Annotated in this window: 47 protein-coding genes and 1 tRNA gene (2 of these 48 only partly in view); 22 read left to right on the forward strand and 26 right to left on the reverse strand. The window is 62.8% G+C overall.

The features are described from left to right. The 3 genes in view from Cth01_RS17175 to Cth01_RS17185 are tightly spaced (at most 24 nt apart) and all read right to left on the reverse strand, a layout consistent with a single transcriptional unit that may run on beyond the window. Positions 1-2,235: the 5' portion of an efflux RND transporter permease subunit gene (locus Cth01_RS17175; protein ID WP_045839902.1), read on the reverse strand. It extends 939 nt beyond the left edge of the window; 2,235 of the gene's 3,174 nt are visible here — the first part of the coding sequence; the start codon lies at positions 2,233-2,235; its stop codon lies off the left edge, out of view. Next, the gene (locus Cth01_RS17180; RefSeq protein WP_045839903.1) at positions 2,232-5,432 is read right to left on the reverse strand and encodes an MdtB/MuxB family multidrug efflux RND transporter permease subunit; all 3,201 of its coding nucleotides are present in this window, start codon (positions 5,430-5,432) and stop codon (positions 2,232-2,234) included. The genes Cth01_RS17175 and Cth01_RS17180 overlap by 4 nt, the downstream gene beginning before the upstream one ends. Before the next feature lie 24 nt (positions 5,433-5,456). After that, positions 5,457-7,220 (reverse strand): MdtA/MuxA family multidrug efflux RND transporter periplasmic adaptor subunit, encoded by a 1,764-nt coding sequence (locus Cth01_RS17185; protein ID WP_045839904.1) that lies wholly within the window; start codon positions 7,218-7,220, stop codon positions 5,457-5,459. A gap of 267 nt (positions 7,221-7,487) precedes the next feature. Between Cth01_RS17185 and Cth01_RS17190 the strand changes: the two genes are divergently transcribed. Then, complete coding sequence (locus Cth01_RS17190) at positions 7,488-7,871, forward strand: nuclear transport factor 2 family protein (protein ID WP_003069196.1); 384 nt, start codon at positions 7,488-7,490, stop codon at positions 7,869-7,871. A gap of 64 nt (positions 7,872-7,935) precedes the next feature. Here the strand turns inward: Cth01_RS17190 and Cth01_RS17195 are convergent, their stop codons facing one another. From Cth01_RS17195 to Cth01_RS17220, 6 genes are all read right to left on the reverse strand, one after another. Beyond that, positions 7,936-8,583, reverse strand: a complete 648-nt coding sequence (locus Cth01_RS17195; RefSeq protein WP_034380153.1) for an SRPBCC family protein — start codon at positions 8,581-8,583, stop codon at positions 7,936-7,938. A 13-nt stretch (positions 8,584-8,596) separates the two neighbouring features. Further along, positions 8,597-9,838: a vWA domain-containing protein gene (locus tag Cth01_RS17200; protein ID WP_045839905.1), complete on the reverse strand. Its 1,242-nt coding sequence runs from the start codon at positions 9,836-9,838 to the stop codon at positions 8,597-8,599. Then, the gene (locus Cth01_RS17205) at positions 9,825-10,745 is read right to left on the reverse strand and encodes an AAA family ATPase (RefSeq protein ID WP_045839981.1); all 921 of its coding nucleotides are present in this window, start codon (positions 10,743-10,745) and stop codon (positions 9,825-9,827) included. Before Cth01_RS17205 ends, Cth01_RS17200 begins: the two co-directional genes overlap by 14 nt. A gap of 138 nt (positions 10,746-10,883) precedes the next feature. After that, a complete protein-coding gene (locus Cth01_RS17210; RefSeq protein ID WP_034409481.1) occupies positions 10,884-11,669 on the reverse strand; it encodes an FAD binding domain-containing protein in 786 nt (261 codons plus the stop codon). A 46-nt stretch (positions 11,670-11,715) separates the two neighbouring features. After that, complete coding sequence (locus tag Cth01_RS17215) at positions 11,716-14,103, reverse strand: xanthine dehydrogenase family protein molybdopterin-binding subunit (protein ID WP_034352831.1); 2,388 nt, start codon at positions 14,101-14,103, stop codon at positions 11,716-11,718. 33 nt (positions 14,104-14,136) lie between these two features. Continuing rightward, complete coding sequence (locus tag Cth01_RS17220) at positions 14,137-14,607, reverse strand: (2Fe-2S)-binding protein (protein ID WP_034352836.1); 471 nt, start codon at positions 14,605-14,607, stop codon at positions 14,137-14,139. A 158-nt stretch (positions 14,608-14,765) separates the two neighbouring features. Between Cth01_RS17220 and Cth01_RS17225 the strand changes: the two genes are divergently transcribed. From Cth01_RS17225 to Cth01_RS17240, 4 genes are all read left to right on the forward strand, one after another. Then, positions 14,766-15,938 (forward strand): helix-turn-helix domain-containing protein, encoded by a 1,173-nt coding sequence (locus tag Cth01_RS17225; RefSeq protein ID WP_045839906.1) that lies wholly within the window; start codon positions 14,766-14,768, stop codon positions 15,936-15,938. 346 nt (positions 15,939-16,284) lie between these two features. Continuing rightward, a complete protein-coding gene (locus Cth01_RS17230; RefSeq protein WP_003069181.1) occupies positions 16,285-16,905 on the forward strand; it encodes a TRAP transporter small permease subunit in 621 nt (206 codons plus the stop codon). A gap of 19 nt (positions 16,906-16,924) precedes the next feature. Then, the gene (locus Cth01_RS17235) at positions 16,925-18,766 is read left to right on the forward strand and encodes a TRAP transporter large permease (protein WP_045839907.1); all 1,842 of its coding nucleotides are present in this window, start codon (positions 16,925-16,927) and stop codon (positions 18,764-18,766) included. A gap of 105 nt (positions 18,767-18,871) precedes the next feature. Further along, positions 18,872-19,423, forward strand: coding sequence for a hypothetical protein (locus Cth01_RS17240; RefSeq protein WP_045839908.1), 552 nt, complete (start codon positions 18,872-18,874; stop codon positions 19,421-19,423). 84 nt (positions 19,424-19,507) lie between these two features. On the opposite strand, the gene Cth01_RS17245 is transcribed toward Cth01_RS17240, so the two are convergent. The 5 genes from Cth01_RS17245 to xseB all read right to left on the reverse strand — a co-directional run bounded on the left by Cth01_RS17245 (position 19,508) and on the right by xseB (position 25,281). Further along, positions 19,508-20,590, reverse strand: a complete 1,083-nt coding sequence (locus Cth01_RS17245) for a TRAP transporter substrate-binding protein (protein ID WP_003069176.1) — start codon at positions 20,588-20,590, stop codon at positions 19,508-19,510. A gap of 175 nt (positions 20,591-20,765) precedes the next feature. Further along, a complete protein-coding gene (locus tag Cth01_RS17250; RefSeq protein ID WP_034352848.1) occupies positions 20,766-21,848 on the reverse strand; it encodes a type 2 periplasmic-binding domain-containing protein in 1,083 nt (360 codons plus the stop codon). Between the two features lie 279 nt (positions 21,849-22,127). Beyond that, a complete protein-coding gene (dxs, locus tag Cth01_RS17255) occupies positions 22,128-23,996 on the reverse strand; it encodes a 1-deoxy-D-xylulose-5-phosphate synthase (RefSeq protein ID WP_034352851.1) in 1,869 nt (622 codons plus the stop codon). 65 nt (positions 23,997-24,061) lie between these two features. Further along, positions 24,062-25,003, reverse strand: coding sequence for a polyprenyl synthetase family protein (locus Cth01_RS17260; RefSeq protein WP_045839982.1), 942 nt, complete (start codon positions 25,001-25,003; stop codon positions 24,062-24,064). 38 nt (positions 25,004-25,041) lie between these two features. Beyond that, positions 25,042-25,281 carry an exodeoxyribonuclease VII small subunit gene (xseB, locus tag Cth01_RS17265; RefSeq protein WP_003069159.1) on the reverse strand — a complete coding sequence of 80 codons (240 nt, stop codon included), beginning with the start codon at positions 25,279-25,281 and terminating at the stop codon, positions 25,042-25,044. Positions 25,282-25,295: 14 nt separating this feature from the next. Between xseB and Cth01_RS17270 the strand changes: the two genes are divergently transcribed. The 6 genes from Cth01_RS17270 (at position 25,296) to flhC (ending at position 30,498) form a co-directional block, all read left to right on the forward strand. Continuing rightward, entirely contained in the window at positions 25,296-25,526 is a 231-nt protein-coding gene (locus tag Cth01_RS17270) for a hypothetical protein (RefSeq protein ID WP_224648591.1), read from the forward strand. A gap of 188 nt (positions 25,527-25,714) precedes the next feature. Beyond that, positions 25,715-26,854 carry an aromatic ring-hydroxylating oxygenase subunit alpha gene (locus Cth01_RS17275; protein WP_034352859.1) on the forward strand — a complete coding sequence of 380 codons (1,140 nt, stop codon included), beginning with the start codon at positions 25,715-25,717 and terminating at the stop codon, positions 26,852-26,854. 83 nt (positions 26,855-26,937) lie between these two features. Beyond that, the gene (locus Cth01_RS17280; protein ID WP_034352862.1) at positions 26,938-27,852 is read left to right on the forward strand and encodes a DMT family transporter; all 915 of its coding nucleotides are present in this window, start codon (positions 26,938-26,940) and stop codon (positions 27,850-27,852) included. Between the two features lie 207 nt (positions 27,853-28,059). Continuing rightward, a complete protein-coding gene (locus Cth01_RS17285) occupies positions 28,060-28,971 on the forward strand; it encodes a sulfurtransferase (protein WP_045839983.1) in 912 nt (303 codons plus the stop codon). A gap of 610 nt (positions 28,972-29,581) precedes the next feature. After that, entirely contained in the window at positions 29,582-29,908 is a 327-nt protein-coding gene (gene flhD / locus Cth01_RS17290; RefSeq protein ID WP_003069145.1) for a flagellar transcriptional regulator FlhD, read from the forward strand. Positions 29,909-29,946: 38 nt separating this feature from the next. Continuing rightward, positions 29,947-30,498 (forward strand): flagellar transcriptional regulator FlhC, encoded by a 552-nt coding sequence (gene flhC, locus Cth01_RS17295; protein WP_003052834.1) that lies wholly within the window; start codon positions 29,947-29,949, stop codon positions 30,496-30,498. A 443-nt stretch (positions 30,499-30,941) separates the two neighbouring features. On the opposite strand, the gene ppc is transcribed toward flhC, so the two are convergent. Then, a complete protein-coding gene (gene ppc / locus Cth01_RS17300) occupies positions 30,942-33,791 on the reverse strand; it encodes a phosphoenolpyruvate carboxylase (protein WP_034380173.1) in 2,850 nt (949 codons plus the stop codon). Between the two features lie 78 nt (positions 33,792-33,869). On the opposite strand from ppc, the gene hemC reads away from it, so the two are divergent. Genes hemC through Cth01_RS17320 form a run of 4 tightly spaced genes read left to right on the forward strand, consistent with a single transcriptional unit; the run spans position 33,870 to position 38,113 of the window. Next, on the forward strand, positions 33,870-34,814 hold the full coding sequence (hemC, locus tag Cth01_RS17305) for a hydroxymethylbilane synthase (protein WP_045839909.1): 945 nt from the start codon (positions 33,870-33,872) through the stop codon (positions 34,812-34,814). A gap of 13 nt (positions 34,815-34,827) precedes the next feature. Next, a complete protein-coding gene (locus tag Cth01_RS17310; protein ID WP_045839910.1) occupies positions 34,828-35,673 on the forward strand; it encodes a uroporphyrinogen-III synthase in 846 nt (281 codons plus the stop codon). Further along, positions 35,670-36,785, forward strand: coding sequence for a uroporphyrinogen-III C-methyltransferase (locus Cth01_RS17315; protein WP_045839911.1), 1,116 nt, complete (start codon positions 35,670-35,672; stop codon positions 36,783-36,785). The genes Cth01_RS17310 and Cth01_RS17315 overlap by 4 nt, the downstream gene beginning before the upstream one ends. Before the next feature lie 17 nt (positions 36,786-36,802). Further along, a complete protein-coding gene (locus Cth01_RS17320) occupies positions 36,803-38,113 on the forward strand; it encodes a heme biosynthesis HemY N-terminal domain-containing protein (protein WP_045839912.1) in 1,311 nt (436 codons plus the stop codon). 164 nt (positions 38,114-38,277) lie between these two features. Here Cth01_RS17320 and Cth01_RS17325 read toward each other — a convergent pair whose 3' ends face one another. From Cth01_RS17325 to Cth01_RS17340, 4 genes are all read right to left on the reverse strand, one after another. Beyond that, on the reverse strand, positions 38,278-39,564 hold the full coding sequence (locus Cth01_RS17325) for a cytochrome c (RefSeq protein WP_045839913.1): 1,287 nt from the start codon (positions 39,562-39,564) through the stop codon (positions 38,278-38,280). Next, a complete protein-coding gene (locus tag Cth01_RS17330) occupies positions 39,557-40,126 on the reverse strand; it encodes a (2Fe-2S)-binding protein (protein ID WP_003069132.1) in 570 nt (189 codons plus the stop codon). The genes Cth01_RS17325 and Cth01_RS17330 overlap by 8 nt, the downstream gene beginning before the upstream one ends. After that, positions 40,126-42,933 (reverse strand): xanthine dehydrogenase family protein molybdopterin-binding subunit, encoded by a 2,808-nt coding sequence (locus Cth01_RS17335; protein ID WP_045839914.1) that lies wholly within the window; start codon positions 42,931-42,933, stop codon positions 40,126-40,128. The genes Cth01_RS17330 and Cth01_RS17335 overlap by 1 nt, the downstream gene beginning before the upstream one ends. Before the next feature lie 197 nt (positions 42,934-43,130). Beyond that, the gene (locus Cth01_RS17340) at positions 43,131-43,331 is read right to left on the reverse strand and encodes a hypothetical protein (RefSeq protein ID WP_139032083.1); all 201 of its coding nucleotides are present in this window, start codon (positions 43,329-43,331) and stop codon (positions 43,131-43,133) included. A 124-nt stretch (positions 43,332-43,455) separates the two neighbouring features. On the opposite strand from Cth01_RS17340, the gene Cth01_RS17345 reads away from it, so the two are divergent. The 6 genes from Cth01_RS17345 (at position 43,456) to galU (ending at position 50,393) form a co-directional block, all read left to right on the forward strand. After that, entirely contained in the window at positions 43,456-44,004 is a 549-nt protein-coding gene (locus Cth01_RS17345) for a cytochrome b (RefSeq protein ID WP_045839915.1), read from the forward strand. A gap of 151 nt (positions 44,005-44,155) precedes the next feature. Continuing rightward, a complete protein-coding gene (locus tag Cth01_RS17350) occupies positions 44,156-44,719 on the forward strand; it encodes a YceI family protein (RefSeq protein ID WP_003078731.1) in 564 nt (187 codons plus the stop codon). A gap of 82 nt (positions 44,720-44,801) precedes the next feature. Next, positions 44,802-45,377, forward strand: coding sequence for a YceI family protein (locus Cth01_RS17355; RefSeq protein ID WP_034380192.1), 576 nt, complete (start codon positions 44,802-44,804; stop codon positions 45,375-45,377). Between the two features lie 194 nt (positions 45,378-45,571). Then, the gene (locus tag Cth01_RS17360) at positions 45,572-46,222 is read left to right on the forward strand and encodes a VOC family protein (RefSeq protein WP_003069123.1); all 651 of its coding nucleotides are present in this window, start codon (positions 45,572-45,574) and stop codon (positions 46,220-46,222) included. 296 nt (positions 46,223-46,518) lie between these two features. After that, positions 46,519-49,434, forward strand: coding sequence for a valine--tRNA ligase (locus Cth01_RS17365; RefSeq protein ID WP_045839916.1), 2,916 nt, complete (start codon positions 46,519-46,521; stop codon positions 49,432-49,434). 71 nt (positions 49,435-49,505) lie between these two features. After that, entirely contained in the window at positions 49,506-50,393 is an 888-nt protein-coding gene (gene galU / locus Cth01_RS17370) for a UTP--glucose-1-phosphate uridylyltransferase GalU (RefSeq protein WP_034352895.1), read from the forward strand. Positions 50,394-50,480: 87 nt separating this feature from the next. Here the strand turns inward: galU and Cth01_RS17375 are convergent, their stop codons facing one another. The 3 genes from Cth01_RS17375 to cysM form a co-directional block, all read right to left on the reverse strand. After that, complete coding sequence (locus tag Cth01_RS17375) at positions 50,481-50,708, reverse strand: sulfurtransferase TusA family protein (RefSeq protein ID WP_034352897.1); 228 nt, start codon at positions 50,706-50,708, stop codon at positions 50,481-50,483. 68 nt (positions 50,709-50,776) lie between these two features. Beyond that, positions 50,777-51,400 carry an NUDIX domain-containing protein gene (locus Cth01_RS17380; protein WP_003069116.1) on the reverse strand — a complete coding sequence of 208 codons (624 nt, stop codon included), beginning with the start codon at positions 51,398-51,400 and terminating at the stop codon, positions 50,777-50,779. A 109-nt stretch (positions 51,401-51,509) separates the two neighbouring features. Further along, on the reverse strand, positions 51,510-52,415 hold the full coding sequence (cysM, locus tag Cth01_RS17385) for a cysteine synthase CysM (protein ID WP_003069113.1): 906 nt from the start codon (positions 52,413-52,415) through the stop codon (positions 51,510-51,512). A 40-nt stretch (positions 52,416-52,455) separates the two neighbouring features. Here cysM and Cth01_RS17390 point away from each other — a divergent pair. Then, positions 52,456-52,540 (forward strand) — tRNA-Leu (locus Cth01_RS17390). Between the two features lie 1,085 nt (positions 52,541-53,625). Here Cth01_RS17390 and Cth01_RS17395 read toward each other — a convergent pair. The 4 genes from Cth01_RS17395 to Cth01_RS17410 all read right to left on the reverse strand — a co-directional run. Then, entirely contained in the window at positions 53,626-56,547 is a 2,922-nt protein-coding gene (locus tag Cth01_RS17395) for a DUF927 domain-containing protein (protein ID WP_052703379.1), read from the reverse strand. A 38-nt stretch (positions 56,548-56,585) separates the two neighbouring features. After that, positions 56,586-57,116: a hypothetical protein gene (locus Cth01_RS17400; RefSeq protein ID WP_045839918.1), complete on the reverse strand. Its 531-nt coding sequence runs from the start codon at positions 57,114-57,116 to the stop codon at positions 56,586-56,588. An 8-nt stretch (positions 57,117-57,124) separates the two neighbouring features. Continuing rightward, positions 57,125-57,331: a helix-turn-helix transcriptional regulator gene (locus tag Cth01_RS17405; protein ID WP_045839919.1), complete on the reverse strand. Its 207-nt coding sequence runs from the start codon at positions 57,329-57,331 to the stop codon at positions 57,125-57,127. Positions 57,332-57,604: 273 nt separating this feature from the next. Beyond that, a protein-coding gene (locus tag Cth01_RS17410) for a hypothetical protein (protein WP_045839920.1) crosses the window boundary here: on the reverse strand, positions 57,605-57,671 show its end. The gene runs 200 nt beyond the window's last position; only the last 67 of its 267 coding nucleotides appear in the window; its start codon lies beyond the right edge, outside the window; its stop codon occupies positions 57,605-57,607.

Raw genomic sequence — 57,671 nt, forward strand, 5'->3', positions numbered from 1 at the left:
CGTGTTGTCGATCTGCGCCACCGTCAGGCCCAGGCGCGTGGCCTGGTCGCGGTCTATGACCAGCTTGGTCTGCATGCCGTTATCCTGCACATCGCTGTTGACATCGGTCAGCTCCGGCAGGGTGGACAGCACCTGACGGATGCGCGGCTCCCACAGGCGCAGCTCGGCCGTATCGTCGGCCTGCAGCGTGTACTGATAGGAGGACATGCTCTGGCGCCCACCGATGCGCACATCGCTCTGGGTCATCATGAACAGCCGCGCGCCCGGTTCATCCTTGAGCTTTTCACGCAGGCGGTTGATGACCTCGTCGCTGGGCACCTTGCGCTCGGCCATGGGCTTGAGCGACATGAACATATTGGCCGAATTGGCCTGGCCGCCGCCGGTAAAGCCGGTCACATACTCCACGGCCGGGTCCTGCTGCACCACATCGAGAAAACGCTTGATGCGGCGCTCCATGGCCTGAAAGGACGTGGACTGGTCGGCACGGATGAAGCCCATGACACGGCCTGTGTCCTCGCTGGGCATGAAGCCCTTGTCTATGGTCTGGTAGAGATGGATGTTGAGGCCGATGACCGCCACCAGACTGAGCAGCACCACGGGCTGGTGGCGCAGACCCCAGGCCAGGGTGTGACGATACAGCGCCGTCACTCGCAGCTCGAAGCGATCCATGGCCAGCGAGACGTGCAACCAGAGCGCATCCCAGCGGCGCGTGAACGGGCGCCGGGCACGCTCGGCGCGGCGGCGCTCCTCCTCTGCCGGTGTGTGCAGCAGAGCCGCGCACATCATGGGCGTGGTGGTCAGCGAGATGATCATGGAGACCAGAATCGCCGCCGACATGACCACGGCAAATTCACGAAAGAACCGCCCCACGATGCCGGCCATGAACAGAATGGGCACGAACACCGCAATCAGCGACAGGCTCATGGAGACAACGGTGAAACCGATCTCGCGCGCGCCCTCGATGGCCGCCTGCATCGCGGACTTTCCACGCTCCATGTGGCGCATCACGTTCTCCAGCACCACGATGGCATCGTCCACCACAAAGCCTGCGGCCACCGTCAGCGCCATCAGCGAGAGGTTGTCCAGCGTATAGCCGCACAGGTACATGACGCCGAAGGTCCCCATCAGCGAGGCAGGCACGGCCACGGCCGGAATCAGCGTGGCGCGCAGGCGGCGCAGAAAGACGAACACCACCATGATGACCAGCGCTATCGAGATCAGCAGCGCGTTCTGCACCTCCTTGACCGAGGCGCGCAGCGTGGGCGTGCGGTCCGAGATCACCGTGACATCGATGGCCGGATTGATGGAGGCCCTGAGCTGGGGCAGCATGGCGCGCACCTTGTCCACGGCCTGCAGGATGTTGGCGTCGGGCTGCTTGAACACCTGCAGCAGCACGGCGGGCTTGCCGTTCATCACGCCGTAGTTGCGTATGTCCTGCACGGAGTCGGTGACATCGGCCACATCGGACAGGCGCACGGCATTGCCGTTGTTCCAGCGCAGCACCAGCGGCGCGTATTCGGCGGCGGTGCGGGCCTGATCATTGGTCGCCACCTGCCAGTAATGGTCTTCGCGCTCCACGGCGCCCAGGGGACGGTTGGCATTGGTGGCGGTGATGGCCGTGCGCACCGCATCCAGCGAGACGCCGTTGGCGGCCAGCCGCACCGGGTCCAGCTCCACGCGCACGGCCGGCAGCGCGCCGCCGTTGATCGATGCCTGGCCCACACCTTCCACCTGGGCCAGCTTCTGCGCCAGCACCGTGGAGGCCGCGTCATACATCTGGCCGCGCGTGAGCGAATCTGACGTCAGCGCCAGAATCATGATGGGCGCGTCGGCCGGGTTGACCTTGCGATAGGTCGGGTTGCCCGGCATGCCCGAAGGCAGCAGCGTGCGCGCCGCATTGATGGCGGCCTGTACATCGTGGGCCGCGCTGTCCACCGTGCGCGTCAGATCGAACTGCAGCGTGATGCGCGTGCTGCCCATGCTGGAGCTGGACGTCATCTCGTTGACGCCGGCAATCGCGCCCAGGGCGCGCTCTAGCGGCGTGGCCACGGTGGCCGCCATGGTGTCCGGCGCCGCGCCGGGCAGGCTGGCGGTCACCGATATCGTCGGATAGTCCACCTGCGGCAGCGGCGCCACAGGCAGCTGGAAATAGGCCACGCCGCCCACCAGGGCCATGCCGATGGTCAGCAGCAGGGTCGCAATGGGCCGGAAGATGAAGGGCGTGGAGATGCTCATGGACGCGCCCCGTCCTGGCCGCCATCCTCGGCCTCGCCCATGACTTCGGCTTCGGAATGCGGCACATGCTTGACGGCCTGCAGACCGCGCCTGGTGCGCCAGCCCTCGGCCCAGCTCTCAAAGGTCAGATAGATCACCGGCGTGGTGAACAGGGTCAGCAGCTGGCTCAGCAGCAGGCCGCCCACCAGGGTCACGCCCAGGGGCTGGCGCAGCTCGCTGCCCACGCCGGTTCCCAGCATCATGGGCAGCGCGCTCAGCAGGGCCGCCAGCGTGGTCATGAGAATCGGCCTGAAACGCAGCAGACAGGCCTGATAGATCGCATCGCGCGCATTCATGCCTTCCTCGCGCTGGGCGTCCAGCGCGAAGTCGATCATCATGATGGCGTTCTTCTTGACGATGCCGATCAGCAAGATGATGCCGATGATGGCGATGATGTCCAGGTCCAGCCCCGCCACCAGCAAGGCCAGCAGCGCCCCCACGCCCGCCGACGGCAGGGTGGAGAGAATCGTGATCGGGTGAATCGTGCTCTCGTAGAGCACGCCCAGCACGATGTACATGGTGATGATGGCGGCCAGCACCAGCAGCAGGGTGTTGGACAGCGAGGCCTGGAAAGCCAGCGCCGCGCCCTGGAACTGCGTGTCCACCGACAGCGGAATCTGCCCTTCGTCGCGCAGCTGGGCGATGATGGCCTGGGCCGCCTCCACCGCATGGCCCAGCGAGACGCCGGAGGCGGTATTGAAGGAGATCGTGGCCGCGGGCAGCTGCCCGACATGGTTGACGGCCAGCGCCATCGGGCGCTCGCTCACCGTGGCAATCGAGGACAACGGCACCGGCGCACCGTTGCTCGATGCGGCATAGATGTTCTGCAGGGCCTCGGGCCCGATCTTGAACTGCGGCGCCACCTCCAGCACCACGCGGTACTGGTTGGACTGCGTGAAGATAGTCGAGATCAGACGCTGGCCGAAAGCGTTGTAGAGCGCCGAGTCCACCGACGAGACCGTCACGCCCAGGCGGCTGGCCTGGGCCCGGTCGATCTGCACATAGGCCTGACGGCCCTGGCTCTGCAGATCGCTGCTCACATCGAGCAGCTGGGGCAGTTGCTGCAGACGCTCGACCAACATCCTGGTGCTGGCCGTGAGCTGGTTCATGTCCGGCGAGGAGAGCAGCAGCTGGTACTGGGTGCGGGCCTGGCGATCCTCTATGGTCAGGTCCTGCACGGGCTGGGCATAGAGGCGGATGCCGGGCACGGCGCGGGAATCCTCGGCCAGGCGGTTGAGCACCACGGGCAGACGGTCGCGCTGGGCATGGGGCTTGAGGTCGATCTGGATGCGGCCGGTATTGAGCGTGGTGTTGGTGCCATCCACACCGATAAACGAGGAGATGGATGCCACGGCCGGGTCCTTGAGCAAATGCTCGGCCAGCGCCTGCTGGCGCTCGGCCATGGCGGCAAAGGAGATGGACTGGTCGGCCTCGGTGGTCGCGGCAATCGTGCCCGTATCCTGCTCGGGGAAAAATCCCTTGGGCACGACGAAATACAGCAGCACCGTGACCACCAGCGTGGCGATGAACACCAGCCAGGTCAGCTTGCTGTGATCCAGCACCCAGGTCAGCATGCGGCCGTATTCGGCAATCACCTTGTCGAAAGAGCGCGCGACCGCAGCGCTGAAGCCCTTGGACTGCGCCTGGTTCTTCTCGCCCTCGGGCTGGTGGCGCAGCAGGCGCGCGCACAGCATGGGGGTGAGCGTGAGCGAAACCACGGCCGAGATCAGGATCGCCACCGTCATGGTGATGGCGAATTCGTGGAACAGACGGCCCACCACATCTCCCATGAACAGCAGCGGAATCAGCACCGCGACCAGGGAGATGGTCAGCGAGATGATGGTGAAGCCGATCTGCTTGGCACCCTTGAGCGCGGCCTGCATGGGCGGCTCGCCCTTTTCCACATAGCGGGCGATGTTCTCGATCATCACGATGGCATCGTCCACCACAAAGCCCGTGGCAATGGTCAGGGCCATCAGCGTGAGGTTGTTGATGGAAAAGCCCGCCAGATACATGACGCCGAAAGTGCCTACCAGCGACAGCGGCACCGCTACGCTGGGAATCAGCGTGGCCGATGCACTGCGCAGAAACAGGAAGATCACCATCACCACTAGGGCGATGGCCAGGGCCAGTTCGAACTGCATGTCCTTGACCGAGGCGCGAATGGTCACGGTGCGGTCGGTCAGCACCTGCACGTCGATCGAGGCAGGTAGCGTCTCCTTGAGCTGGGGCAGCAGGTTCTTGATGGCATCGACGGTGTCAATCACGTTCGCGCCGGGCTGGCGGCGGATATTGAGGATCACGGCCGACTTGGAGCCGGTCTCGGGCGTGCCCGACCAGGCGGCCAGACGCGTGTTCTCGGCGTCGTCCACGGTCTGCGCCACATCGGACAGGCGCACGGGGTTGCCGTTCTTGAAGGCGATGATCAAGTTGCGGTACTCGGCCGCCGACTGCATCTGGTCGTTGGCATCGATGGTCGATGCGCGGTTGGGGCCATCAAAGCTGCCCTTGGCGGTCTTGACGTTGGCCGCAGAGATGGCGGTGCGCACGTCATCCAGCGTCATGCCGAAGCTGGCCAGCGCTGCGGGGTTGGCCTGGATGCGCACGGCCGGGCGGCGCGCACCGGCAATGGCCACCAGGCCCACACCCTTGACCTGGGAGAGCTTGGGCGCAAGGCGGTTCTCCACCAGATCGTTGATCTTGATGACGGGCAGCGAAGGCGAGCTGATGGCCAGCGTCAGCACCGGCGCATCGGCCGGGTTGACCTTGCTGTAGAGCGGGGGCATGGGCAGGTCGCTGGGCAGCAGATTGGTGCCCGCGTTGATCGCGGCCTGCACCTGCTGCTCGGCCACGTCCATGGACATATCGAGCGCAAAGCGCAGGCTGATCACCGATGCGCCGCCCGAACTGGTCGAGGACATCTGGTCCAGACCCGGCATCTGACCGAACTGGCGCTCCAACGGTGCCGTGACGTTGGAGGTCATCACATCGGGGCTGGCACCGGGGTAGAGCGTGGTGACCTGTATGGTGGGGTAGTCCACCTCGGGCAGGGCCGAGATGGGCAGCAGGCGGTAGGCAAGAATGCCCGAGATCAGCACCGCCACCATCAGCAAGCTGGTGGCGATGGGCCTGAGAATGAAGAGGCGCGAGAGATTCATGATGGCCGCAGGCTCTGACTATGCTCAGCGACCCGTGCCACCGGCTGCCGTACCGGTCTGGCCATTGGCTTCGCGCTCAGCGCGCAGCTTCTGGAAGAAAGCGCGGCGCTCTTCGGGCGACAGGGCCTCCAGCTTGGCGCGCTGCTCGGGAGTCAGCTGGGGGCGCTCACCCCGACCCTCGGATCTTTCCGTGCGAGCCTCGCCGCCTTCACCACGCTCGGCGCCGGCCTGAGGCCTGGCCTCGTTCGCAGCCGCAGGCTTGGCCTCCGGCTTGGCTTCTGCCTTGGGGTCCGGCTTGGAGGGACTGCCCTGCGCCTCGCGCGGCTGATCGCCACGGGCGTCCGCGCCGCGAGGTCCCTGGCCTGGGCCCGCATTGCCGCCATTGGCACCACGCTCGGCGCGCAGCTTCTGGAAGAACTCCTTGCGTTCCTCGGGCGTCATCTTGGAGACTTTTTCACGCTGCTCGGGACTGAGGTTGCGCATCATGCCGCGCGGCTGGTTGGCTGCATCCTGCACGGCCTGGTCGACCTTCTTGACCTTTTCGGAGTCCACCACCGTCACCTGCGCGCCTTCGCGCAGGCGGTCGATGCCGTCGGTCACCACCTTGTCGCCGGGCTCCAGCTCGCCGCGCACGCTGACATAGTCACCGTCCGTCACCCCCACGGTGATCTTGCGCTGGGTGACCGTGTTGTCGGGCTTGACCAGATAGACAAAGTTGTTCTGCACCGCATTCGCGGGCACGACCAGTGCCTGATCGATCTGGCGCAGCTGCAGCTTGACGTTGACGAACTGATTCGCGAACAGTTTGCGCTCGGCGTTGTCAAACGAGGCCTTGGCCTTGACCGTGCCCGTGGTCGTGTCGATGGTGTTGTCCAGCGCATTGAGCTGGCCCTTGGCCAGCATCTGCTTTTGCTCGCGATCCCAGAGCTCTACGGGCATGAGCTTGCCCTCGCGCAGTTGCTGGGCCAGCGTCCCGACATGGGCTTCGGGGATGGAGAAAACGGCATCGATGGGGCGAATCTGGGAGATTGTCACCAGTCCGTTGATATCGGAAGGGTTGACCACGTTGCCGAGGTCGGCCTGGCGCAGGCCGAGGCGGCCCGAGATGGGAGCCGTGATCCTGGTATAGCTCAGCTGCAGCTTGGCCGCATCGACCTGGCCCTGGTCGGCCGCCACCGTGCCCTGCAGCTGGCGCACCAGCGCGGCCTGGGTATCGACCTGCTGGCGGGCAATCGAGTCCTGGGCCTGCAGCTCCTTGTAGCGCTGCAGATCGAGCTGCGCATTCTTGAGCTGGGCCTGGTCGCGTGCCAGAGAGCCCTGCACCTGCGCCAGCGAAGCCGCAAAGCTGCGCGGGTCGATCTCGGCCAGCAACTGACCTGCCTTGACCTCGTCCCCCTCCTTGAAGTGCAGCTTGAGCAGCTCGCCCGAGACCTTGGCGCGCACCACGGCCGTGGCGCGTGCATTCATCGTACCGATGGCGCTGACGAGCACGCGCATGTCGCGCTGCTCCACCAGGCCTACGCTCACAGGCTGAGCCTGGCTCACGCCGCCGGGGCCGCCCGGCCCTGCGCGACCATTGCGCCCTGCACGAGCACCGGGCCCGCCTGCTCCTTGCTTAGGAGCTGCAGACGCAGACGTATCGCCGCTTGCACCCTGTTTTTGCGCATACCACCAATAGCCACCGCCAGCGGCTGCCAGGGCGAGCACCACACTGGCAAGCAAGACGGGCCGGACCTTGCCCTGCTGTAAAGAATGACGATTGGGGTGCAATTTGGATGAGCTGGACATGGTTGAGCGCAGGAATTTCGAGCCTGAATTGGCGCCAATGGTATCCAGTTGCAATCAAACCCCGGGTCAGGCAGCGCCGGCTTTGCCAGCATTTACCCCCGCTTTACCTTGGGTTTACCTGCTGAAGTTCCGTATTCGGAGACTTAAACAGTGCTGACTTTCATAGCATCAATGACGGCGTTGGCAGGCCTCATGCTTGGCGGCTGACACTGCCATTTCTGCGTCCGCCATGCGGCGCAAGGAATCCGGCTCCAAGGAGAAACCCATATGACCACCGAACGCCTGACCAATCACCCCGAAGAAGCCGCCGTGCGCGTGCCGCTGGAGCTGTATATGCGCGGCCATGCCGAAGACAATGCCGAGCATATGCGCGCAGCCTTCATGCCCACGGCCCGGCTGGAGTCCGTGCGCGAAGGCCCGCTGACCTCCTGGGACCTGGACTTCTACTGCCAGCGCTTCAAGAACACGCCCGCTGCCGACGAAGCCACGCGTCGCCGCGTCATCGACTCCCTGGACATCGTGGGCACGGCCGCCATGGCCAAGGTCACGCTCTACCACGGTGCCGTGACCTTCACCGACTACTTTGTGCTGCTCAAGACCGAGCAGGGCTGGAAGATTGCCAACAAGGCTTTCCACGCCCAGCCTCAGTAAGGTTTGGCTACCTGCACCAAGCCCCTGGCCTCAGGCTCAGGGGCTTTTTTTATTCATGCGCTGGTCAACGAGTCAGCAGCCAGAGCGCGCCCAGCACGATGACAGCCCCCAGGCCCCAGGCCCAGACGGGGATGCCGGACGATTCGCGCGGCGGCGCCGAGGGTGTGGCGTCCAGCGGCGCGTAGCTGGTGGAGGCCGCGTCGTGTTCCCAGGAGCGTGTATCCAGCTCCTCCGCACCGCCTTCGTCTTCGGACTGCTCGCTCGGGTGGCGCTGCTGCATCAAGGCCTCGAAGCGCGCAAAGAAGTCCTCGGCCATGCTCTTGGCTGCGCCGTCGATCAGGCGCTGGCCCAGCTGGGCAATCTTGCCGCCGACCTGGGCCTGCACCTTGTACTGCAGCTCGCAATGCCCTGCATCGATGGGCGTCAGATCCACCTTGGCCTGGCCCTTGCCAAAGCCGGCCACACCGCCCTGCCCTTCAAAGGCAATCGTGTAGCTCTTGGGCGGCTGCACGTCCGACAGCGTGACCCGGCCGTTGAACTTGGCCGATACCGGACCGATCTTCACGGACATGATCACCGCATAGGAGCCATCGCCCGCATCCTCAAACTTCTCGCAGCCGGCCAGGCATTGCTGCAAGGTTTGCGGATCGTTGAGCGCCTCCCAGGCCTGCTGCTGGCTCACGGCAAGAGGACGGCTGGCATGCATTTCCATGGTGTTCTCCTTTTCAATCTCGGTGCGGCAGTTGCAGCAGCTTCGCCAGATGGGCAGCCAGTTGCTGCAACGACTGCAGGTTGTGCACGGCCAGCATGGCATGGCTGTGACGATGCAGTACCTGCGCGCCTTTGGCCAGCGGGGCATACCCGTCAAAACGCAACAAGGGGTTGAGCCAGACAATGCGCGCACTGTGCCGGGCCAGCCACTGCAGCTCCCGCTCCAGCAGCGTACTGTCGCCGGTATCCAGCCCGTCGCTGACCAGCAGCACCAGGGTACGTCGCCCTACCAGATGGCGCGCCCCCTGCTGGCGCAACTGTGCCAGGCACTCTCCCAGGCAGGTACCGCCGCCGAAATCGTCGATGTCGTGATTGAGCTGGGCCAGCATGGCATCGGGGTCGCTGTAGGCAAAAGCGCGGTTCAGCTCCTGCAGGCCGGTTCCCATGCTGTAGACATGGCGGCGCAGCTGCGGATAGCGCCGGGGGCTGGTGGCCTGGTGCAGAAATGCCAGCAGCAGACGCACATAGCGCTCCATGGAGCCCGAGACATCAACCAGCGCCAGCCAGGGCATGGGCAGCCGCTTGCGCCTGCGCCATTTGAGACTTGCCAACTCGCCGCCCGTGGCCGCCGCTGCCTTCAGACTGGCGGGCCAGTGCACGCGCAGTCCCGAGGCGCGCAGCTCGCTTCTGCGACTGCGATAGCTAGGCAGCGGCAAGCGGATATCGCGCGCCAGCTGCTGCACCAGGCGGTACTCGCTGGCACTGAGCTGGTTGAAATCCGCATGCTGCAGCCTGTGCCGGTCGCTGGCCGACATGGCAGCATCCAGCGTCAACTCCTCGCTCGCGGTCTTTTGCTGTGCGGCGCGAATCGCCGACAAGGCCTCCTGAACACGCGGCCTGTGACGCGGCCTGGCAGCCTCCGGCGCGCCCGGCAACAACTGGCTCAGAAGCTGCTGCGCCACCTCGGGATTGCGAAAGTAGGCCGCGAACAGCTCGCGAAAGACCGCCAGATCCTGTTCACGCGAAACCAGCACAGCCTCCAGCGCGGCGGCCACGTCCTCGCGGTTCACGCCCACCAGCATCAGGCCTTGTTGGGCCAGCGCCAGGCGCTCGGCATCCACCGCCAGCCCCGCGCGGCGCAGGGCTCGGCCAAACCCCAGCAGATTGATGGGCAGCTTGCCGCTGCGCGCATCGCCCCACCAGCTCACGCTTGCGGAACGGGCTGGCGCCTGCGCCTGCAGCTCAGGCTGTGGCATCGGGCTCCAGCAATTGCTGCAGACGCTCTGGCGTGAGCGCGGCCACGTCCTCGCGCTGCTTGAACAGAATGCCCGCCGTCTCGTGCACCAGCTCGGGGTCTATGACCAGGGTGTCGAGCGCCACCAGCGCCTTGGCCCACTCCACGCTTTCGGCAATGCCGGGCGTGCGCTCGAAGGCATCGGCAAACGGGCGGCTGCGCAGCCGGTCCACAAAGCGCGCGATCTGCTCGGTCAAGGCCGCTGCGGCCTCAGGCACCTTGGACTGGACAATGGCCAGCTCGCGCTCGCGCTCGGGATAGTCCAGCCAGTGATAGAGACAGCGGCGCTTGACCGCGTCATGCAGATCACGCGTGCGATTGCTGGTAAGAATGGTGACCGGCGGCAGTTGGGCCCTGATGACCCCGAGCTCGGGAATGCTGACCTGGTACTCCCCCAGATACTCGAGCAAAAAGGCCTCGAAAGGCTCGTCAGCCCGGTCCACCTCGTCAATCAGCAGCACCGCGCCGGGCGCGGGCGCCTGCAGGGCCTGCAGCAAAGGCCGGCGCACCAGATAGCGCGGCTGATAGACCTCCTGCTCGACAGCTTCCAGTTCCGCCGCACCACGCAGCTCGGCCGCGCGCAGATGCAGCAGCTGCGCCGCGTAATTCCACTCATACAGCGCTTCACGCTGCTCCAGGCCGTCATAGCACTGCAGCCGGATCAGCTGCCGCGCCAGCACCTGGGACAGCGCCTGAGCCAGCGAGGTCTTGCCAACGCCCGGCTCGCCCTCCAGCAGCAGGGGCCGCTGAAGCCTGAGCGCCAGAAACACGGCCGTAGCCAGACGCCGGTCCGCGAAATAGCCGACCTCCTGCAAGGCGGCCAGCAGCCCATCCACCGACTCCAAAGCGCTGTTCACATCAGTATTCATAGCTGCCTGCGCTTTATCCATATAGACCAGAGCCACTTTTCTTCAAAATACAAGAACGAGACAGCAAGCAAGGGCCGCCCCGCAGCGAGGCTGTTGCCCCCTCCCGCGAAGCGAGAGAGGGGAAAGCGGCCAAGCCGCTCAGACTGAGAGCAGTTGATCCACCGCCCGCTGCGTCAGGACACTGATCAGTTGCGCCCGGTAGCGCGCACTCGCGTGCAGATCGCTGTTGAGCTCGCTGTCGTCGATAGGCACTGCAGCCGCCGAAGCGGCCGTGAGACTCTGGTTGAGCGCCGCTTCCAGGCCTGCGTGGCGGAAGACCGATAGTCCCGCGCCGGTCACGGCCACATGCACGCCCTGCGCCGTCTGCGCCACAAACACGCCCACCAGCGCAAAGCGCGAAGCGGGCTGCTTGAACTTGATATAGGCGGCCCTTCTGGGCACAGGAAAGCGCACGGCCTTGATCAGCTCGCCCTCTTCCAGTGCCGTGGTGTACATGCCCTGGAAGAAGTCGTCGGCCGCTATCTCGCGCCGCTGGGTGAGCACGGTGGCGCCCAGACCCAGCACCGCACTGGGATAGCATGCCGCGGGGTCGTTGTTGGCCAGCGAGCCGCCCATCGTGCCTCGCGCGCGCACCTGCCGATCGCCAATGCCGCCGGCCAGTTCGGCCAGCGCGGGAATGGCGTGCTGCACCTCGCGGCTGGCGGCGACATCGGCATGACGGGTCATGGCGCCGATCTCGACCTGATCACCGCTGACGCGGATTCCCGCCAGACCATCGACCTGGTTGAGGTCCACAATCGCGCCGGGCTGAGCCAGGCGCAGCTTCATGGAAGGAATCAGGCTCTGGCCGCCGGCCAGAAACTGCCCGCTGGCAGCGCTCACCTCATCCAGCGTCCGGGGATTGGAGTAACTGAAGGCATACATATATGTTGTCCTCTCTTCCTCTCAGTCGGGTGTGTGCAGGCCACAGTCAGGGGCGTGCAGCATCGATGGCTTCCCACACGCGGTGCGGGCTGGCAGGCATGTCCAGATCCTTGACGCCCAGGGAATGCAGAGCATCGAGCACGGCATTGATGACGGCTGGCGGCGAGCCTATGGCCCCGGCCTCGCCGCAGCCCTTGGTGCCCAACGGGTTATGGGTGCAGGGCGTACAGACCGTGCCCAGCTTGAAGTCGGGCAGATCGTCGGCGCGGGGCATGGCGTAGTCCATGAAGCTGCCGGTCAGCAACTGACCCGAGTCACGGTCGTAGACGCAGTTTTCCAGCAGCGCCTGGCCTATGCCCTGGGCCAGTCCGCCATGGACCTGACCCTCCACAATCATGGGGTTGATGATGGTGCCGAAATCGTCCACGGCACTGAAGCGGTCGACACGCACCACGCCCGTGGCAGGGTCCACCTCGACCTCGCAGATATAGGTGCCGGCCGGGAAGGTGAAGTTGGTGGGATCGTAGAAAGCAGTCTCGTCCAGCCCCGGCTCCAGCTTGTCCAGCGGATAGTTGTGCGGCACATAGGCCGTCAGCGCAATCTGGGCAAACGGCAGCTTTCTGTCGGTGCCGCGCACCGTGAACTCGCCTCCCTCGAAATCGATGTCGGCATCGCTGGCCTCCATCAGGTGGGCGGCGATCTTCTTGGCCTTGGCCTCGATCTTGTCCAGCGCCTTCATGATGGCCGCCCCTCCCACGCTGATGGAGCGCGAGCCATAGGTACCCATGCCAAAGGGCACGCGGCCCGTATCGCCATGGACGATCTCCACATGCTCGACGGGAATGCCCAGTCGGGCCGCCACCACCTGGGCAAAAGTGGTCTCATGCCCCTGACCATGACTGTGCGAGCCCGTAAACACCGTCACGCTACCCGTGGGATGGACGCGCACCTCGCCGCACTCGAACAGACCGGCACGAGCGCCTAGCGCCCCGGCAATATTGCTGGGAGCAAGGCCACAGGCCTCGATGTAGCTGCTGTAGCCCAGGCCGCGCTTGAGTCCTTTGGCCTCGCTGGCTGCGCGCCTGGTCGCAAAGCCCGCCACATCGGCCAGTTGCTCGGCCTGATCCATGCAGGCCTTGTAGTCGCCGGTGTCGTACTGCAGCGCCACTGGCGTCTGATAGGGAAAGCTGGTGATGAAGTTGCGGCGCCGGATCTCCGCCTGGGACAGATTCATCTCCCAGGCACAGCGGCTGACCAGGCGCTCGAGCAGATAAGTGGCCTCGGGGCGGCCTGCACCCCGGTAGGCATCCACGGGCGAAGTGTTGGTGAACCAGGCATCGACCTCGATATGGATTTGCGGCGTGGTGTACTGCCCCGCCAGCAGCGTTGCGTAAAGAATCGTCGGAACGGCGCTGGCAAAGGTGGACAGATAGGCGCCCAGGTTCGCATCGGTGTGCACGCGCATGGCGAGGAACTTGCCATCGGCGTCCATGGCCATCTCGGCATGGCTGACATGGTCGCGGCCATGCGCATCGGTCAGAAAGGACTCGCTGCGATCGGCCGTCCACTTGATATTGCGGTTGAGCTTCTTGGCCGCCCAGGTCAGGCAGACATCCTCGGCATACAGAAAGATCTTGGAGCCGAAGCCGCCGCCCACATCGGGAGCAATCACGCGCACCCTGCTCTCGGGCAGGCCCATGACGAAAGCCGTCATCAGCAGCCGCTCCACATGCGGGTTCTGGTTGGCCACGTACAGTGTGTACTCATCCATGGCGCGGTTGTAGCTGCCGATGGCCACGCGCGGCTCCATGGCATTGGGGATCAGCCGGTTGTTGACCAGATCCAGCCGCGTCACATGGGCCGCGCCCGCAAACACGGCATCCACGGCTGCCTTGTCGCCTATCGCCCACTGGTAGCAGCGGTTGTCGGGAGCGATATCGTGAACCACGGCGCCGGGCTTTTTGCCACCCGCCGCATCGGCCACGTTCACGACCGCAGGCAGCACCGCGTAATCGACCTCCACCAGCTCGGCCGCATCGCGTGCCTGCTGCAGGGTCTCGGCAACCACCATGGCCACCTGGTCGCCCACATAGCGCACGGTATCGAGGGCCAGGATCGGGTGCGGCGGCTCCTTCATGGGCTCGCCATTGGTGCTGGTGATCAGCCAGCCGCAGGGCAGGCCGTTGATGCCGGCGGCCGCCACATCGGCGCCCGTGAGCACGCCGACCACGCCTGGCGCCGCCTTGGCGGCATCCACGTTGACGCTGCGCAGCCTCGCGTGGGCATGGGGCGAGCGCACAAATACCGCATAGGCCTGCGCGCCCAGCGTGATGTCGTCCGTGTACTGGCCTGCGCCGGTCAGAAAGCGATCATCCTCGCGGCGCAGAACGGCTTCGCCGATATGCGGCAGCTTGGAAAAGTCAGATGCACCCATGGTGTGTCTCCTCTTCTAGTTGTGATGCGCGGCTCAGCTGGCGCTCATGCCGTCGCGACCCACTTTGACGGCAGCGACGATGTTCTGGTAGCCCGTGCAGCGGCAGATATTGCCTTCGAGCAGTTCGCGGATCTCGGCATCGGTGGCCTGAGGCTTCTGGCGGCACAGATCCACCGCACTCATCACCATGCCGGGCGTGCAGAAGCCGCACTGCAGGCCATGGCACTGCTTGAAGGCCGCCTGCATGGGATGCATGGTTCCATCGGCAGCGGCCATGCCCTCTATGGTCTGCACCTCTGCGCCCTGGGCCTGCACGGCCAGCATGGTGCAGGACTTGATGGCCTTGCCATTGACCAGCACCGTGCAGGCTCCGCACTGGCTGGTATCGCAGCCCACATGGGTGCCCGTCAGGCGCAGCTGTTCACGCAGCGCCTGCACCAGCAAGGTATTGGGGGGGACGTCAATGCTGGCCGCGCGGCCATTGACCGTGAACTGAACATTCATCGTGATGCCTCCTGCCTTTATCCGAAGAATTGGGTAACAAAGCACAACCGCACTCTCTATGGTGGGCAGTTACCGCCATGCAAGGCGCTAGGGTTGACCCCCAAGCCAGACGAAACACGCACAGATATTCTCAAAATGAAACACTGTCCGGAGTCCGCATGTCGCCCGCCAGCCCCGCCATTTCCGCGCAAGCCGCAGCGCATCCAGGTGCACGCCATTCCCTGCTTGCCCAGGCCAGGCAGCAGTTGCTGGCGATGGACTCATCCCATGCGCTGGCACCGTCTGGCCTGGCTCCCTGGCTCTGGCGCTCGTGGCAGCGCTGCGTGGCGCAGGGCCGTCATCCCGCGCAAAAAGTGGAGTTCGAGGCCGTCGGACCTCACGCGCTGCGCCACGCCCAGGACAAGCACCAGTTGCTGCTGCAGGCTGCACGCCCGGTCATGACGCAGCTGGTCGCGGCCGTGGGTGCCATGCGCTACTTCTGCCTGCTGACCGATGCCCAGGGACTGGCACTTGAAGTGCAAGGTCCCGTCGACCATAGCGATCTGCGTGCGCTGGCCGTAGGCCGTGTCGGCGTGGATCTGTCCGAGCGCGGCGTGGGCACCTCGGCCATAGGCGCGACACTGGCCGAACTCAGCCCGGTATGGCTGCACAGGCAGGAGCATTTCTTTGACGATCTGCGCGACTACAGTTGCGCAGGCGCTCCGGTATTCGGCCCTCAGGGCGAGTGTCTGGGCATGCTGGACATCACCGGCATTGATGTACCCGAGCGCCCCGAACTGCTGCTGCTGGCACTGCGCTGCGCACGCGCCATCGAAGATCGATTGCTGCGGGCCCTGCCTCATACCCTGCTGCTGCGCGTGAACTGGCCCGGCGGACCTCTGGGCCAGGAAGGCGAAGGCCTGATGGTATTTGATGCCGAAGGCCGATTGCTGGGCAGCAATACCGTGGCCAGGCAACTGGTGCCGCGTCCTCTGCAAGCCCCTGGGGGGGACTCGCTCATCCAGAGCCATGAGCTGCTGGCCCTGCCCTGGAGTCATCTGATCGAACATGCGCGCCAGCGGCCCGAGGCGCCACTGCAACTACCGCTGTGGTCCGGTCTGCGCCTGCTGGCACTGGCACAGGCCGGTCCCTTGCTGCGTGTCCCAGTCATGCAGGGTTCCGGCGCAGCCTGTCAGGCAACATCTGCCAATGCCATGACCACACCGCTGCGCACCAGCGAGTTGCTGCTGATTCAGCAGGCCATGCAGGAGGCTCACGGGAATGTAACCTTGGCAGCTCGCAACCTGGGATTGAGCCGGGCCACGCTCTATCGCCGGCTGGCCAGCAAATAAGAGGTCTTGAACCGGATCTGATGCAGTTTGGCTCTCTACGGATTTGCCCTAGTTTCAGCGCAAAAACGCCCTCCACGACAGCAGGCGCACACTAGCAAGCAAGCCCATGAAAAATACAAAATACCTCAATAAAACAATCATCTAAGCTGCACCAGCCGTGCACTTTCAGCTATCGTACATATAGCAGGCACAACTGACGCTCGGACGCCACATTTGCGTGCGTATTTGTAAAAAACACCATACCTGCGTCCGTAGAATCTCCAGTTTGGTTCAAAAACTCAGATCGCCCTGAGGCTTACCAGCCCCAACAGCGCGACGCATACACAGCCTACTTTTTGGAGACACCATGCAGGCTTTACTCGCCCTGTCCAGGGCTATCGACAGGCTCAACGCCTTTGTCGGCAAATATTCCATCTGGCTGATATTTGCCGCCACCTTCATCAGCGCCGCCAACGCCATTGTTCGCAAGGCCTTTGACACCAGCTCCAATGCCTTTCTGGAAGTCCAGTGGTATCTGTTCGCATGGTCCTTTCTGATTGCTGCGGGCTACACCCTGCTGCATCGCGAGCATGTACGCATCGACGTGATCAACAGCCGTCTGTCCAAAAAGGCCCAGGTCTGGATCGACATCATCGGCTTTGCCTTCTTTCTCACCCCGCTATGCCTGACCATTCTGTGGCTGAGCATGCCGGTGGTAATTCAGATGTACCAGTCCGGCGAAATGTCGGGCAACCCCGGCGGGCTGATCCGCTGGCCCGTATGGACGGCGATTCCTGTGGGCATCACCTTGCTGCTGCTGCAGGGCATCTCCGAGCTGATCAAGCGCATTGCCTTCCTGACCGGCGACGGCCCCGACCCCATGGGCAAGCTCAGCGACAAGAGCGCCGAGGAAGAACTGGCCGAGGCCCTGCGTGCCGAAGCCGATCGCAAGCAGGCTGAGGCGCTGGCCGCCCAGGCCAAGGCATAACGGTAGCGGGAGACAATCGATGGAATTTATCGCTACCAACTACGCCCCCATCATGTTTGCGGGGCTGATCTGCTTTTTGCTGCTGGGATTTCCCGTAGCCTTCAGCCTGGGGGCTGCAGGCCTGGCCTTCGGCTTTCTGGGCATCGAACTGGGGGTCTTTCCCTCCTCCGTGATGGCCTGGCTGCCCCAGCGCCTGATCGGCATCATGGCCAACGACACCTTGCTGGCCGTTCCCTTTTTCACTTTGATGGGCCTGATTCTCGAACGCTCGGGCATGGCAGAGGACCTGCTTGACACTGTCGGCCAGGTGTTCGGTCCCATCCGCGGCGGTCTGGCTCTGGCCGTGATCTTTGTGGGTGCACTGCTGGCCGCCACCACCGGCGTGGTTGCTGCTTCGGTGATTTCCATGGGCCTGATCTCTCTGCCCATCATGCTGCGCTATGGCTATGATCGTCGTCTGTCATCGGGCGTGATTGCAGCGTCTGGCACGCTGGCACAGATCATTCCGCCCTCGCTGGTGCTGATTCTGATGGCCGACCAGTTGGGCAAGAGCGTGGGCGATATGTACAAGGGCGCCTTCATTCCCGGCTTCATGCTCATGGGTCTGTATGTTCTGTGGGTGGTGATTCTGGCCATCTTCAAGCCCAAGATGGTGCCTGCCCTGCCTGTGGAGGCACGTATCTACCGCGAAGCCAATGGCAACGGTGGCTATACCTCGCTGGCCGTGGTCATGGGCATCTCGACCATCGTGGCCATCTTCCTGGCCAATCACATGGCCGACCTTCACACCTGGTGGCAGGGCAAGGAAGTGCTGGATGTACCCACTGACGAGAAAATCGTCACCGCCATGTGCGGCGGCACATTCATCGCCTTTGTGATCGCCTCGCTCAACCGGGTTCTCAAGCTGGGCCTGCTGTCCAAGCTGGCCGAGCGCGTGACCTTTGTGCTGATCCCTCCGCTGCTGCTGATCTTCCTCGTGCTGGGCACCATCTTCCTGGGCATTGCGACTCCGACAGAAGGCGGCGCCATGGGAGCCATGGCCGCACTGATCATGGGTTTTGCCCGCCGACGCCTGAACATGGACCTGCTCAAGCAGGCCCTGGCCTCGACCACCAAGCTGGCTAGCTTCGTGATGTTCATCATGATCGGCGCCACCACCTTCAGCCTGGTGTTCCAGGCCGCCGACGGCCCCAAGTGGGTGGAACACCTGCTGACCAGCCTGCCCGGCGGCCAGGTGGGCTTCCTGATCGTGGTCAACATCATGATCTTCTTCCTGGCCTTCTTCCTGGACTACTTTGAACTCTCGTTCATCGTGGTGCCGCTGCTGGGACCCGTGGCCGAGAAGATGGGCATCGACCTGATCTGGTTCGGCGTGCTGCTGGCCGTGAACATGCAGACCTCGTTCATGCATCCGCCCTTCGGTTTTGCACTGTTCTTCCTTCGCTCGGTCGCTCCGGACAAGCAGTACGTCGACAAGGTCACGCATAAGGTCATCGAGCCCGTCACCACCATGCAGATCTACAAGGGTGCCGTGCCTTTTGTGCTGATTCAGCTGGTGATGGTGGGTGTGCTGATCGCCTTCCCCGGCATCGTGACCGGCGCGCTCGACAAACCGGTGGTCGTGGACATGAACAAGGTGGGCGACGAGATGCTCAACCAGCTCAACGATGCTGGCGGTGGCTATGGCGCAGACAACCCCTTCGGGGCCCCTGAGGGCGGCGAAGAAGGCTCTGCAGTGCCAGCGGCCCCTGCCGAAGGCAACCAGCCTGCCCCGGCCGCACCCGATGCAGGCGGCTATGGCTCGGATGATCCGGCCAAGGCCCTGCAGGACTCACTGAACGCAGCTCCTGCGAGCAAGTAAATCTTCGCCCCTCCGCTGATACAGCCCCGGCTCGCCAGAGCCGGGGCTTTTTCATTGGGCAGAGGTTGCCGAGTGATAGATTTGCTGTTTTCCCAGAAAACCGCAATGACCATCGCCGAATTGCTGACGGCCATCCGTCAACCGTACGCAGACCTGCTGTCACAGGCCGCCAATGCCCAGGACTCTTATGTGGAGCCGGCCTATCGCAACAGCGATGGGACGCTGGCCACAGAAGGTGCATGGAATCTGCCCTGCCGGGTCGATGTCATCCCCGTATCGGAAGACGGCGCAGAACCTGTACAAGTGGATTCACAGACGCGGCTCGATTTCGAACCCATTCATTTCCGCATCGGTGATTCCGCAGTGGAGCTGCAGCCCTTTGTCTGGGACTGGCTGTCGCTGGAAGTGCAAGGTCTGACAGAAGAGAAGGCCTCCAAGGCACTCATCGACTGGTTCAACGATTGGTTTGATGGAGATGATGAAAACGAGCCGGATGCAGCGGGGCTGCAGCAGGTCGTTCACTTCATGTCGGACCCGCAAGTCCTGGCAGGAGGAGTGAAAGCGACCATAGATCTTGGCTCTGCACCTGTCGAAGCCCTGGAAGATTTGCTGTTTGCGCTGTCCGACGCAGGAGCCGCTCAACTCAGGCTCGCATGATTTCGGGCACATGAAAAAACCGCAGCAAGCTGCGGTTTTTTTGCAGCCAGCGCATGGCGCCGGCAGTCTTGAGTCTGACTGGAATCAGATCTTGGCAGTCGCCATGTACTGATTGAAGGGGTACTCGGAGAAGCGATTCCACAGAATTTGGTCGCGCTGGAAGGCGCGCATGTCCTGGTGGATCTTCTTGAATTCGGGCGACTTGGCTTCGTGCTCGGCAAACACTTCCATGGAGGCCTTGAAGCCTGCATCCATCAAAGGCTTGGGGAACATCTTGAGCTGGGTCTTGTTGGCCACCAGGCGCTTGATGGCCTGAGGGTTCAACACCTGGTACTTGCTGGTCATATCGGCGGCAGCCACGCGGGTTGCGGCGTCCAGGATCGCCTTGTTCTCGGGCGACAGCGCGTTGTACTTCTTGATGTTGATGAAGAACTCCAGCTCGGCAGAGCCTTCCCACCAGCCGGGGTAGTAGTAGTAAGGCGCAACCTTGTTGAAGCCCAGCTTTTCATCGTCGTAGGGACCGACGAACTCCACGGCGTCCAGCGTACCCTTTTCCAGAGCCTGGTAAACATCGCCTGCGGGCATGTTCTGCGCCACCACGCCCAGCTTGGCCATGGCCTCGCCGAACACGCCGCCGCCCAGACGCATCTTCAGACCCTTGAGGTCTTCCACGGTCTTGATTTCCTTGCGATACCAGCCGCCCATCTGGGTCGTGGTGTTGCCGGCCGATGCGGTCTTGAAGTTGTACTTGGCAAAGAAGGCGTCAAGGAGCTTGCGGCCGTTGCCATGATCCTTCCAGCCGTTCATCTGCAGTGCGGTCAGGCCGAAGGGCACGGCGCAGCTGAAGGCGAAGATGGGGTCCTTGCCGGTGAAGTAGTAGGCAGCGGTCTGTGCCATGTCAATGGTATCGCCCTGCAGCGCATCCACCACACCGAAAGCGGGCATCAGCTCGCCAGCGGGGTGCACCGAAATCTCGAACTTGCCGCCCGACATGGCCTTGACCAGTTGCGACAGCTTTTCAGCACTGCCGAAGATGGTGTCCAGCGACTTGGGGAAGCTGGAGGCCAGGCGCCAGCGCACAGCGGCCTGGGCGTGAACAGCAGGTGCTGCACCTGCGGCCAGAACGCCGGCGATACCGGCATTTTTCAGAATGGAACGACGATCCACTTTAGTCTCCTTGAGGAACGAATTGAGCTGATACAGACCACTGATCTATGCCAGCTTGTTTTATGCAACAGGCACAAAATGTACACGAGCCAACCGATTCGCAAGCGCTAAAAAGTGACCGTTCGCTTAAGAAGTTCTACCTAGTGATGCGCGCCCAACTGAAAACAATCAATCACTACAGACGTACCGCACTCATATAGCTGGCATAGCGGAACTCGGAGAAACGATCCCAGAGCAACTGGTCGTGCTGAAATCCGCGCATGCTTCTGTGAATTTTCTTGAACTGCGCCGACCTGCCCTCATGCTCGGCCATGGTGGCCATCACGGCCTTGAACCCCGCATCCATGAGCTCGCGCGGAAAGGCTCGCAGTTGCACGCGTTCGCTGAGCAGCTTCTTGAGCGCTGCGGGGTTGTACGCCAGGTACTTGGCAGTCAGATCCTTGGCGGCCAGCGCCGCTGCGGCCTCCACCATGGCGCGCAGCTCGGGCGTCAGGGCCGCAAAGGCCTTGGCATTGATGAAATAGGCCAGCTCTGCACCGCCCTCCCACCAGCCCGGATAGTAGTAGTAAGGCGCGATCTTGCCGAAGCCCAGCTTCTGGTCGTCATAAGGGCCGACGAACTCCACCGCATCGAGGCGGTTCTTTTCCAGCGCCTGCTGCGCATCGGCAATTGGCATGTTGACGGCCTGCACGCCCAGCTTTTGCAGCGCATCACCCAGCAAGCCGCCGCCAGCGCGCATGCGCAGACCATGCAGATCCTGCACGGTCCTGATTTCCTTGCGGTACCAGCCCCCCATCTGCGTGCCGGTGTTGCCGGCACTCAGACTCTTGATGTTGTACTGGGCGTAGAAATCATCCATGAGCTTGCGCCCGCCGCCCCACTCCATCCAGGCATCCATCTGCCGCGCCGTCAGACCAAAGGGCACGGCGCAGCCCAGTGCAAAGCAATAGTCCTTGTCGGTGAAATAGTAGGGAGCGGTCAAAGCCATTTCGACCGAGCCGTTCTGCACCCCCTCCATCACGCCAAAGGCAGGCATCAGCTCACCTGCAGAGTGCACGCTGACCTCGATCTGCCCACCGGACATGAAGCGCAGAGATTGGGCAAATTTTTCTGCTCCGCCAGAAATGGCGTCAAGGACTTTGGGAAAACTCGTCACCAAGCGCCAGCGCAGCACTTCCTGACTGCGCACCGCAGGAGCCACGCCCGCTGCCAGCACACCAGCCATGCCCACATGTTTGACGAGTGAGCGACGATCCATGAATATTTCTCCGCTAGTAGTTGTCCATTGCAAAGCCGGCTGCAACAGCCTGATCACAGGCCGGCAGCCACAGGCATTCTAGAAACGCAGACGCCGGCCGTGTGGCGATTCGCGGTTGCCGTCAGTTTTCTTGACGACAAGCAAAGAAAAAGGCCCTTCGATGAAGGGCCTGGTTTCAGTCCATCAGGACTTACGCAAACAAGGATGCAGCAACGGCCTGCCCCATCTGGAGCGTGCATCTGCCTGAACCCGTTTTGCGTAAACGATGTCCCTGTCGCCTCAGCCCGCAGCCAGACGCTTTCGGATGGAGGCCTCGATGCCTGCCGCATCCAGCCCCTGCAGCGCAAGCAGCTTGGCGGGGTCGCCATGCTCGATGAACTCGTCGGGCAGCCCCAGCTGCAGCACGCTCTTGCTCAGGCCATGGGCGGCAAGGCTCTCCATGACGGCACTGCCAGCGCCCCCCATGACGCAGCCTTCTTCCAGCGTGACGATAAGCTCATGATCTGCAGCGATCTGGAGCAACAGCTCTTCATCGAGAGGCTTGGCCCAGCGCATATTGGCCACGCTGGCATCCAAGGCTTCGGCAGCCTGCAAGGCCGGGTACAGCAAGCTGCCGAAGGCCAGAATCGCCACCTTTTTGGAGGCCGACTCACGGCGCATCTCGCCCTTGCCAAAGGGCAGGCCTTCCAGGCTGTCAAGCGGAGTCACGCCCACCCCGGCGCCGCGCGGGTAGCGCACGCAGACAGGGTGATCCTGCTCATAGGCCGTGGTCAGCAACTGGCGCGTTTCACGTTCGTCCGCCGGGCAGGCCATGCTCATATTGGGAATGCAGCGCACAAAGGCGATGTCGTAAGCGCCAGCGTGTGTGGCACCGTCGGCGCCCACCAGACCGGCGCGGTCCAGCGCAAACACCACAGGCAGGTTCTGCAGCGCAACGTCGTGGATCAGCTGGTCATAGGCACGCTGCAAGAAAGTGGAATAGATGGCCACCACGGGCTTGACGCCTTCGCAGGCCATACCGCCGGCGAAAGTGACTGCATGCTGCTCGGCAATGCCCACGTCGTAATAGCGGCCGGGAAAGCGCTTGTGGAACTCCACCATGCCCGAGCCCTCGCGCATGGCGGGTGTGATGCCGACCAGACGCTGGTCCTTGGCCGCCATATCGCAGAGCCAGTGACCAAACACCTGGGTGAAGGTCTGCTTGGCAGGCGTGGCTGGCTTGACCAGACCGACCGCCGGGTCGAATTTCCCGGGGCCGTGATAGGCCACGGGGTCGGCCTCGGCCAGCTTGTAGCCCTGGCCTTTCTTGGTGACCACATGCAGGAACTGAGGACCCTTGAGACCCTTGATATTCTCCAACGTGGGAATCAGCGAATCGAGATCATGACCATCGATGGGACCGATGTAGTTGAAGCCGAATTGCTCGAACATGGTGGCAGGCACGACCATGCCCTTGGCCTGTTGTTCCAGACGCTTGGCCAGCTCCAGCAAGGGCGGCACCTGCTTCAGGACGCTCTTGCCCACATCACGGGCCTTGGCGTAGAACTGGCCGCTCATCAGCTGGGCCAGATAGCGATTGAGCGCGCCCACGGGCGGGCTGATGCTCATGTCGTTGTCATTGAGGATGACCAGCAGGTTGGCGTCATGCACGCCGCCGTTGTTCAGCGCCTCGAAAGCCATGCCGGCCGTCATCGCGCCGTCACCGATCACGGCAATGGCCCGCCGGTCTTCACCTTTTTGCTTGGCGGCCAGCGCCATGCCCAGCGCCGCAGAGATGCTGGTCGACGAGTGCGCCGTGCCAAAGGTGTCGTATTCGCTCTCGGCCCGCTGGGGAAAGCCGGACAGGCCGCCGAACTGGCGCAGCGTGCCCATGCGATCACGGCGGCCAGTCAATATCTTGTGCGGATAAGTCTGATGACCCACATCCCAGACGATGCGGTCATAGGGCGTGTTGAACACCGAGTGCAGCGCCACGGTCAACTCCACCGTCCCCAGGTTGGAGCTGAGGTGCCCGCCAGTCCTGGAAACGCTGTCGATCACATAGGTGCGCAGCTCTGCGGCCAGGCTTTTGAGCTGGGAGCGCGAGAGGCCGCGCATATCTGCGGGATCGTTGATGCTGTGCAGCAGGGAAGAAGTATTCGTGGACATGTTCTATATTTTTAATAGCTGCTAGTGTTTACCAATACTGGATTACAGGGCTTCTCTATTAAATTTCAGTGGGTGCGCTGCACAACCATATCGGCCAGTGCGGCCAGGGCCTGGGTGTCGGCCAATCCGCTGCGCGTCAAGGCGGCGTGAGCCTGCTGGCGCAACTGCTCGGCATGGGCTCTTGCCGCCTCCAGCCCCAGCAGCGACACAAAAGTGGGCTTGTCATTGGCCGCATCCTTGCCGGCCGTCTTGCCCAGCGTTGCGGAGTCGGCCACCACATCCAGAATGTCGTCCACCACCTGGAAGGCCACGCCCAGTGCCTGGCCATAGTCGGTCAGCGCGGCCAGTGCCCGGGCATCGGTCTGTGCATTGCAGGCGGCCCCCATGAGCACGCTGCCCAACAGCAGCGCACCGGTCTTGAGACGGTGCATCTCGCGCAACTGCGCCTCGCTCAGTTGCTTGCCCACGCTGGCCAGGTCAATGGCCTGGCCGCCGGCCATGCCCTGGCTGCCCGCCGCTGCGCCAAGCAGGCGGCACAGCCTGGCCTGCATGGAGCAGGGAATGCCGTCGTCGTCAGGCAGCAACAACTCGAACGCCAGGGCCTGCAGGGCATCGCCGGCCAGCAGGGCCGAGGCTTCGCCAAACTGCACATGCACGGTGGGCTTGCCACGGCGCATGGTGTCATTGTCCATGCAGGGCATGTCGTCGTGCACCAGGGAATAAGCGTGAATCAGTTCTACGGCACAACCTGCGCGCAGCGTGGCCGCAGCCAGACCGCCCACCGCCTCGGCGGCCGCCCAGACCAGCAGCGGTCGCAAGCGCTTGCCGCCATCGAGCACGGCGTAGCGCATGGCCTCGCCCAGGCCCGCAGGTGCATTGATGCCCACCCAGCGCGACAGCGCATCTTCGGTGCGCGCCAGTCGCTCCTGCATCCAGACGGAAAAATCCAGGGCAGGCTTGCCCTCGTTCAAAGGCGTCGATGGTTCGGCAATCATTGATTCATTCATGGGCTGCATCTTCAAGGCAAAAAGCGCGGACGCCGGGATCAGTCCTGGGTCCAGGCGGACAGCTTGCCTTCGTCCAGTACCTTGACCTGCTCCTGCACGGCTTCGAGCTGGCTGCGGCAAAAACCCAGCAGCTCGGCCGCACGCTGGTAGCCGCTGAGCATCTGCTCCAGCGGAAGCTGACCCGATTCGATCTGCGCAATCAGTTGTTCCAGCTCCTGCAAAGCAGCTTCATAGCTGACAGGCTGTTCGGATTTTTTGGCGGCAGCGGCCTTGGGCATGGATGGTGTGGGCTATGTTGGACGAAAACGACGATTTTAGGCGCCCCTGCACCATTGGCGTGCAATGCCCGCAAAGCCGGCAGGCGGGAGATGTCTTGGCTGTGACTTCCGGTCAGGTCGATGCCGTCCGCACCAGCCTTTTTGACGACCTGCCACGGTTTGCGGACGGCTGGCAGCTTGCTGACAGGATCCTTCGCTACAACGTCGAAATAACGTCAATACACGTACCAGAAAAACGGAAATAACCCCACAGCCTATAATCCCATTCCCGTCAAGCCGGCCACGTGCCTGGTCATCCGGTCGGGCAAACGAGTCGGCTGGCCATGCGCCACCGCCCATTGCCTGAGGCCCGTGTCCAGACAAGGCCGGTTTCGTTTTTTACCGTGTGCGCACGTGCACCCTCCCTGTGGGGAGTCTTTAGGTCAGGTCATCCATGACTGATTTAAGTCTTCAACTGCAGCAGGCCGCAAGCCAACTACCAGTTTCAAGTTATTTCGACGAGGCGCTGTTCCAGCGTGAGTTGGAAACGATTTTCAAGCGCGGCCCGCGCTACGTGGGTCACCAGCTGGCCGTTCCCGAGATAGGCGACTACTACGCCCTGCCTCAGGAAAAAGAGGGGCGGGCGCTGGTACGCAATGCCAAAGGCGAGATCGAGCTGATCTCCAACGTCTGCCGTCACCGCCAGGCGGTGATGCTCAAGGGGCGCGGCAATCTGCTGTCCGAGGGCAAGGGCCATGCCGGAGGCAATATCGTCTGCCCGCTGCACCGCTGGACCTACAGTACCAGCGGCGAGCTGCTGGGCGCCCCGCATTTCAGCCACGACCCCTGCCTGAACCTCAACAACTACCGTCTGCGCGAGTGGAACGGACTGCTGTTCGAGGACAACGGTCGCGACATAGAGGCCGATCTGGCCGGCATGAAGCTGCGCGAGCAGCTCCGGTTCGACGGCTTCGTGCTCGACCATGTCGAGATGCACGAGTGCAACTACAACTGGAAGACCTTTATCGAGGTCTATCTGGAGGACTATCACGTCGGCCCCTTCCACCCCGGTCTGGGCAACTTCGTCACCTGCGACGATCTGAAGTGGGAATTCGCCAGCGAGTACTCGGTGCAGACCGTGGGCGTGGCCCCCGGCTTCGGCAACCCGGGCTCGGACATCTACAAGAAGTGGCACGAAGTGCTGCTGGCCTACCGCAACGGCGAGCTGCCCGATCGCGGCGCCATCTGGCTGACCTACTACCCCCACATCATGGTGGAGTGGTATCCGCATGTGCTGACCGTCTCGACCCTGCACCCGCTGGCCGTGGACCGGACGCTGAATGTGGTGGAGTTCTTCTACCCTGAGGAAATCGCCGCCTTCGAGCCCGAGTTCGTGCAGGCCCAGAAGGCCGCCTACATGGAAACCTGCATCGAGGACGACGAGATCGCCGAACGCATGGACGGCGGCCGCAGGGCGCTTTATGAACGCGGCGACAACGAGGTCGGCCCCTATCAGAGCCCCATGGAAGACGGCATGCAGCATTTCCACGAGTGGTATCGCCGCATCATGGGCGACAGCGTCCCCCAACGCTGAATGAGGTAAACCTCAAGACTGATAGCTGCTATCGCTTACCCCATAAGCACAGCAGCTATTTTTTATGCTGAATTGAGTGAGATATGCAAGCCCTGTGGATGGTGTTGGCCGCCTTGATTTTTGCGGTCATGAGTGTGTGTGTGAAGTTTGCCTCCCAGGACTTCAATGCGGCGGAGATCGTGTTCTACCGCGGCCTGGTCAGCATGGCGCTGCTGGTCTGGCTGGCCAGGCGCAGCGGCGTGACGCTGACCACCCAGTACTCGCGCGAGCATGCCTGGCGCAGCTTTGTCGGCGTGATCTCCATGGGTGCCTGGTTCTACGCCATCGGCCATCTGCCGCTGGCCACGGCCACCACGCTCAACTCCATGAGCAGCATCTGGATGGCGGTCTTTCTCATCGCCCAGGGCCTGTGGATGCGCCACACGCTGCGCAAATCCTATGCGGCCGAGCCCGAAACCCGCCGCGCCATTCCGCCCTTTCCCTGGGGCCTGGTGTCCACGGTGGTGGCGGGCTTTGTCGGCGTGCTGCTGGTGCTGCGCCCGACCAGCGCCCCGGCCAGCGAATGGGTGGCCGCACTCGGCGGCCTGTTTGGCGGCATGTTTGCGGCCATGGCCTATATGCAGGTGACCACCCTGTCGCGCCTGGGCGAACCTGAAACCCGCGTGGTGTTCTATTTCTCGGTGGGATCGGCCATTGCCGGCGGCATCACCATGCTGTTCACCGGCATCTCGCCCTTCCCCGGCTGGAGCGCTCTGTGGCTGCTGCCCGTGGGCGTGCTGGCCGCCGTGGCCCAGGTCTGCATGACCAAAGCCTATGCCTCGGCCGGCAGCAAGAGCAACACCCTGGTCGTCGCCAATCTGCAGTACTCGGGCATTGTGTTTGCCGCCCTGCTCAGCCTGGTGCTGTTCGGCGAAAGCATCCCTCTGATCGGCTGGCTGGGCATTGTGCTCATCGTTGCCAGCGGAGCCGCAGCAACCGCCTTACGCTCCAGGGGCTAGCCATGGCAGCGGTGCCTGGCGCCTTCGCCATGCACGTCAGCAGCCCCAGCCTGCCGCGCAGTCCACGCCGGATCTGCGCGGCTTGCCATATCCAAACAATGAAGCCTGCAGGGCTCAGGCGCTGCGACCCGATCGCATAATGGTCTGCATGCCGCAAGACTGCACGCCATGCCGTCTGCAGCCGTTCAATCTTTGGAGCAGCAAGCCATGAACCACTCGGCGCCCGAGCACTACAACACCCTGATTTCCGTCGAAGAGCTGGCCAGACTCAAGGCCAGCGGCAAGCCCTTGATGGTGTTTGACTGCAGCTTTGACCTCATGAATCCGCCTGCCGGCCGCGAGCAATATCTGCAGATCCATATCGATGGCGCCCTGTTCGCCGATCTGGACAAAGACCTCAGCGCACCGCACGGAGCACCCGGCGAAGACGGCCAGGTCGCCACCAGCGTGCAATCGGCCTCCGGCGGCCGCCACCCCCTGCCCACGCTCGAGCGCTTTTCCGCCTGGCTGTCGTCCATAGGCTTTGCCAACAATATGCAGGCCGTGGTCTATGACCGCAACGCCGCCAATTACTGCGGCCGCCTGTGGTGGATGCTGCGCTGGGCCGGCCACGATGCCGTGGCAGTGCTCGATGGCGGACTGCAAGCCTGGCAGGCGGCCGGCCAGGCGGTGGGCAGCGGGGAAGAGCCCCGCCATTTCCAGTCCAACTTTGAACTGGGCCAGCCGCTGGAGACACTCAAGACCGTAGATCAGGTCGAGGCCGACCTGGGCCAGACCACCCAGACCCTCATCGATGCCCGGGCCCCGGCCCGCTACCGCGGCGAGGTCGAGCCCCTGGACCCCGTGGCAGGCCATATTCCGGGTGCACTGAATCGGCCGTTCAGCAGCAATATCGCGGCCGATGGACGCTTCAAGCCCGCAGCGCTGCTCAAAGCCGAGTTTGATCAGTTGCTGGCCGGACGCGATCCCGCCAGCGTGGTTCACCAGTGCGGCAGCGGTGTCAGTGCCACGCCCAATGTGCTGGCCATGCGCATTGCCGGCTTTGCGCCCACAGCCTTGTTTGCCGGCAGCTGGAGCGAGTGGTGCAGCCAGCCCTCCCGCCCGGCCGAGCGAGGCTGAGCTGCCATATGCCGGTGTCGCGTCAGGCACCGGCTGTGAACAGGCACGCTCCCCCGCGTTTGCCGGGTTCACTCCCTGGGCCACGGACAGAGCGCACCGTGATCACTGTGGACAGGCGCAAGCGCGGTGCGGCGCGCTTGCTCAGCGCCAAGCCAGACCAGGCCCATTGCTTCTCGGCGCTCCGGGCCTTGGCGAAATGGCCGAGGCACATGTCCGCACTCGCATGTCGATGCAGCTTGGCAACCCGGATTCGGGCCGCTATCACAGGAAATCCCAGCGGCCTTTTTTCATAGGCGATCAGATACCGAATAAAAAGCCGCCTATTTGCTCGTTTGTCATCTTCCGGACAGATTCACAATACATGCACCAGTGGAATCCGGCCTGACGCAATGTCAGCCCCCACCCGGCACTCCGAGTCATCCCGAAGGACGGCAAGACAGTAAGGGAAATCCTACATGCCTGCCTGTGAAACCAGACCGGCGATACCGACGCTCCCCGACTTCAGTTCGATCAGGGCTTGAAACACAATTCATTTCAACAGATCGAAACACTTCTAACGTCTTGTTTGTGTGCGCCGTGACGGTCTGTCGAGATTGAAAGGACTGGACCCATGAACAACGAACAACTGCTTGCCGAGATCCGCGAAGCCAACCTCACCTATCTGATGCTGGCCCAGACCCTGATCCGCCAGGACAAGGCCGAGGCCGTGTTCCGTCTGGGTCTTAACGAAGAGTCCTGCGACCTGCTGGGCTCGCTGTCTTCGGCCCAGGTGCTCAAGCTGGCATCGCGCAACACCTTGCTGGCCAGCTTCCGCGCCGACGACGAAATGGTCTGGAGCCTGCTGACCAACCACAGCAGCAACAAGATCGGTAATGCCGCCACCAATACGCTGCACGCCAACATCCTGATGGCCAGCCGTGTCTCCGAAGTGCTCTGAGCACCCGCTAGCGACTACCTGGTTTTAAGGAGAGATTGATGCCCGCCGCCAAGACTGCCACCAAAAGCGTTCTGAACGAATCCAAGCAAATCGAGCGCGCCGCCATGCTCATCGAGATGGGCGCCCGCATGCAGGTGCTGGAGTCCGAGACCACGCTGTCTTATGAACGCCTGATCCGGCTGTACAAGGAAATCTCGGGCAAATCTCCATCCAAGGGCCAGTTGCCGTTTTCCACGGACTGGTTTCTGACCTGGCAGGAAAACATCCACAGCTCGCTGTTCCTCAACATTTACGAATACCTGTCCAAGGGCGTGGAGCTGGACTCGGCCGAGCAGCTGACCAAAGCCTACCGCCTCTATACCGAGCAGATCCAGGCGGCCGAACTCGAGGTGCTGCTGTCCTTTACCCGCGCCTGGCGCCTCGTGAAGTTTGTCGATGCGCAGATGCTGACGCGCACGCAATGCTCGGTCTGCAAGGGCCAGTTCGTGACCGAGCCTTACGAGAATGCGCGCCACTACCAGTGCGGCCTGTGCAATCCTCCCGCTCGCGCCGGCAAGAGCAAGGCCGCCGGGTCCTTAATGCTTCACTAACCCCCTGAGCGGCTGCGCCGCTTCCCCCTCTCTCTTCGGGAGGGGGACGGCAGCCTCGCTGCGCGGCGGCGCTTGCTCGCTGCCTCCGGCCTGGAGCACGCCAGTTTTAAAGCTCAACTTTCATAGCTGGTAGCGCCATACAACAAAGGGTTTGAAGCATTTATTGGCCTCAAACCCTTTATGCGTTGGCGCATGCAGCTCCTAAAGATGCAGCCTATCTTCCGTGATCTGCTGCGGCGGCTTCAGCGTGTCCGGCCTTGATGGCCGAGAAACTGCGACAGCGCTTGCTGGATGGCTCGCCATGCAAGCGCGCTTGTTTGAGGACTCTTCAACTTCCATAGCTGACAGCGCCAAACAACAAAGGGTTTGAAGCATTTATCTGCTTCAAACCCTTTATTCATTGGCGACATAAGCTCCCAATTCAGGAGCTGCCATCAGCGACCTCAACCCGTGTTGCGCACTCCGGCGGCAATGCCGTTGATGGACAGGTGGATGCCGTTCTTGACCCTGTCGTCGGTCTGTCCCGCACGCCAGCGGCGCACCAGCTCCACCTGCAGGTGGTTCAGCGGGTCGATATAGGGGAAGCGGTGGCGGATGGAGCGCGCCAGTGCGGAGTTGTGCTCCAGGCGCTGCTTGTCGCCCGTGATCTGGTTGAGCGCTTCCACCGTGCTCTGCCACTCGGCTTCGATCGCGCCGAAGATGCGGCGGCGCAAGCGCGTGTCGGTCACCAGCTCGCTGTAGCGCGAGGCCAGATTCAAGTCGCTCTTGGCCAGCACCATGTCCATATTCGAGAGCAGGGTGCGGAAGAACGGCCACTGGCGATACATCTTCTGCAGCAGCGCCAGTTGCGCCTTGGCATCCTTGCCCGGACGGTGGATGAAGGCCTGGATCGCCGAGCCGAAACCGTACCAGCCCGGCAGCGTCAGCCGGCACTGGCCCCAGCTGAAGCCCCAGGGAATGGCACGCAGGTCTTCGATGGCCTGGGTTGCCTTGCGCGATGCGGGGCGCGAGCCGATATTGAGTTCGGCGATCTCGCGAATCGGCGTGCTGCTGAAGAAGTAATTGGTAAAGCCCGGAGTCTCGTAGACCAGCGCGCGATAAGCCGCCATGCTGGTTTCGGACAGAAATGCAGCGGCCTCCAGGAAGGCCTTGGTCGCCGGCTTGGTCGGCTGCAGCAGCGTGGCCTCCAGTGTGGCGGCCACCAGGGTCTCCAGGTTGCGGCGTCCGATCTCGGGGTTGGCGTATTTGGAAGCGATGACCTCGCCCTGCTCGGTCAGACGGATCTGACCGCGCACCGTGCCTGGCGGCTGTGCCAGAATGGCCTGGTAGCTGGGGCCGCCGCCACGCCCCACGGTGCCGCCGCGGCCGTGGAACATGCGCAGCCGGATGCCGTAGTGATCGGCCAGATCGTCAAACAGATCGACCAGCGCAATCTCGGCCCGGTACAGCTCCCAGTTGCTGGTGAAGATGCCGCCGTCCTTGTTGCTGTCGCTGTAGCCCAGCATGATGTCCTGCTCGCCACCGCTTTTTCGGACCAGCTCGGCAATGCCGGGCAACTGGTAGTAGCGGCGCATGATGGGCGCGGCATTGCGCAGGTCCTCGATGGTCTCGAACAGCGGCACCACGATCAGATCGCATTGCGCGCCGTCCTGCAGGGTGCCGCGCAGCAGGCCCACTTCCTTTTGCAAAAGCAGCACCTCGAGCAGATCGCTGACGGTCTCGGTGTGGCTGATGATGCAATGACGAATCGCCTCGCTGCCCAGGCGCTCGCGCAGGCGCTTGGCGGTCTCGAAGATGGCCAGCTCGCTGCGGGTGTGGTCACCGTAGTCGGCGCCCATCACGCGCAAGGGTCGTGCGTCTTCGAGCAGGCGCACCAGCAGCGCGCATTTGGCGTCTTCTTCGAGCAGGCTGTAATCGAGCTCGACCTTGGCGACCGAGAGCAGCTCGCGCACCACTTCCTCATGCTTGTCCGAGCTTTGGCGCAGGTCCACCGTGGACAGATAGAAGCCGAAGACCCGCACGGCACGCATCAGCGGGCGCAGGCGCTGCGGCGCCAGGGCATCGCCGTGATAGCGCGACAGCGAGTCGTCGATGATCTGCAGATCGGCCAGAAAGGCGTCGGCCGATGCATAGGCATTCTGGGGCGCCACGGCATGGCGTGCCGCCTCGCCGCCCGTCAGCTGCCTGAGCGTCGCGGCCAGCCGCGCATAAATGCCCGTCAGCGCCCGGCGATAAGGCTCGTCGCTACGGTGCACATTGTGGTCGGGCGAAGCATCGGCCAGTGCCTGCATCTCGGGCGTGATGTCCACCAGATTGGCCGACAGCGACAGCTCGCCGCCCAGATAGTGCACCTCGCGCAGATAGTGGCGCAGAGCCACATCGGCCTGGCGCGACAGGGCCAGCTCCAGACTCTCGGCCGTCACAAAGGGGTTGCCGTCGCGATCACCGCCAATCCATTGGCCCATGCGCAAAAAGCTCTGCTCGGGCAGCTTCTCGCCCAGCTCCTGCTCCAGCTGCTCGTAGATCTTGGGGATCTCCTGCAGGAACGTGGCCTCGTAATAGGACAGAGCGTTCTCGATCTCGTCGGCCACCGTCAGCTTGGAATGACGCAGCAGCCGCGTCTGCCACAGCTGGGCCACGCAGGCTCGCAGTTGCGCCTCCACCCGCGTCAACTCGCGTGGGGTCAGCGCGTCCTTGGCGCTGTTGTAGAGCTGGGCGCGCATCAGGATATCGTCGCGCTCGGCCAGCAACTGGGCGATGCGGCGCTCGGCCGTCAGAATGCTCTGGCGCTGCACCTCGGTGGGGTGAGCCGTCAGCACGGGCGAGATGAAACTCTTGGCCAGCGTATCGACCACGGTGGCCGTCGAGATGCCCGCCCAGCGCAGGCGCGCCAGTGCCACCTCGATGCTGCCTTCCTGCGTGTTGCCGGCGCGCTCGTGCACGGCGCGGCGGCGGATGTGGTGGCGGTCTTCGGCCAGATTGGCCAGGTGCGAGAAGTAGGTGAAGGCGCGAATCACGCTCACCGTCTGATCGCTGGACAGTCCCTTGAGCAGCTTCTTGAGCGCCTTGTCGGCCGCCTCGTCGGCATCGCGCCTGAAGGCCACCGATAGCTGGCGCACCTGCTCGACCAGCTCGTAGGCCGGCCCGCCTTCCTGCTCGCGAATCACATCGCCCAGAATGCGCCCCAGCAGCCGTATGTCCTCGATCAGCGGCAAATCCTTGTCGGTCTTGCGCACCGGCTTGTCGCCATGTTTGTCTGTATGTGCGGCGCTCTTGGGGCGGGCGGAAGGCATGAACTATTCTCCTTGGGCACGGTGTAGGGCAACTTGCCATGCTAGCATTCCCCGTTACCCGCTTGAGACCGCGCCGTCATGAAATTTTCTGCATCCTCACCCACATCCATCGTCATTGCCACACGTGAGAGCCAGCTGGCCATGTGGCAGGCCGAGCATGTGCAGGCGATCTTGCGCGGCCGTGGCCACAGCGTCGATCTGCTGGGGATGACGACCAAGGGCGATCAGATTCTGGACCGAGCCCTGTCCAAGGTGGGTGGCAAGGGTCTGTTCGTCAAGGAGCTCGAAGTGGCTCTCGAGGAAGGCCGCGCCGATCTGGCCGTGCATTCCTTGAAGGATGTGCCCATGGAGCTGCCCGAGGGCTTTGTGCTGGCCTGCGTGATGACGCGCGAAGACCCGCGCGACGCCTTTGTCTCCAACCGATATGCATCGCTGGACGAGCTGCCCCAGGGAGCCGTGGTCGGCACCTCCAGCCTGCGTCGCCAGGCCCTGCTGCAGGCGCTGCGTCCCGATCTCAGGATCGAGGCCCTGCGTGGCAATGTCAACACCCGCCTGCGCAAGCTCGACGAAGGTCAGTACGACGCCATCGTGCTGGCAGCCGCCGGCCTGATGCGCCTGGAGATGAGCGAGCGCATCCGCGCCAGGTTCGACCCGGCCCAGATGCTGCCCGCTGCCGGTCAGGGCGCACTGGGCATCGAGGTACGCGCGGATCGCCAGGACATCATCGACGCTCTGGCCCCGCTGGCCCATATGCCCACCTGGCTGACCGTGACCGCCGAGCGCGCCGTCAGCCGCTGCATGGGCGGCAGCTGCTCCATGCCGCTGGCCGCCTACGGCCGCTTTGAAGGCAACACCCTGCACATGGATGCAGCCTGGGGCGATATGGAGGGCAGCAAGGGCCTGGTGCGCGTGCAGGCCAGCGCCAGCGTCACGGACTTTGCCAGCGCCAACGCTCTGGGCGAGCAACTGGCCGCGCAGCTGCAAGCCGCGGGTGCCGTGCCTGCGGTGCCCAAGCAGGACTGAGCCGCGCCTGCCCATGTGCCGCGTTCTGGTCACCCGCCCCTTGCATGATGCGAAACCCTGGGTCGATGCGTTTCGCGCCCGCGGCCTGCAGGCCGAGGCCTTGCCGCTGATAGGCATAGGGCCCTGCACAGACCCGGCTGCACACCAGGCTCTGCTGAGGGCGCGACAGTTGGCGCTGAAACCCGGTCACTACCGGGCCGTGATGTTTGTCAGCGGCAATGCGGTGCAGTATTTTTTTGCCCAGGATCAAACTCCAGCGTTGGATGCTGAAGCGTTGCTAGCGCCTGATACCAGGGCGTGGACCCCCGGCCCGGGCACAGAGCGGGCCCTGCTCGAAGCAGGACTGGCCTCTCTTCAGATCGACGGCCCTTCGCCTGACGCAGCGCAGTTCGAGTCCGAAGCGCTTTGGCAGAACGTCCACGGCCAGGTTCGAACCGGCGACCGCGTGCTGATCGTGCGCGGCACCAGCCCTGCGACCGCCCCCGTCGCCGGCAATGCCGGCATGCCAGTACCGTCCACACAAGGCGCAGGCCGTGACTGGCTGGCAGCCCGGCTGCGCGAAGCCGGAGCCGAGGTGGAACTGCTGGCCGTGTATGAGCGCCAGCTTCCGCCATGGACGGCGCAACAGCTGGATCTGGCCCGGCAAGCCGCCAGCGACGGCAGCCTGTGGCTGTTCAGCAGCTCGGAAGCTGTTGCCAACCTGCAACAGCTGCTGCCCCAGCAGCAATGGCACTCGGGGTTAGCGCTCACCACCCATGAACGCATTGCCAGCAAAGCACTTTCAGCAGGTTTCGGTCGGGTTTTGCACAGTCGCCCAAGTCTGGACGATGTGGTTGCGTCTATAGAATCGGCTCTATGAGCTCCGATGCCATCCCCACCTCCGACAACCAACCCTCAGCCTCCTCCCCCAGCCAGGACCCTTCCGCGCCCGCTCAGACCGGGCGTGGAGTCCCCACGGCTTTGGTGCTGACGCTGGGAGCGGTGGCTGCCGCAGCCCTGGTCGCCTGCGGCATGCTGTGGCAGCGCGTGGGCAATATGCAGGAGCAACTGGCGCGTCAGTCGGCGCAGTCCGGCGCGCAGTCGGTGGAGGCTCGTACCCTGGCCAAGGATGCTCAGGATCTGGCTCGCGACAGCGCAGCACGTGTCTCCGTGATGGAAGCGCGTGTGGCCGAACTCAGCCTGCAACGCAACCAGCTTGAAGAACTGATGCAAAGCATGTCGCGCTCGCGCGATGAAAACCTCGTGGCTGATATCGAATCCTCGATACGCATGGCCCAGCAACAGGCTGAACTCTCAGGCAGCCTGCAGCCATTGGTGGCGAGCCTCAAATCAGCCAGAAAGCGCGTGGAAAGCACGGCCCAGCCGCGTCTGGCGCCCGTCGTGCGCGCCATTGATCTGGATCTGGACAAGCTCTCGCGCATGAGCGTGACGGACACCACAGGGGTGCTCAGCCGTATCGAGGACCTGATCCGTCAGGTGGACGACCTGGCTCTCATCAACGATGTGGGTCGCCCGCGTACGCGCGATGCTCAGCCCCGCAAGACGGCGGCCGCTCATGACACTCCCGAGGACGCCAGCCTCTCCCTCACTCAATGGGCCTGGTGGCAGGGCCAGGGTCAGCGGGTCTGGGACTCCTTCAAGGATGGCGCGGCCGATCTGGTGCGCGTGCGCCGCATCGATCACCCCGAGGTGGCCCTGCTGGCCCCCGAGCAGGGCTATTTCCTGCGCGAGAACCTCAAGCTGCAACTGCTCAATGCCCGTCTGGCCCTGCTGTCGCGCCAGTGGGAATCGGCACGCGCCGACCTGAGCTCTGCAGGCACCTTGCTCAACAAATACTTTGACGCACGCTCGCGGCGTACCCAGATCGCCCAGGCGCAGTTGCAGCAGATTCAGGCCAATCTGCATACGGGCGGACGCGTGGAGCTTGAAGACACGCTGAACGCTCTGACCACAGCGGCCGCCGGCCGCTAATCGAGGAGGACACAGAAATGCGCGCCGCCTTGTGGTTGATGGGTCTGTTTGCCGTGGCCGTGGCCATGGCACTGTTTGCCGGCAATAACCAGAGCTCGGTCACCTGGTTCTGGTCGCCCTACCGGGTGGACATGTCGCTGAACCTGGCCCTGGTTCTGCTCTTTCTGGCTTTTGTGCTGCTTTATGTCGCGCTGCGTGCCCTGGCAGTGCTGCTGCAAATGCCGCATCAGGCACGCCGCTGGCGCATGCAGCAAAAAGAGCGCGGCATGAACCAGAGCCTGCTCGAAGCGCTCTCGCATCTGCAGGCCGGCCGCTTTTTGCGCGCCCGCAAATCGGCTTTGGCCGCCTTGTCCACCGAGCAATCGCTGCGCGAAGCAAAGGCCGGCCTGCCTTATGGCGAACGCCTGAACGCAACGGCCCATCTGATCGCCGCCGATGCCTCCCACGCCCTGCAGGATGCAGCCTTGCGCGACAAGCACTGGCAACAGGCTCTGGACGTGCTGCCCATCCCCGGCAACACCCAGGACATGGAAATTCGCGAAGGCGCCCAGATGCGCGCAGCCCGCTGGGCACTGGACGACCGCGATGCCGCCGAATCGATTCGCCGCCTGGGCGAGTTGCCGCTGGGCGCAGGCCGCCGCACGATTGCCCTGCGCATCAAGCTCAAGGCAGCACGCCTGTCTGGCGACACGCAGGCGGCGCTCGACACCGCCCGTCTGCTGGCCAAGCACCGCGCCTTCTCTCCCGCGGCCTCGGCCAGCGTGGTCCGCGGCCTGTTGCTGGCCAGCATTCGCGACGCACGTGACACCTCGTCGCTGCAGCAGTTCTGGCTGTCGCTGGACGAAGACGAGCGCGCCATGCCCGAAGTGGCCATCCCAGCCACGGAACGCCTGATCGAGCTGGGTGGCGAAGCCCAGCAGGCACGCGCCTGGCTGCTGCCCGTGTGGGAGCATTTGCTGACCCAGCCCGGACCACGCACGGAAACCCATCTGCCCAAGCTGGTGGAAGTGTTGCAGTCAAGCCTGGGCAAGCTGGATGGAGCCTGGCTGGCTCGCATGGAAGCCGCAGCCAATGCCAACCCGCGCGAATCGCGCCTGCAATACCTGGCCGGCATGGCCTGCGTGCAGCGCGAGCTATGGGGCAAGGCCCAGCAGTTGCTGACCCGCGCCGCACCGCTGCTGCAAGACCCCCAGCTGCGCACGCGCGCCTGGCAGCGCCTGGCGCTGATGGCCGAGCACCGTGGCGATATGGAGGCCTCGGCCATCGCCTGGAAGCTCGCAGCCCAGGCCATGGTGGTGCTACCGGACAATCCGGCGCAGGACGAATAGGCGCGCTCCGACACGGCTTACAAGCAACAGGCAAGCCGCTACTGCGGCACTGAGTTGCGCGGACGCTGTGCGGCCAACTACCCTGCTCTCGCCGAGCGCAAAGCAAAAGGCCACGACCGCCGCGGCAAGCCGCGAGCGACCGTGGCCTCAAGCCAGGTCTGGACTTACTTGCTGTGCTCTATGGTCTTCACATGCTCCGCCACCTGCGCGGCGGTCACGTCGCCAGGGCGGCCGCCCCAGGTCTGACGCATGTAGTTGACCAGGTCGGCCATCTCCTCGTTGCTGAGCTTGTCGGCATAGCCAGGCATGGTCTGCATGCGTTCGCCATGGGCCAGGTCACGCTCGTGCACGCCCTCGCGGATCACGCGAATCAGGTTGATGGGCGTGGGGAACATGGCCGTGGTGTTGGTGCTCATGGGCACCGACGAATGCGGCTGGCCTTGGCCCTGCGCACCGTGGCAGCCTGCACACAGGCCAAGGTACAGGTTTTCGCCCTTGACGCTGATCTGCCCCTCGGCAGCCTTGAGCTTGGGCCCTGGCATCTCGCGGTTCTGGGTCAGATAGGCGGCCATGGCGCGCACATCGGCCTCCGCCATGCGCGAGGTGGAATGTTCGAGTACCGATGACATACGGAAAGTCATCACCCCTTGCGGCGACAGGCCGGTGCGGAAGAACTTGACCAGATCGTCCTTGGTCCAGCCGCGCTCGCTCAGGGCATCGGGGGTCAGCGCCGGAGCGTAGGAACCTTCGATGGTGTTGCCCTCAAGATAGCGCGAGCCATCCATGGCGAAGGTGGCCTTGGTGCGCGGGCTGTGGCATTCGGCACAGTGACCCAGCACATCCACCAGATACTTGCCGCGCACCAGTTCGTCCACCGACATGTCGAACTCCTTGGCAGCGGGGCGATTGAGCGCATTCCACATGGCCACGGCAGGGCGGATGCTGAACGGGAAATTCATCTCGCTGGGCTTGTTGGCGACTTCCACGGCCGGCTGCTTCATCAGCCACACCCACAGCGCATCGACATCGGCACGCGTGATCTGGTGGTAGCTGGCATAGGGCATGGCCGGATAGAGGTTCTTGCGGCCGGGCGCCATGCCGGCAGCCACTGCTCGGTACAGATCGTCGGCCGTCCAGCCGCCGATGCCGTGCTCCTTGGAAGGCGAGATATTGCTACCGTAAAGCGTGCCCATGGGGGTGACCATGGGCACGCCGCCCGCCAGCTCCGCCCCCGTGGCGGGCGAGCTGTGGCAGGCCGCACAGTCACCGCCGCGAAACACCTGCTCGCCGCGCTTGTAGAGCGCATCGAACTCCTGCGGGCCCAGCTTGGCAAAGTCCACCGTGGCCGGCGGGACGTCGCCGCTTGCGCTGCCGTACAGATACATGCCTCCGGCCACGAGCACACCCAGCACGGCGGCTGCGCCCAGGCCCTTGATCCAGGTCTTAGCCATTGTTGACGACCTCCTTGCTGCGCTTGCCCGTGGTCAGGCCCGGCGTCTTCAGGATCACGTCGCGCACGGCGTTGTAGTAGCGCACATAGCCGGTGCAACGGCAGATATGGGGCTCCAGTTGCTCCTCGATGGCTTTTTCCACCTCATCGGCGGGTACCGGCTGCTTCTGGAGCTTTTCCACCAGCACGGTGGCCGAGTTCACGAAACCGGGCGTGCAGTAGCCGCACTGGAAGGAATAGTGCTCGAGAAAGGCCTTCTGCACCGGCGAGGGATGGACCACGCCCTTGTCGTCCACCGAGGCAATGCCTTCCACGGTACGAATGGTCTTGCCGTTGAGCCAGGTCACGCCGGTCACACAGGCGGGCACGGTGATCGAGCCTTTTTCCGGGTCGTCGACGATGATGGTGCAGGCGCGGCACACGCCCTGGCCGCAGCCCAGGCGCGTGCCGTTCATGCCCGCGTACTCCTGCAGGAACTCGATCATCATCAGGTCCTTGGGAACGTCGACGGGGCCTACCTGTTTGCGATTGATGGTGGCGGAAAATTGGATACGGTCCTGCATCACAGTGCCTCTTTGATTTTGTCGGGGGTCACGGGGGTCGCATGGAAGCGCATGCCCGTGGCATGGGCGATGGCGTTGACGCAGGCGGCGACCACCGGGATCATCACCACCTCGGCCATGCCCTTGGGCGGATCGGTGCGCGACAGCGGCGGCAGCACCACGCCCTCGGCCTTCCACACGGCCACTTCGCTGGCGCGCGGCACGTGGTAGCGATTCAGGTTCCACTGGCCGTTGCCGGGGCCGGTCTCATGGCGCGGCAGGTCTTCGTACAGCGCATGGCCAATACCCATGGCCACACCGCCCTGGATCTGGCCGGAGACCAGCTCGGGCACGATTTGCGCGCCGCATTCCAGCCAGGTCTTGTGCGAGAGGAGGTTCACCTTGCCCGTACCCGGGGACACGGACAGCTCCACCATGGTGGCGCAGGGCGCGTAGTACACCGTGCCCGCATTGGTGCGCTGCACCGGCGGGTAATAGACCTTGTCGCGTGCGATGAAGGCATAGCCGCCGGATTTCATCGCGGCCTTCTTGGCCTCGCCAGCTCCCTTGCCGTACTGCACGGACAGGGCGTCGATCATGGCCTGGAACTTCCTGCCCTCGACCGTGAAGTCGGCCTTGGCCCAGGCCCAGCGGTTAAAGGCGTGCACGCACACGCCGGTCACGATGCCGAGCTCGTGCGCGCGCTCGGCCAGGCGCTCCAGGCTCAACGGCTCCAGGCCCTCGGCCACGAGCATGCGATCGCGCCACTCCAGCATGTCTTCGGTGACGGTGCTGGGCAGCATCTGCCCCCCGCCCTCCTTGCCGGACCAGATCGACTGGGCTGCAGGCCACAGGCAGAGCTTGAGCAGCAACTGCGCCGCCTGTTGCGTGGCGTGGCGGAAGTAATAGGCCGAGTTCGAGGCCGATACCGGCGACACCAGGCGCGGCACCCAGCTTGGGTCCCTGGCCAGCTCATCCTCCTTGGCCTGAGGCGTGGTATAGGGCTCGTCCTTGGTATGCAACGGCAGGTTGTCCCAGTGGTTCACCGCGAAGTCCACGTCGTCCGCCGGGCGCCCCAGGAAGGGCTCGACCGCCACCAGCTGCGCCGTGGTGCTGCCGGTGCCGATCTCGGTGGCGATGTGGCGCATCTTGATGCGGCCCTCGGGAGTGATCTCGAGCTGCGCAATCGAGGCTTCCGCGCCCGTGCCGAAGTCCTTTTGCACGGCACCGAAGCCTATGCCGTAGCGCAGGCCGGGGTTGGCGGCCTCGAAGTCGGCCTTGCGCTTGGCGCGCTCGGTCCACATCGGGTCCTTGGCGGCCATGTCGAGGATCTCGCCGATGCGCAGATGACCCGAAGGCGAGGCGCCCTGGGTGTTCTTCATGCTGCTCTTGAGCACATTGCGCCGGCGCAGCTCGATGGCATCGAGGCCGATCTCCTGGGCGATCTCGTCGACCAGCATCTCGGTATAGGCCATGGACTGCACCGTGCCGTAGCCGCGCATGGAGCCGGCCGTGACGCCGATGGAGGGGTACACCTCGGTCGACAAGTCGCTCTCGGGGAAGTAGTAAATGGATTGCGCCGCCGTCACTGCCACCGTGCCCACCGAGGGGCTGAAGTTGGTCACGCCGCCGCCGTCGCCCACCATGTGGCAGGTCAGCGCGTGGAACTTGCCGTCCTTGTCCACCGAGATCGCTGTCTCTACATCGAAGGGATGGCGCTTGAGGGCGAACTGGAAGTGCTTCCAGCGGTCCAGCGCCAGCCGCACCGGGCGGCCCTGGGCGTACAGCGACGCCAGTGCCACGTAGAACGGGAAGGGATGGTGCTCCTTCTGGCCGTAGCCCACGGTGTAGGAGCTGATGTAGTCGAGCTGGTTCAGCGGCAACTTGCTGTCCTTGAGCATGTGCATCACATGCTCGGCCGTGCCATAGGGCGCCTGGCTCGCGGCCACCATGTGCAGCGCACCGCTGCCCTGCTCATACCAGGCCAGGCCGTTTTCCATTTCCATGGCCACGTGCTCGATGGACTGGCTGTAGTACTTGCGTGCAAACGCGCGCAAACCGTCCTTGGGCTGTTTCATCTCGGCCTGGATGCGGGCCGACTCGCCCATCAGCGCGCCGAAGGCAGGGTGGCTGCTGTCAGGCCAGTGCACGCCTTTTTCATCGAGCTGAGGCCAGATGACGGTGTTCTTCATGGGCGAGAACCTGTCCTCGCCATAGCCGTCCTCGCCTTGCACGCGTACGTAGCGCGCGGCCACATAAGGCGCGCGCGGCGGCTGGGCCGCCTCGGCTCCGAAGCGGAAGATCGCATCATTGAAGCGCAGGCGCTGGTTGGCCACGCGGAACTTCTCGTAGTCGTGCCAGATGGCCACGGCCACCGGGTGCCCCAGCATGGGCGAGACCTGGCCCTTCTTGACGAAGAACTCGCCATAGAAGCCCGGTTCGGGCATTCCAACGCCGTCGGCGGCGATGGACTCGGCGTCGATCAGCACATCAGGCTGGTAGTCGCTGCCCAGCACCGACAGATCCAGGCCTTCGTAGATGCGGTCGGCGCGCGGGATATGGATGGTCAGCGCGTGCGACTGCTGCGCAGGCCAGCCCTGCATGTCCCTGGCGCGCAGGTCGATGGCAAAGACCTTCTGCCCGGTGACTTTGGCCATGCCGTCGCGGCGGTAGTTGAGCGTGTTGCCATTGATCCAGTGGGTCTCCTGACCGCTGGCGGGCGTTATCAATTCCGCAAGTGCGTCTTTGACCGGGCGCACACTCGCAATCACGCCCATGGCGGCGGCAGCCTTCAGAAAACTGCGCCTATTCAAGTCCAGTTTGGACACGGTTCCAACTCCTTGCTGCAATGCGCACAGCAACAGCAAGGACTGGCGTGGGCACATCGCTAGATGACTATGTATTCCCGAACGTTGTATGCGTCCGAGAGTCAAAAAGCAGGTGATAACGGCTGCAGTTGTTGTCGGCATTTCTGCCCACATATCGCCAGCCTTGGCCGTCCGCCACGCTTTGGTCTTTTAAAAGACTAAGAGGCGCGGAGTATAAAAACAGCGGCCTGCATGATTTCTCGCCACCCAAATTCACAAGTTAAATACTCGGAAAATTGATACTTATCAATACCGACTTCCTTCATTAGTGCTCGTCGTGCAAAACGGCATGCGCCCACTTCGCTGTGCATCGAATGTTCGATGACCTTGCTGAAGCCAGCGCTTTTTGGTTCGGACATTCAGCTTTTTTGAATCGAGCCCTCAATCCTGCTGAACCTTTTTGCATTCTCCGCTTCATACACTGCATATCAATTTCAGCAGGCCTCCAGCGCCCGCGACCCGCACTTTCTGATTGCAGTTTCCATGAACTCGAGCTCCCGCTATACCGGTACCGCCATCGCCCTGCACTGGGTTCTGGCCTTGGCACTGATCGGCATCTTCGCCTTTGGCCTCTATATGACAGGCCTGCCTTTCTCGCCCACACGCCTCAAGTACTTCAACTGGCACAAATGGGCCGGCATGACGATTCTGATCCTGTCCGTGCTGCGCCTGGTCTGGCGCATCACCCACCGACCACCGGAGCTGCCCGAAGCCGTCACCCGCACCATGCCAGGCTGGCAGCGCATGGCCCACCACGGCGTGCATCACCTGATGTATGCGCTGTTCTTTGCCATCCCGCTGGTGGGCTGGATGTACAGCTCGGCAGCAGGATTTCCCATCGTGCTGTTCGGACAATTGCCCCTGCCTGACCTGGTGAGCAAGAGCCCCGAGCTGGCCGAAGCGCTCAAACCCTGGCATGGCTATCTGGCCTATGCGCTGGCAGCCCTGGTGGTGATGCATATCGCTGCCGTCATCAAGCATCAGATTATTGACCGCGACGGACTGCTGTCACGCATGGTTCCGGGCCAATAGTCCCCCCCTGAGCGGCGTTGCCGGGGCGGCCCCGCCGCTTCCCCCCAGGGGGACAACAGCTTTGCTGCGCGGCGGCGCTTGCTTGCTGTCTCGCTCCTTCAAGCCGTACCGGCTTTTGAGTTTTTTGTATGTTCATCACAAGGAGTTTTTGATGAAAGTCCTTTTTTCCTCTGCACTGATTGCAGCCGCTTTCCTGGGCAACACGGCACAGGCCGCTCAAGCCCTGGTGCCCGCACAGAGCGCCGTCAACTTTGAAGCCAAGCAGATGGGCGTGCCGCTCAAGGGCCACTTCAAGAAGTTCGACGCCCAGATTGCCTTCGACGCCGCCAAGCCCGAGAGCAGCAAGATCCATTTCACGGTCGATACCGGCAGCGCCACCATGGGCGCCAAGGAAACCGATGCCGAACTGCCCAAGGCAGACTGGTTCAACGTTGCCAAATTCCCTCAGGCCACTTTTGACTCCAGCGCTGTCAAGGCTCTGGGCGGTGGCAAGTTCCAGGTGGACGGCACGCTGACCATCAAGGGCAATGCACAGAAGGTGAGCCTGCCCGTGACGCTGACCCAGTCCGGCGCCACCACCACGGCCACCGGCACACTGGCGCTCAAGCGTCTGAACTTCAAGATCGGCGATGGCGACTGGAAGGACACCTCCATGGTGGCCGACGAGGTCAATGTGCAATTCAAGCTGGCTCTGACTGGCGTCGGCAAGCTCTAAGCGTTTCTCGGCTCCAGCGCTTGATAGGCAAGCGCTGAAAGCTCATGTTTTGATAGTTCCAATCCCTGAAGGAGTATTCACCATGCGTTCCACTCTGTTCGCTCTGGCCGCTGCGTCCCTGTTTGCCACCGCTGTCCAGGCGGCACCAGCCACTTACGCCATCGACCCCACACACACGTTTGCGACTTTCGAGATCGATCACTTTGGCGCCTCCACCAACCGTGCCCGCTTCGACAAGAAGAGCGGCAACGTGCAGTTCGACAAGGCAGGCAAGACCGGCAAGGTCGATGTCGAGCTGGACATGACATCGGTGAACTCCGGCACCGCCGCTTTTAACAAGCATCTGCAAAGCGCCGACATCTTTGACGTCGAGAAATTCCCCAACGCCAAGTTTGTCTCCGACAAATTTGTCTTCGACGGCGACAAGCTCAAGGAAGTAAGCGGCCATCTGACGCTCAAGGGCAAGACCGCCCCCGTTACCCTCAAGGCCAACAAGTTCACCTGCTACGAAAGCCCCATGCTGCAAAAGCGTGAAGTCTGCGGCGGCGACTTTGAAGCATCCATCGACCGTACCCAGTGGGGCGTGGACTACGGCATCCCCTATGGCTTCTCCAAGCAAGTGCGCCTGGTCATGCAGATCGAAGCCGTGAAGCAGTAATCCAGGTTCGCAAAGACTCTCGAGTGAAGCCCCTTGCGGGCTCTCTCTTTGGCCCGGCCCGTGCAAGCGGTCCGGGCTTTTTTGCGTCTGCAGCCTGCTTCAGACACAAATCCCTTTCATTAAAAAATTTACTTTAGGTTAATTGATTACGAATAGTAGAATAATCTCACTCACACAATTGAAGGAGACATCGCATGAGCCAAGCCGCCCCTACCCCGGTTTACTCCCAGCCCCGGCGTGCAGACATGAGCCAGCTGCCCGCACCTGCAGCCGTGCAGCAGTTGCACCACTACGCCTACAAGGCCAAGGATGCAGAAGAGACTCGTCACTTCTACGAGGACATCCTCGGCCTGCCGCTCTACCACATCATCCAGAGCGACTACGTCCCCTCCACGGGCGAGTACTGCCCCTACACCCATTTCTTCTTCCGCCTCAAGGACGGCTCCTTCATCGCCTTCTTCGACATTGGCGACGACGAAGCGGCCCTGCCCTCACCCAACACTCCGATCTGGATCAATCACATCTCCTTCCGCGTGGACTCCGTGCAGGAGCTGGAAAACACCAAGGCCCGCCTGCAGGCCTGCGGCGTGGAAGTGCTGGGCGTGACCGATCACCACATCTTCAAGAGCATTTATTTCTTCGACCCCAACGGCATCCGCCTGGAGCTGACGGCCCAACTGGCCGACGAGCTGCAGATGCTCAAGGAAAGCAAGACCGCCCATGCACGCCTGGACGAGTGGACGGCCCGCAAGGAGCAGTGGCGCAAGGAACGTGCCGAGGGCAAGTCCAGCGCTCCCCTCAAGCCGCAGAACAACGACCGGCCGGAGTTTGTTCCTGGTAAGTAACACCCCCTGAGCGGCTACGCCGCTTCCCCCAAGGGGGACACGACGCCCTCGCTGCGGGGCGGTTGGGGCCGCCCAGGCCTTGCTCGACGTCTCTGGCGTGGTACATCAAGCGAAGTCTCGCTAATTCAATAGCTACAAGCGCTTGATAAATAAGCGCAAGAGGGCGAAATAAGACCTACCGCGCTCATCACCGGATCGGATCGCTAAAATCATTGGCAATCCGTCCTTATCTTTCATGCAGACGGCATCCCTTTTCAGGATGCCGTTTTCATTTCCAGAGTTCTTGTACCGCAGCCATGAGCGACACCATTCAACAGCCCGGCCTCGACAGCCTCTCCAAGTCTTTTGAACCTGCCTCCATCGAAGCCCATTGGGGACCTGAATGGGAAAAGCGCGGCTACGGCAATGCCGGCTATCGCGGCACGGGCAAACCCGGTACCGAAGCTACCGCTGCAGGCAACAATTTCTCCATCCAGTTGCCCCCACCCAATGTGACAGGTACGCTGCACATGGGCCATGCGTTCAACCAGACCATCATGGACTCGCTGACACGCTACCACCGCATGAAGGGCTACAACACGGCCTGGATTCCCGGAACCGACCATGCAGGCATCGCTACCCAGATCGTGGTGGAGCGCCAGTTGCAAACTCAGGGCGTGAGCCGCTATGACCTGGGCCGCGACGAGTTCACCAAAAAGGTCTGGGAGTGGAAGGAAAAGTCCGGCGACACCATCACCACCCAGATGCGCCGCATGGGCGACACCGTGGACTGGAGCCGCGAATACTTCACCATGGACGACAAGCTGTCCAAGGTGGTGACCGAGACCTTTGTGAAGCTGTACCAGCAAGGCCTGATCTACCGCGGCAAGCGCCTGGTGAACTGGGATCCGGTGCTGCAGTCTGCAGTCTCCGACCTGGAAGTCGAGAACCAGGAAAAGGACGGCAGCCTGTGGCATATCGCCTACCCGCTGACCAGCGGCGAAGGCAATCTGGTGGTAGCAACCACCCGTCCCGAAACCATGCTGGGCGACGTGGCCGTGATGGTCCACCCCGAAGACGAGCGTTACAAGCACCTGATCGGCCAGACCGTGACCCTGCCCCTTGTCGGCCGCCAGATCCCCATCATCGCCGACGAATACGTGGACCGCGAGTTCGGCACCGGCGTGGTGAAAGTCACGCCTGCGCACGATCAGAACGACTATCAGGTGGGCCAGCGCCACAAGCTGCCCATGATCTGCGTGCTGACGCTGACCGCCAAGATCAACGACGAAGCGCCTGAAAAATACCGCGGCATGGACCGCTTCGTGGCCCGCAAGGCCATCGTGGCCGACCTGGAAGAGCTGGGCCTGATGGTCGAGATCAAGAAGCACAAGCTGATGGTGCCCATCTGCGACCGTACCGGCCAGGTGATCGAACCCATGCTGACCGACCAGTGGTTCATCGCCATGAGCAAGGTCAGCGACCAGGACCCGAGCGGCAAGTCCATCGCCCAGAAAGCCATCGACGCCGTCGCTTCCGGTGAAGTTCAGTTCGTGCCCGAGAACTGGGTCAACACTTACAACCAGTGGATGAACAACATCCAGGACTGGTGCATATCGCGCCAGCTGTGGTGGGGCCACCAGATTCCTGCCTGGTATGACGAAGAAGGCAATATCTATGTTGCCAAGAACGAAGCCGAAGCCCAGGCACAAGCTGACAAGGTTTCCCCTGGCAAGAAGCTGACCCGCGATGCCGACGTGCTGGACACCTGGTACTCCTCCGCCATGGTGCCGTTCAGCACCATGGGCTGGCCCGAGCAGGGCAATGCCGCCGATGACGACTTCAACCTCTACCTGCCCTCCTCGGTGCTGGTGACGGGTTACGACATCATTTTCTTCTGGGTCGCCCGCATGATCATGATGACCACGCACTTCACAGGTCGCGTGCCGTTCAAGCATGTCTACATCCACGGCCTGGTGCGCGATGCGCAAGGCAAGAAGATGAGCAAGTCCGAAGGCAATGTGCTGGACCCCGTGGATCTGATCGACGGCATCTCGCTGGAGCCGCTGCTGGAAAAGCGTACCACCGGCCTGCGCAAGCCCGAGACCGCTCCTCAGGTGCGCAAGAACACTCAAAAGGAATTCCCCGAAGGCATTCCCGCCTATGGCGCAGATGCACTGCGCTTCACCTTTGCCGCCCTGGCATCGCTGGGCCGCAGCATCAACTTCGACAGCAAGCGCTGCGAGGGCTACCGCAACTTCTGCAACAAGCTCTGGAATGCTTCGCGTTTCGTGCTGATGAACTGCGAAGGCCATGACTGCGGTCTGGCACCCCACACCAAGGAGCAGTGTCAACCGGGCGGCGAGTTCGCTGGCTATATGCACTTCAGCCAGCCCGACCGCTGGATCAGCTCGCAGCTGCAAAAGGTCGAGGCAGAAGTGGCCAAGGGCTTTGCCGAGTTCCGCCTCGACAACGTGGCCAATGCCATTTACGACTTCGTCTGGAACGAGTTCTGCGACTGGTATCTGGAAATCGCCAAGGTGCAGATCCAGACCGGCAACGAGGCCCAGCAGCGCGCCACGCGCCGCACGCTGATCCGTACGCTGGAGGCGATTCTGCGCTTGGCCCACCCCATCATCCCGTTCGTGACCGAAGAGCTGTGGCAGCAGGTCGCCCCCGTGGCCGGACTCAAGGGCGAGTCCATCGCCGTGGCACGCTACCCCGAAGCACAGCCGGAGAAGATCGACGAAGCCTCTATCGCCTACGTGGGCCGCATCAAGCAGATGGTGGATGCCTGCCGCGCGCTGCGTGGCGAGATGGGCGTGTCGCCCGCTCAACGCCTGCCGTTGCTCACCGTGGCCGGCAATGCCGAGGACTCGGCATTTATGCGCGCCAATGCCGACGTGCTCAAGAACCTGGCCAAGCTCAGCGAAGTCAAGGTGTTCGATGACGAAGCCGCATGGGCCACCGCCGCACAGACTGCTCCGGTCAACGTCCTGGGCGACATCCGCATGGCTTTGTTTGTCGAAATCGACGTTGCAGCCGAGAAGGCCCGCCTGTCCAAGGAAGCCAAGCGCCTCGAAGGCGAGATCGTCAAGGCCAACGGCAAGCTGAGCAACGAGGCCTTCTGCGCCAAGGCTCCTGCCGCAGTGCTGGAACAGGAGCGCAAGCGCCTGGCCGACTTCGGCGCGACACTGACACGCATCAACGAGCAGCTCGCTCGTCTGGGCTAAACCCCGCTAAACTCTCTCCAAAACAAGGCGCAGGCAACTGCGCCTTTTTTCCATCCAGAAAAGACAAGCACATGAGCAATCAAACCCGCGTCCGCAAAGCCGTGTTCCCAGTTGCAGGCCTGGGCACCCGTTTTCTGCCCGCCACCAAGGCTTCACCCAAGGAAATGCTGCCTGTGGTGGACAAGCCGCTGATCCAGTACGCCGTGGAAGAGGCGTACGAGGCAGGCATCCGCGACATGGTCTTTGTCACCGGCCGCAGCAAGCGGGCCATTGAAGACCATTTCGACACTTCGTACGAACTCGAGAACGAGCTGGAGAATGCCGGCAAGCAGGCCATGCTGGACCTGGTGCGCAGCGTCAGCCCTGCCGATATGAACTGCCTGTTCGTGCGCCAGCCCCGCTCCCTGGGCCTGGGCCATGCCGTTCTGTGCGCGCAACCCCTGGTCGGCAATGAACCCTTTGCCGTCATCCTGGCCGACGACCTGATGACAGGAGAGAATGGCGGCCCCGGCGTGATGGCGCAGATGACGGCCGCTTTCCAGAAGCAGGGCCGCTCTCTGCTGGCCGTTCAGGAAGTTCCGCTCGAGCACACCAAGCGCTACGGCATCGTAAAGGGCGAGCCCGCAGGCGGCCCACTGATGCGCATCGACGAGATCGTGGAGAAGCCCGCTCCCGAGAAAGCGCCATCGCGCATGGGTGTGGCGGGCCGCTACGTACTGACACCCGCCATCTTCGACGAGATCCGCAACCAGCCAAAGGGTGTGGGTGGCGAGATCCAGCTGACCGATGCCATCGAACGACTGATGGCTCATGAAGCCGTCTATGCCTTCCAGTATGCTGGCAAGCGCTATGACTGTGGCAGCAAGGAAGGCTTTCTGGAAGCCACGGTGGAGCTGGCGCTGCAGCACCCCGATGTGGGCGACAGCTTTCGCGAATACCTCAAGAACTTGAGCCTGTAAGCAAGATCGGCCAAAGCCGCTCTGATGACAAAAGGCCTGCACTTGCAGGCCTTTTGTCCGTCCAATGCTCTCAGGCCGATTCAGCGCTCAGCGCCGACGCAGGATATGGATGAATTCATCACCGACCGTCTGCTGCTCGACCAGTTCATTGCCGGTCTGCTTGGCAAATGCCTGGAAGTCCCGTATCGAGCCGGTATCCGTGGCCACGACCTTGAGCAACTGACCGCTTTGCATGGCAGCCAGCGCCTTCTTGGCCTTGAGAATGGGCAGCGGACAGTTCAGGCCGCGGGTGTCAACTTCTTGATCTACTTGCATGGGGTGGATTCCTCGTCAGCGCCGATTGTAGAAAAACCAGGCGCTGGCAGTGCCAGCGCGGTCTTTGCTCAATCCAGAGCCGGTGCCACCGTAAAGCGAGTGTCCTCAGCCCAGCGTCGCACAGGCCATTTGGCGGGATCAGGCTCCGGATTCTGGCCGGGACGGAAAGCGCCAAAGCGCGGCTCGAAGCCTTTTTGCTTGATCCACTCTGCCAGAGCGTAGCCCGTGCCTGCAGGCCAGCACAGCGACTCCTGAGCCGTCTGCCAGCGGTATTCCAGCAGCTCGGGCGAGAGCTTCACATCCTCAGGTCGGCCCTGCACGCGCACATGGTAGGCAATCAGCACCTGATTCATGCGCAGAAACTCCGAGCAGCACAGCAGACGCAGTGCCTTCACGCGCAGCCCCGTCTCTTCGAGAACCTCGCGACAGATACCGGCTTCTGGCGATTCACCGGCTTCCATAAAGCCCGTAATCAGGCCGAAAACGCCCTCTTGCCACAGCGCATTGCGCGCCAGCAGCACCCGGCCGTCATCCCCCTCCACCACAGCCGCCAGCACCGGCGTGGGATTGCCCCAATGCGTGAACCCGCAACTCGGGCAACGCAGACGCTGCACCTCGCCGCTGTCCTCGCTGGCCACAATCCATTGCAGCTCAGTCGCGCAGTTGGAACAAAAGCGGACTTCATAAGCCATGAAGCTCTCCGTATTCTTGATATTGGTAGCACTCAGCGCTTGATGGATAAGCGCTGACTGTCATTTGGAGCTTTGATTGTCTTTTGCGCTATCACGCAAAAGACATTGCTCATGCCGGAAACACGCCTGTAGAGAGGTAGCGATCACCACGGTCGCACACCACAAACACGATGGTGGCGTTCTGCTCGCGTTTGGCAATTTCCTGGGCCACCCACAGTGCCCCGGCGGCCGAGATGCCCGCGAAGATGCCCTCTTCGCGCGCCATGCGGCGGGCCATGTCTTCGGCATCGTCCTGCGTCACATAGACCAGCTCGTCAACCAGCGAAGCGTCATAGATCTTGGGCAGATACTCCTCGGGCCACTTGCGGATGCCAGGAATGCGCGATCCCTCGGAAGGCTGAGCGCCGATGATCTTGATGTTCGGGTTCTTTTCCTTGAGGAACCTGGCCACGCCGGTAATGGTGCCGGTAGTACCCATGGCACTCACAAAGTGGGTGATCTCACCACCGGTCTGCTCCCACAGTTCCGGCCCTGTGGTTTCATAGTGGGCCCTGGGATTGTCGGGGTTGGCAAACTGATCCAGCAGCACACCCTTGCCCTGGGCCACCATCTGGTCGGCCAGATCGCGCGCATATTCCATGCCGCCACTCTTGGGCGTCAGAATCAGTTCGGCGCCGTAAGCCTTCATGGTCTGTGCGCGTTCGATGGACAGGTCCTCGGGCATGATCAGAATCATGCGATAGCCCTTGATGGCTGCAGCCATGGCCAAGGCAATGCCGGTGTTGCCCGACGTTGCCTCGATCAGTGCGTCGCCCGGCTTGATCTCGCCGCGCTCTTCAGCACGCTGGATCATGGACAGCGCAGGCCGGTCCTTGACGGAGCCAGCCGGGTTGTTGCCTTCGAGCTTGCCCAGCACTACGTTTGCACGTTCACGGTTTGCATCCGCGCCGATGCGTTGCAATGCCACCAGCGGCGTGTGACCGATAGCATGTTCGATGGTCGAATAAGTTTTCATGTCCAATACTGTGCCATAATTCGCGTCTGCGCTAAGCGAAGCCCGGGTGGTGAAATTGGTAGACGCAGGGGACTCAAAATCCCCCGCCGCAAGGCGTGCCGGTTCGATTCCGGCCCCGGGCACCACATTCAAGGCCGTGAAGGTTCATAACCTTCCGGCCTTTTTCTTTTTTCCCTCTGTAGAGTCCTGAGCGAAGTCCGTCAAAGTCCGTTGAAGTGTCTCTCAATCCGGGGGCTTCTGGGGGCACATTTGGGGGCATAAATTCCAAAAGTGGGGGCACATTTAAATATGCCCCATACGGACGGTCACCCCAGCACCCGCCGCGCCATGCGGTGCAGGTAGGCAGATCACCCAGACCTAGGCCGGGTCTGTACATGTGGCGCAGCCACACCACCACAGAACAAGCCTTCACTTAACCCCCTTTAGAGCGCCGCGCAATAGCGCGATATCGCGGCTCGAATTACCCGCTTCCGAAGCCCCCTGGGAGGACCCACAGCCCTCTAGCCCCCACCAGTTCCGAGAGACATGCACACCTGGCCACCGCAACGCCAACTCTAGGTAGCCCGCCCATCACGCCTCATTGATTCATTTCAGGAATGAATCAGCACCACCACGCCGCGCACTTTCTTCCGGGTATTGACCAAAAATCTTGGGGACATTGGGGACAAATGCAAAAACAGCACTTAAGCCATTGTCATCATTGAATAAAAATGTCCCCATAAAAGTTTGGGGACAAGACTTTTTTCTTGGGGACACTGGGGACAAATTGCCTGTTTTTGTGGGCAAACCGCCCTAAAAGCCACTCATAAGGCGCATTCATGGCTTGAGGCAGGCAGGACACCTGTTTTCTCTGGTACTGTCTTCTCGCTAGCCTTCGCACAATCGAACCCGATTATTTATTCCATCGCGGAATTAAATCCCCCTGCGCCCCACACGGCGCGCGGCTGCCCGCCTTACGGCATGCACACGCATGCATGGGCACAGACCAGGCTGCCCAAACCGCAATGGCTGGCCGTACTGTGCACCCTCATGTATAGGCACGGCTGCCGCCGTGCACGGCAACGATGGGCCGCCTGTTGCTACGCACAGGCAGCCAGGCCATGCCTAAGCGTGGTGCAGATAGCAAAAGGCCCAAGGTGGTGAACCTTGGGCCTGTGTGCTGCTGTGCCTATGCGTGGCTGCTGGCGCTGGGCTATTGGCCCATGGCTGGCTATATGTCCAGCTCCATGATGGCGGGGCTGATGCGATAGCACCAGGTAGGCCCCATGCCAGGCAAGCGCGGCTTGGCATCGACCTCTCGGCCCTTGTCCGGCTTGAGGCAGCCGTGCTGCAGCAGCACCTTGCACACTGCCTTGTGGTCAAAGCCCCGGCAGATCTCGGTGCGGAACACTTCGGGCAGCACAAAGTACTCAATGCGGGTCTGCTCGCCATCAATAGCCGTCAGCTCGTCGTATATCTCTTTGTCGGCGCGCGGCGTGTAGACCGTCTTCTGCACCTTGATGGGCTGCCCCTCTTCATCAATCAGGCGACGGAATCCGGCCCGCATCAGCGTCTTGGCATTGTGGTCATCCATGGCCCTGTGCCACCAGGTAAAGCGCCCCTCGCCGTGCGCCTCCAGGAAGCCGCGCACCTGGCGCAGCATGGCCTTGACCTCACCATTACCTGCACCACCACGGGCCTGCAACCAGGCATCAAAGCAGGCCTTCGCCGCGTCCTCGCTTTCGCCTTCATCCCAGCCCGTCAGGCCCGCCTCGGTTGCCAATGCACCCGCCACGCCCACCAGGGCAAAGCGCGCGGCCACGCGGGCCACCTGACCGCTGGCACCGCCTGGCACCCAGGCCCCAGCCAGCACGGTCACAGCATCACGCACACGCCGGGACAAGGTATCTGCACACTGCGCAGCCCACTGCAAAAAGGCATGCCCCACCGCGCCATGACAAAGCCCCGCCTCACGCGCCAAATGGGAAGAGAATGCAGCCCCATCACCCAGGCCATGCAGGCGCTCAAACGCCCCCATACCAGCGCCAGCATCAGCGGGAATATCGGCCATGCGTACCTCTTGCCCGGTGCGCGTGCGCTTGCCGCCCTCGGCCATGTGGTCAGCGAGGCCCCGCTCACCCGCACTCAAAAACAGCAGGCGCCAGGAAAGGCGCGAGCGTGCGGCCCCATTGCGTGTGGCGCGCGCCTTGCTTTGTTCATTGGCCAGCATGTAGGCGCACTCGCCCGCCACCTTGCCCTCTACCTGTGCCAGCTCGTCCAAGATCAGCAGGCTATCGCAGTGCTGAGCAGCAATGGCCTCCAGCGCGTTGTCCGTGGTTCGCCAGCGCTGCATATAGCTGGGCCCACCGTACACGCTGGCAGCCAGGCGCAGCGCCGTGGTCTTGCCGCAAGAGCTATCGCCCCGCAAGTGAAACCCGCCGCTCTCCATGCCCGCAGGGCGCAGCAGTGGCCCGGCAAAGGCGCAGGACACCGCAAACACCATGCGGCTATTGCCAGCACACAGGCGGCCTATGCGGTCTGTCCAGTCTTGCGCATCACGCTTGATGCGGAACGTATTTTCCATCTGGTTTTCAGACTGGAACACGATGCGCTCGGCATCATCGCCAATGGTTTCATGCGGCAGCACAAAGGCGCGGCCATGCCAGCCTATGCGGTCTGTGCAACTGGCGAACTCTTCGGGCTTGCGCGTCTGTATGTACTCGGTCAGCCGGTTGCGCGCTGCTGGCGCTGTGGCAATGCGCAGACCCATATTCAGCAGCGCGGCGCGGTACTCGCCACCATCACCGCTCAACATGCGCGCGGGCATCGCCCACTGCTTGGGTACGCCCAGCGGGTCAGCAAAGGTCAGCAGATAACCCCACCCTGCGCCCTCTTGGTTGCGCGTCAAAGCCTCCACATGCAGCGCAGAGCACAGCCACAGCGGGCGGGCCGGGTTGCCGTCCTTGTCACGACCATGAAACCACACACCGCCGTCATCCAGGGTAAAAGGGTCATCCCATACAGGCTCATCATCTGGAGCGCTTGACGCCCCCTTGCGCTTGCCACCGCGACCGCCACCATTGCCGCCACCATTGCCGCCGCCAGAACCACCAGCACCAGAAGAAAGCAGGCCAGCGCCGCCACCTTGACCAGCGCCAGCATCATTGCCGCCCGTCTTGGCATGCAATGCATCAATGGCTTGCTGTACACACGTCTGCACGGCCTCCAGGCCTTGCGCCTGGTGCATATCGTTGAAGTCTTTGCCGCGATCAGGCAGCTCAACAGGAAACACGGCCACGCCACCCACAGCGCGCGCCACGGCTTCGGCCTTGTCGCGGCCAGGGTTGCGGCCTGTGCGGGCCTGCGTGCCCGTATCGTCATCACCGCACACCACCACCAGCGCGCCCGCGTGCAGGGCCCGCAGGGCCTTGGCTACATGCATCAGGTTGCCCGCGTCAAACGCAACCACCACCGGCCAGCCCGTCGCCATGTGCAAGCTGGCCGCAGTGGCATAACCCTCTGCCACCAGCACCACCGCAGCGCCAGCCAGATCACCCAGCACATGCCACAGGCCCGACTTGCGCCCGCCCTTACCCAGGAACTTGTCCGTACCCCTGGCAGGCTTGACCGGCGCAATACGCTGCACATTCCACAGCCTGCCATCACCATCGCGCAGCGGCACCAACAGCCAGCCATCAGCCCCGTAGCGCACGCCAAAGCCTTGCACGCCCTTGCGCTCCAGGTAAGCGCTGGAGCCGGTTTCGCTGGCACTGGCCCACTGTGCTGCAGCCTCAACCGCTGCAGCCTCTTGCGTGGCCTGTATCGCCGCGTCCTCGGCCTGCTGGCGCAGCTTGCGTTCATTCTCCTGGCGCTGACGCTCTGCATCGCTAACAGGCTTAGAGTCTTTCCCCTGGCGCGGCAGCTTGAAGCCGTGCCGCTTGGCCAGGTAGAGCAAAGTAGACACACCCACACCGCCCCCAGCCTTGATGCTGCGCCAGGTGCTGCCCACAGCACCAGCATCAAAGCCGCCACCGCTGGCCGCGCTCCAATCACTAAAGAGCTGCAAGCCCGTGTCGTCGGGATACTCGCTCTTGATGGCCATGCCCACACGCGCCCACTCATCGCGCGGCAGGTTCGCTGGCACAAAGCTCAAGGCATTGCGCAGCAGCTCGGGGGTGATGGTGGTCTAGATCATTGGATACGCGGCCTCATGTCTTCGGGCCTGAACAGCTGAAAGTCCGAACGCAGCACGCCTGGCTGCCAGGGCTCGGACATGGCCAGCATCTGCTTGCTGACCTGGGAATACACCGTCACCACGCCCTGCACGCTCAGACTGGTGCGCAAGCGTGTACCGTGTGGTGACGTAAATGGACTACTGAGCACCGGCCTCTCTCTAGCCTTACTGGTGAACAGCTCGACCAGATCCGGCCTCAGCCTCTGCAGATCTAAGGCAAGTAGGTCGGCAATCAACTTGCCGCTGCCTATCTCCAGTACCTGCACCGTGCCTGGCCAGAAGAGCAGCGCCTGTTCCAGCGAATTGCGCCTGCGTTGCACCGCCATCAGCAAGCCCCCCTTGCGCATGGCTTCTTCCTGCAAGGCCCTGACACCCCAACGCAAGCGCTGCGCTGCATGCTCTCTTGCCTCAGCCTGTGCCTTGCCCATGACATCGTTTTCGGTCGTAGCTTGTGCAGCTGTGCTCGGGTTGCAGTTCATGTTCTTCATGCCTTTCCTCACACCATCTGCTGGCCTTGAATGCGCGCCTGTACCCAAGTCAGCACCGCAGTCTCTGGCCAGGCCACCATGCGCGATGTGATGCGAACGCAAGGAGGAAACTTGCCCTCCTTCATCAGCTTGTAGATGGTGCTTTTCTTGCAGCCGGTCACCTCTTCAACAACAGGCAGACGAATCAAGCGCTCTTTCGCGTTACTGCTTTGCATGTGGACTCCTATGCGTCTTAATGGAACAAAAGGAGCATCCCGAAATCACCGTCTCAATTCACGGAAAACTGAGACGATTTTTAGTGCGTCATGGACTCTGTGCACTTCTACGGATGCATGCGTACATGCTCCGAAAAATGCAGTCTCATTTCATGCCGAGAAATGAGACTATTTGCACGGCTGGCGCAGCCCTAGCATTCAGAGCAATTAGCACCAGAAAATAGGCGCAGGTATGGCTATGCACTCAGTGCACCTGCACCACAAATGCGCACGCTACTTTTTTGCGCTCAACATACTTCCCGAATGAGCATCAGCACAGGCCACCAACTCAGCGGCTACA

Origin of the sequence: Comamonas thiooxydans (assembly GCF_000964545.1) — a bacterium.
Classification (GTDB): Bacteria; Pseudomonadota; Gammaproteobacteria; order Burkholderiales; family Burkholderiaceae_C; genus Comamonas; species Comamonas thiooxydans.

What these genes read in the sequence shown, in the direction of transcription:
- Cth01_RS17180 (WP_045839903.1), bottom strand. Translation starts at nt 5,432, where the DNA reads ATGAATCTCTCGCGCCTCTTCATTCTCAGGCCCATCGCCACCAGCTTG.
- Cth01_RS17185 (WP_045839904.1), bottom strand. Translation starts at nt 7,220, where the DNA reads ATGTCCAGCTCATCCAAATTGCACCCCAATCGTCATTCTTTACAGCAG.
- Cth01_RS17190 (WP_003069196.1), top strand. Translation starts at nt 7,488, where the DNA reads ATGACCACCGAACGCCTGACCAATCACCCCGAAGAAGCCGCCGTGCGC.
- Cth01_RS17195 (WP_034380153.1), bottom strand. Translation starts at nt 8,583, where the DNA reads ATGGAAATGCATGCCAGCCGTCCTCTTGCCGTGAGCCAGCAGCAGGCC.
- Cth01_RS17200 (WP_045839905.1), bottom strand. Translation starts at nt 9,838, where the DNA reads ATGCCACAGCCTGAGCTGCAGGCGCAGGCGCCAGCCCGTTCCGCAAGC.
- Cth01_RS17205 (WP_045839981.1), bottom strand. Translation starts at nt 10,745, where the DNA reads ATGAATACTGATGTGAACAGCGCTTTGGAGTCGGTGGATGGGCTGCTG.
- Cth01_RS17210 (WP_034409481.1), bottom strand. Translation starts at nt 11,669, where the DNA reads ATGTATGCCTTCAGTTACTCCAATCCCCGGACGCTGGATGAGGTGAGC.
- Cth01_RS17215 (WP_034352831.1), bottom strand. Translation starts at nt 14,103, where the DNA reads ATGGGTGCATCTGACTTTTCCAAGCTGCCGCATATCGGCGAAGCCGTT.
- Cth01_RS17220 (WP_034352836.1), bottom strand. Translation starts at nt 14,607, where the DNA reads ATGAATGTTCAGTTCACGGTCAATGGCCGCGCGGCCAGCATTGACGTC.
- Cth01_RS17225 (WP_045839906.1), top strand. Translation starts at nt 14,766, where the DNA reads ATGTCGCCCGCCAGCCCCGCCATTTCCGCGCAAGCCGCAGCGCATCCA.
- Cth01_RS17230 (WP_003069181.1), top strand. Translation starts at nt 16,285, where the DNA reads ATGCAGGCTTTACTCGCCCTGTCCAGGGCTATCGACAGGCTCAACGCC.
- Cth01_RS17235 (WP_045839907.1), top strand. Translation starts at nt 16,925, where the DNA reads ATGGAATTTATCGCTACCAACTACGCCCCCATCATGTTTGCGGGGCTG.
- Cth01_RS17240 (WP_045839908.1), top strand. Translation starts at nt 18,872, where the DNA reads ATGACCATCGCCGAATTGCTGACGGCCATCCGTCAACCGTACGCAGAC.
- Cth01_RS17250 (WP_034352848.1), bottom strand. Translation starts at nt 21,848, where the DNA reads ATGGATCGTCGCTCACTCGTCAAACATGTGGGCATGGCTGGTGTGCTG.
- dxs (WP_034352851.1), bottom strand. Translation starts at nt 23,996, where the DNA reads ATGTCCACGAATACTTCTTCCCTGCTGCACAGCATCAACGATCCCGCA.
- Cth01_RS17260 (WP_045839982.1), bottom strand. Translation starts at nt 25,003, where the DNA reads ATGAATGAATCAATGATTGCCGAACCATCGACGCCTTTGAACGAGGGC.
- xseB (WP_003069159.1), bottom strand. Translation starts at nt 25,281, where the DNA reads ATGCCCAAGGCCGCTGCCGCCAAAAAATCCGAACAGCCTGTCAGCTAT.
- Cth01_RS17270 (WP_224648591.1), top strand. Translation starts at nt 25,296, where the DNA reads ATGTTGGACGAAAACGACGATTTTAGGCGCCCCTGCACCATTGGCGTG.
- Cth01_RS17275 (WP_034352859.1), top strand. Translation starts at nt 25,715, where the DNA reads ATGACTGATTTAAGTCTTCAACTGCAGCAGGCCGCAAGCCAACTACCA.
- Cth01_RS17280 (WP_034352862.1), top strand. Translation starts at nt 26,938, where the DNA reads ATGCAAGCCCTGTGGATGGTGTTGGCCGCCTTGATTTTTGCGGTCATG.
- Cth01_RS17285 (WP_045839983.1), top strand. Translation starts at nt 28,060, where the DNA reads ATGAACCACTCGGCGCCCGAGCACTACAACACCCTGATTTCCGTCGAA.
- flhD (WP_003069145.1), top strand. Translation starts at nt 29,582, where the DNA reads ATGAACAACGAACAACTGCTTGCCGAGATCCGCGAAGCCAACCTCACC.
- flhC (WP_003052834.1), top strand. Translation starts at nt 29,947, where the DNA reads ATGCCCGCCGCCAAGACTGCCACCAAAAGCGTTCTGAACGAATCCAAG.
- ppc (WP_034380173.1), bottom strand. Translation starts at nt 33,791, where the DNA reads ATGCCTTCCGCCCGCCCCAAGAGCGCCGCACATACAGACAAACATGGC.
- hemC (WP_045839909.1), top strand. Translation starts at nt 33,870, where the DNA reads ATGAAATTTTCTGCATCCTCACCCACATCCATCGTCATTGCCACACGT.
- Cth01_RS17310 (WP_045839910.1), top strand. Translation starts at nt 34,828, where the DNA reads ATGTGCCGCGTTCTGGTCACCCGCCCCTTGCATGATGCGAAACCCTGG.
- Cth01_RS17315 (WP_045839911.1), top strand. Translation starts at nt 35,670, where the DNA reads ATGAGCTCCGATGCCATCCCCACCTCCGACAACCAACCCTCAGCCTCC.
- Cth01_RS17320 (WP_045839912.1), top strand. Translation starts at nt 36,803, where the DNA reads ATGCGCGCCGCCTTGTGGTTGATGGGTCTGTTTGCCGTGGCCGTGGCC.
- Cth01_RS17325 (WP_045839913.1), bottom strand. Translation starts at nt 39,564, where the DNA reads ATGGCTAAGACCTGGATCAAGGGCCTGGGCGCAGCCGCCGTGCTGGGT.
- Cth01_RS17330 (WP_003069132.1), bottom strand. Translation starts at nt 40,126, where the DNA reads ATGCAGGACCGTATCCAATTTTCCGCCACCATCAATCGCAAACAGGTA.
- Cth01_RS17340 (WP_139032083.1), bottom strand. Translation starts at nt 43,331, where the DNA reads ATGTCCGAACCAAAAAGCGCTGGCTTCAGCAAGGTCATCGAACATTCG.
- Cth01_RS17345 (WP_045839915.1), top strand. Translation starts at nt 43,456, where the DNA reads ATGAACTCGAGCTCCCGCTATACCGGTACCGCCATCGCCCTGCACTGG.
- Cth01_RS17350 (WP_003078731.1), top strand. Translation starts at nt 44,156, where the DNA reads ATGAAAGTCCTTTTTTCCTCTGCACTGATTGCAGCCGCTTTCCTGGGC.
- Cth01_RS17355 (WP_034380192.1), top strand. Translation starts at nt 44,802, where the DNA reads ATGCGTTCCACTCTGTTCGCTCTGGCCGCTGCGTCCCTGTTTGCCACC.
- Cth01_RS17360 (WP_003069123.1), top strand. Translation starts at nt 45,572, where the DNA reads ATGAGCCAAGCCGCCCCTACCCCGGTTTACTCCCAGCCCCGGCGTGCA.
- Cth01_RS17365 (WP_045839916.1), top strand. Translation starts at nt 46,519, where the DNA reads ATGAGCGACACCATTCAACAGCCCGGCCTCGACAGCCTCTCCAAGTCT.
- galU (WP_034352895.1), top strand. Translation starts at nt 49,506, where the DNA reads ATGAGCAATCAAACCCGCGTCCGCAAAGCCGTGTTCCCAGTTGCAGGC.
- Cth01_RS17375 (WP_034352897.1), bottom strand. Translation starts at nt 50,708, where the DNA reads ATGCAAGTAGATCAAGAAGTTGACACCCGCGGCCTGAACTGTCCGCTG.
- Cth01_RS17380 (WP_003069116.1), bottom strand. Translation starts at nt 51,400, where the DNA reads ATGGCTTATGAAGTCCGCTTTTGTTCCAACTGCGCGACTGAGCTGCAA.
- cysM (WP_003069113.1), bottom strand. Translation starts at nt 52,415, where the DNA reads ATGAAAACTTATTCGACCATCGAACATGCTATCGGTCACACGCCGCTG.
- Cth01_RS17400 (WP_045839918.1), bottom strand. Translation starts at nt 57,116, where the DNA reads ATGAAGAACATGAACTGCAACCCGAGCACAGCTGCACAAGCTACGACC.
- Cth01_RS17405 (WP_045839919.1), bottom strand. Translation starts at nt 57,331, where the DNA reads ATGCAAAGCAGTAACGCGAAAGAGCGCTTGATTCGTCTGCCTGTTGTT.